The sequence below is a fragment of the Pontibacillus salipaludis genome, from assembly GCF_014642405.1.
Taxonomy (GTDB): domain Bacteria; phylum Bacillota; class Bacilli; order Bacillales; family BH030062; genus Pontibacillus; species Pontibacillus salipaludis.
Map to the genome: position 1 here is coordinate 1 of NZ_BMIN01000026.1, position 52101 is coordinate 52101.

Annotated in this window: 52 protein-coding genes, 2 tRNA genes and 1 rRNA gene; 3 read left to right on the forward strand and 52 right to left on the reverse strand. The window is 40.3% G+C overall.

Annotated features, from left to right (window positions below; genetic code table 11):
• Positions 1 to 677: 677 nt before the first annotated feature.
• The 14 genes from lysS to spoIIE form a co-directional block, all read right to left on the reverse strand.
• Positions 678 to 2162: a lysine--tRNA ligase gene (gene lysS / locus IEW76_RS19460; protein WP_188656045.1), complete on the reverse strand. Its 1485-nt coding sequence runs from the start codon at positions 2160 to 2162 to the stop codon at positions 678 to 680.
• A 234-nt stretch (positions 2163 to 2396) separates the two neighbouring features.
• Positions 2397 to 2603, reverse strand: coding sequence for a helix-turn-helix domain-containing protein (locus IEW76_RS19465; RefSeq protein WP_188656046.1), 207 nt, complete (start codon positions 2601 to 2603; stop codon positions 2397 to 2399).
• Positions 2573 to 3085 carry a 2-amino-4-hydroxy-6-hydroxymethyldihydropteridine diphosphokinase gene (folK, locus tag IEW76_RS19470; protein ID WP_188656047.1) on the reverse strand — a complete coding sequence of 171 codons (513 nt, stop codon included), beginning with the start codon at positions 3083 to 3085 and terminating at the stop codon, positions 2573 to 2575. The genes IEW76_RS19465 and folK overlap by 31 nt, the downstream gene beginning before the upstream one ends.
• A complete protein-coding gene (gene folB, locus IEW76_RS19475) occupies positions 3082 to 3450 on the reverse strand; it encodes a dihydroneopterin aldolase (RefSeq protein ID WP_188656088.1) in 369 nt (122 codons plus the stop codon). The genes folK and folB overlap by 4 nt, the downstream gene beginning before the upstream one ends.
• Complete coding sequence (gene folP, locus IEW76_RS19480; protein ID WP_188656089.1) at positions 3443 to 4240, reverse strand: dihydropteroate synthase; 798 nt, start codon at positions 4238 to 4240, stop codon at positions 3443 to 3445. The genes folB and folP overlap by 8 nt, the downstream gene beginning before the upstream one ends.
• A gap of 167 nt (positions 4241 to 4407) precedes the next feature.
• Positions 4408 to 5337 (reverse strand): cysteine synthase A, encoded by a 930-nt coding sequence (gene cysK, locus IEW76_RS19485; protein ID WP_188656048.1) that lies wholly within the window; start codon positions 5335 to 5337, stop codon positions 4408 to 4410.
• Between the two features lie 124 nt (positions 5338 to 5461).
• Positions 5462 to 6376, reverse strand: coding sequence for a peptidylprolyl isomerase (locus tag IEW76_RS19490; protein WP_188656049.1), 915 nt, complete (start codon positions 6374 to 6376; stop codon positions 5462 to 5464).
• Positions 6377 to 6404: 28 nt separating this feature from the next.
• Entirely contained in the window at positions 6405 to 7277 is an 873-nt protein-coding gene (hslO, locus tag IEW76_RS19495; RefSeq protein WP_188656050.1) for an Hsp33 family molecular chaperone HslO, read from the reverse strand.
• Between the two features lie 269 nt (positions 7278 to 7546).
• A complete protein-coding gene (gene ftsH, locus IEW76_RS19500; RefSeq protein WP_188656051.1) occupies positions 7547 to 9571 on the reverse strand; it encodes an ATP-dependent zinc metalloprotease FtsH in 2025 nt (674 codons plus the stop codon).
• Positions 9572 to 9737: 166 nt separating this feature from the next.
• Positions 9738 to 10283: a hypoxanthine phosphoribosyltransferase gene (gene hpt / locus IEW76_RS19505; protein WP_036787165.1), complete on the reverse strand. Its 546-nt coding sequence runs from the start codon at positions 10281 to 10283 to the stop codon at positions 9738 to 9740.
• An 11-nt stretch (positions 10284 to 10294) separates the two neighbouring features.
• Entirely contained in the window at positions 10295 to 11686 is a 1392-nt protein-coding gene (gene tilS / locus IEW76_RS19510; protein ID WP_188656052.1) for a tRNA lysidine(34) synthetase TilS, read from the reverse strand.
• A gap of 90 nt (positions 11687 to 11776) precedes the next feature.
• Positions 11777 to 12766, reverse strand: coding sequence for a serine/threonine protein kinase PrkT (prkT, locus tag IEW76_RS19515; RefSeq protein WP_188656053.1), 990 nt, complete (start codon positions 12764 to 12766; stop codon positions 11777 to 11779).
• Positions 12744 to 13484, reverse strand: a complete 741-nt coding sequence (locus IEW76_RS19520; RefSeq protein WP_188656054.1) for a VWA domain-containing protein — start codon at positions 13482 to 13484, stop codon at positions 12744 to 12746. Before IEW76_RS19520 ends, prkT begins: the two co-directional genes overlap by 23 nt.
• 256 nt (positions 13485 to 13740) lie before the next feature.
• Entirely contained in the window at positions 13741 to 16191 is a 2451-nt protein-coding gene (gene spoIIE / locus IEW76_RS19525) for a stage II sporulation protein E (RefSeq protein WP_188656055.1), read from the reverse strand.
• A gap of 330 nt (positions 16192 to 16521) precedes the next feature.
• On the opposite strand from spoIIE, the gene IEW76_RS19530 reads away from it, so the two are divergent.
• Together IEW76_RS19530 and IEW76_RS19535 are read left to right on the forward strand one after the other, a co-directional pair.
• A tRNA-Met gene (locus IEW76_RS19530) sits at positions 16522 to 16598 on the forward strand.
• Between the two features lie 24 nt (positions 16599 to 16622).
• Positions 16623 to 16694 (forward strand) — tRNA-Glu (locus IEW76_RS19535).
• Between the two features lie 104 nt (positions 16695 to 16798).
• Here the strand turns inward: IEW76_RS19535 and ytvA are convergent.
• The 26 genes from ytvA to metG all read right to left on the reverse strand — a co-directional run bounded on the left by ytvA (position 16799) and on the right by metG (position 43504).
• Positions 16799 to 17584 (reverse strand): YtvA family blue-light photoreceptor, encoded by a 786-nt coding sequence (gene ytvA, locus IEW76_RS19540; protein WP_188656056.1) that lies wholly within the window; start codon positions 17582 to 17584, stop codon positions 16799 to 16801.
• 675 nt (positions 17585 to 18259) lie between these two features.
• Positions 18260 to 18703, reverse strand: a complete 444-nt coding sequence (locus IEW76_RS19545; protein WP_188656057.1) for a S1 domain-containing RNA-binding protein — start codon at positions 18701 to 18703, stop codon at positions 18260 to 18262.
• A gap of 74 nt (positions 18704 to 18777) precedes the next feature.
• Complete coding sequence (locus tag IEW76_RS19550; protein WP_188656058.1) at positions 18778 to 19158, reverse strand: FtsB family cell division protein; 381 nt, start codon at positions 19156 to 19158, stop codon at positions 18778 to 18780.
• 9 nt (positions 19159 to 19167) lie between these two features.
• Positions 19168 to 19767, reverse strand: a complete 600-nt coding sequence (gene yabQ / locus IEW76_RS19555) for a spore cortex biosynthesis protein YabQ (protein WP_188656059.1) — start codon at positions 19765 to 19767, stop codon at positions 19168 to 19170.
• Positions 19764 to 20072 (reverse strand): sporulation protein YabP, encoded by a 309-nt coding sequence (gene yabP / locus IEW76_RS19560; protein ID WP_036787189.1) that lies wholly within the window; start codon positions 20070 to 20072, stop codon positions 19764 to 19766. Before yabP ends, yabQ begins: the two co-directional genes overlap by 4 nt.
• Before the next feature lie 242 nt (positions 20073 to 20314).
• Positions 20315 to 20569, reverse strand: coding sequence for an RNA-binding S4 domain-containing protein (locus tag IEW76_RS19565; RefSeq protein ID WP_036787192.1), 255 nt, complete (start codon positions 20567 to 20569; stop codon positions 20315 to 20317).
• 1 nt (position 20570) lies between these two features.
• The gene (gene yabN / locus IEW76_RS19570; RefSeq protein WP_188656060.1) at positions 20571 to 22040 is read right to left on the reverse strand and encodes a bifunctional methyltransferase/pyrophosphohydrolase YabN; all 1470 of its coding nucleotides are present in this window, start codon (positions 22038 to 22040) and stop codon (positions 20571 to 20573) included.
• A gap of 2 nt (positions 22041 to 22042) precedes the next feature.
• The gene (locus IEW76_RS19575; RefSeq protein WP_188656061.1) at positions 22043 to 23635 is read right to left on the reverse strand and encodes a putative polysaccharide biosynthesis protein; all 1593 of its coding nucleotides are present in this window, start codon (positions 23633 to 23635) and stop codon (positions 22043 to 22045) included.
• Positions 23636 to 23724: 89 nt separating this feature from the next.
• Positions 23725 to 24261 carry a stage V sporulation protein T gene (gene spoVT, locus IEW76_RS19580; protein ID WP_188656062.1) on the reverse strand — a complete coding sequence of 179 codons (537 nt, stop codon included), beginning with the start codon at positions 24259 to 24261 and terminating at the stop codon, positions 23725 to 23727.
• 213 nt (positions 24262 to 24474) lie between these two features.
• Positions 24475 to 28002, reverse strand: a complete 3528-nt coding sequence (gene mfd, locus IEW76_RS19585; protein WP_188656063.1) for a transcription-repair coupling factor — start codon at positions 28000 to 28002, stop codon at positions 24475 to 24477.
• Positions 28003 to 28076: 74 nt separating this feature from the next.
• Entirely contained in the window at positions 28077 to 28307 is a 231-nt protein-coding gene (fin, locus tag IEW76_RS19590; RefSeq protein ID WP_188656064.1) for an anti-sigma-F factor Fin, read from the reverse strand.
• A gap of 89 nt (positions 28308 to 28396) precedes the next feature.
• Positions 28397 to 28957 carry an aminoacyl-tRNA hydrolase gene (pth, locus tag IEW76_RS19595; protein WP_188656065.1) on the reverse strand — a complete coding sequence of 187 codons (561 nt, stop codon included), beginning with the start codon at positions 28955 to 28957 and terminating at the stop codon, positions 28397 to 28399.
• 177 nt (positions 28958 to 29134) lie between these two features.
• The gene (locus IEW76_RS19600; RefSeq protein WP_188656066.1) at positions 29135 to 29788 is read right to left on the reverse strand and encodes a 50S ribosomal protein L25/general stress protein Ctc; all 654 of its coding nucleotides are present in this window, start codon (positions 29786 to 29788) and stop codon (positions 29135 to 29137) included.
• A 92-nt stretch (positions 29789 to 29880) separates the two neighbouring features.
• A complete protein-coding gene (locus IEW76_RS19605; RefSeq protein WP_188656067.1) occupies positions 29881 to 30837 on the reverse strand; it encodes a ribose-phosphate diphosphokinase in 957 nt (318 codons plus the stop codon).
• A 16-nt stretch (positions 30838 to 30853) separates the two neighbouring features.
• Positions 30854 to 32233: a bifunctional UDP-N-acetylglucosamine diphosphorylase/glucosamine-1-phosphate N-acetyltransferase GlmU gene (glmU, locus tag IEW76_RS19610; protein WP_188656068.1), complete on the reverse strand. Its 1380-nt coding sequence runs from the start codon at positions 32231 to 32233 to the stop codon at positions 30854 to 30856.
• Between the two features lie 234 nt (positions 32234 to 32467).
• Complete coding sequence (spoVG, locus tag IEW76_RS19615) at positions 32468 to 32764, reverse strand: septation regulator SpoVG (RefSeq protein ID WP_036787219.1); 297 nt, start codon at positions 32762 to 32764, stop codon at positions 32468 to 32470.
• A 215-nt stretch (positions 32765 to 32979) separates the two neighbouring features.
• Complete coding sequence (purR, locus tag IEW76_RS19620) at positions 32980 to 33795, reverse strand: pur operon repressor (RefSeq protein ID WP_188656069.1); 816 nt, start codon at positions 33793 to 33795, stop codon at positions 32980 to 32982.
• Between the two features lie 54 nt (positions 33796 to 33849).
• A complete protein-coding gene (ispE, locus tag IEW76_RS19625; protein ID WP_188656070.1) occupies positions 33850 to 34719 on the reverse strand; it encodes a 4-(cytidine 5'-diphospho)-2-C-methyl-D-erythritol kinase in 870 nt (289 codons plus the stop codon).
• A gap of 632 nt (positions 34720 to 35351) precedes the next feature.
• Positions 35352 to 35531, reverse strand: coding sequence for a small, acid-soluble spore protein, alpha/beta type (locus IEW76_RS19630; RefSeq protein ID WP_188656071.1), 180 nt, complete (start codon positions 35529 to 35531; stop codon positions 35352 to 35354).
• 178 nt (positions 35532 to 35709) lie between these two features.
• The gene (veg, locus tag IEW76_RS19635; protein WP_036787229.1) at positions 35710 to 35976 is read right to left on the reverse strand and encodes a biofilm formation stimulator Veg; all 267 of its coding nucleotides are present in this window, start codon (positions 35974 to 35976) and stop codon (positions 35710 to 35712) included.
• A gap of 323 nt (positions 35977 to 36299) precedes the next feature.
• Positions 36300 to 37196 (reverse strand): sporulation peptidase YabG, encoded by an 897-nt coding sequence (gene yabG, locus IEW76_RS19640; RefSeq protein WP_188656072.1) that lies wholly within the window; start codon positions 37194 to 37196, stop codon positions 36300 to 36302.
• A gap of 65 nt (positions 37197 to 37261) precedes the next feature.
• Positions 37262 to 38140, reverse strand: coding sequence for a 16S rRNA (adenine(1518)-N(6)/adenine(1519)-N(6))-dimethyltransferase RsmA (gene rsmA, locus IEW76_RS19645; RefSeq protein ID WP_188656073.1), 879 nt, complete (start codon positions 38138 to 38140; stop codon positions 37262 to 37264).
• A complete protein-coding gene (rnmV, locus tag IEW76_RS19650; protein ID WP_188656074.1) occupies positions 38137 to 38694 on the reverse strand; it encodes a ribonuclease M5 in 558 nt (185 codons plus the stop codon). Before rnmV ends, rsmA begins: the two co-directional genes overlap by 4 nt.
• Positions 38695 to 38928: 234 nt before the next feature.
• On the reverse strand, positions 38929 to 40140 hold the full coding sequence (locus IEW76_RS19655) for a G5 and 3D domain-containing protein (protein ID WP_188656075.1): 1212 nt from the start codon (positions 40138 to 40140) through the stop codon (positions 38929 to 38931).
• A gap of 208 nt (positions 40141 to 40348) precedes the next feature.
• Positions 40349 to 41119 (reverse strand): TatD family hydrolase, encoded by a 771-nt coding sequence (locus IEW76_RS19660; protein WP_188656076.1) that lies wholly within the window; start codon positions 41117 to 41119, stop codon positions 40349 to 40351.
• 426 nt (positions 41120 to 41545) lie between these two features.
• Positions 41546 to 43504: a methionine--tRNA ligase gene (gene metG / locus IEW76_RS19665; RefSeq protein WP_188656077.1), complete on the reverse strand. Its 1959-nt coding sequence runs from the start codon at positions 43502 to 43504 to the stop codon at positions 41546 to 41548.
• 612 nt (positions 43505 to 44116) lie between these two features.
• Here metG and abrB point away from each other — a divergent pair.
• Complete coding sequence (abrB, locus tag IEW76_RS19670) at positions 44117 to 44404, forward strand: transition state genes transcriptional regulator AbrB (protein WP_371825466.1); 288 nt, start codon at positions 44117 to 44119, stop codon at positions 44402 to 44404.
• A 54-nt stretch (positions 44405 to 44458) separates the two neighbouring features.
• Here abrB and rsmI read toward each other — a convergent pair whose 3' ends face one another.
• The 12 genes from rsmI to rrf form a co-directional block, all read right to left on the reverse strand.
• Entirely contained in the window at positions 44459 to 45331 is an 873-nt protein-coding gene (gene rsmI, locus IEW76_RS19675; RefSeq protein WP_188656078.1) for a 16S rRNA (cytidine(1402)-2'-O)-methyltransferase, read from the reverse strand.
• The gene (locus tag IEW76_RS19680; RefSeq protein ID WP_188656079.1) at positions 45300 to 45602 is read right to left on the reverse strand and encodes a GIY-YIG nuclease family protein; all 303 of its coding nucleotides are present in this window, start codon (positions 45600 to 45602) and stop codon (positions 45300 to 45302) included. Before IEW76_RS19680 ends, rsmI begins: the two co-directional genes overlap by 32 nt.
• Complete coding sequence (locus tag IEW76_RS19685; protein ID WP_188656080.1) at positions 45592 to 46335, reverse strand: tRNA1(Val) (adenine(37)-N6)-methyltransferase; 744 nt, start codon at positions 46333 to 46335, stop codon at positions 45592 to 45594. Before IEW76_RS19685 ends, IEW76_RS19680 begins: the two co-directional genes overlap by 11 nt.
• 70 nt (positions 46336 to 46405) lie before the next feature.
• Positions 46406 to 46753 (reverse strand): DNA replication initiation control protein YabA, encoded by a 348-nt coding sequence (gene yabA, locus IEW76_RS19690; protein ID WP_036787251.1) that lies wholly within the window; start codon positions 46751 to 46753, stop codon positions 46406 to 46408.
• A gap of 16 nt (positions 46754 to 46769) precedes the next feature.
• Positions 46770 to 47597, reverse strand: a complete 828-nt coding sequence (locus IEW76_RS19695; protein ID WP_188656081.1) for a PSP1 domain-containing protein — start codon at positions 47595 to 47597, stop codon at positions 46770 to 46772.
• A 4-nt stretch (positions 47598 to 47601) separates the two neighbouring features.
• A complete protein-coding gene (holB, locus tag IEW76_RS19700) occupies positions 47602 to 48588 on the reverse strand; it encodes a DNA polymerase III subunit delta' (RefSeq protein WP_188656082.1) in 987 nt (328 codons plus the stop codon).
• 13 nt (positions 48589 to 48601) lie between these two features.
• Positions 48602 to 49042, reverse strand: a complete 441-nt coding sequence (locus tag IEW76_RS19705) for a YaaR family protein (protein WP_188656083.1) — start codon at positions 49040 to 49042, stop codon at positions 48602 to 48604.
• Positions 49043 to 49059: 17 nt separating this feature from the next.
• Positions 49060 to 49389: a cyclic di-AMP receptor DarA gene (gene darA, locus IEW76_RS19710; RefSeq protein WP_188656084.1), complete on the reverse strand. Its 330-nt coding sequence runs from the start codon at positions 49387 to 49389 to the stop codon at positions 49060 to 49062.
• 74 nt (positions 49390 to 49463) lie between these two features.
• Entirely contained in the window at positions 49464 to 50087 is a 624-nt protein-coding gene (gene tmk, locus IEW76_RS19715; protein WP_188656085.1) for a dTMP kinase, read from the reverse strand.
• A 12-nt stretch (positions 50088 to 50099) separates the two neighbouring features.
• Complete coding sequence (locus IEW76_RS19720; protein WP_188656086.1) at positions 50100 to 51551, reverse strand: aminotransferase class I/II-fold pyridoxal phosphate-dependent enzyme; 1452 nt, start codon at positions 51549 to 51551, stop codon at positions 50100 to 50102.
• A gap of 81 nt (positions 51552 to 51632) precedes the next feature.
• On the reverse strand, positions 51633 to 51860 hold the full coding sequence (locus tag IEW76_RS19725; protein ID WP_188656087.1) for a sigma factor G inhibitor Gin: 228 nt from the start codon (positions 51858 to 51860) through the stop codon (positions 51633 to 51635).
• A 132-nt stretch (positions 51861 to 51992) separates the two neighbouring features.
• Positions 51993 to 52101 (reverse strand): 5S ribosomal RNA (gene rrf / locus IEW76_RS19730); the annotation flags it as partial.

The following is a 52101-nucleotide window of genomic DNA, read 5'->3' on the forward strand; positions in this document are numbered from 1 at the left end:
GATCAAACTCTCCATAAAGTTAGAGTTTGCCTAGCATCAAATAAATGATTACTGGCTTTAAAAAATAATTTAAAGACATTGACGTTACATGTTGTTTCGTTCAGTTTTCAAAGATCAAATGTTTCTTTTTTGTTGCCCGCCGTTTAACAGCGACTTAAACATTGTATCATGTGGTTGATTTTGAGTCAATAACTTTTTTGAGTTTTTTTGATCTCTTTTTCTCAACCCGATCTCTTTCCTTTTAATAAGGGAGGCGATGCGTTTAGTGAACACTGCCTCGAAATCGTTTTGTTGTTTATGTCGTTTAACAGCGACTTAAATATCTTAACATGTGGTTGATTTTGAGTCAATAACTTTTTTGAGTTTTTTGATCTCTTTTTCTCAACCCGATCTCTTTCCTTTTAATAAGGAAGGTGATGTGGTTGGTAACCACGGCCTCAAGATCGTTTTGTTGTTTGCGTTGTTGTTAACGCAACGTTTAATAATGTACCACGGTAGACTTTAGTTACGCAAGGATTTTTAATAACTTTTTATTTTAAAGTTAATTCAAACGAGTCTGACATTTATAATGCGCAGTGACCTGGCAGTATTACTGCCGGTATATCTACTAAACATCTAATGACTTGTACTCAACAAAAACTCCCTCCTGTACATGCACAGGAGGGAGTTTCCTTTTATTAGTCACGGTTTCTCATTTGTGGGAATAGCAGAACATCACGAATAGACGGAGAATTCGTCAGGAGCATTACAAGGCGATCAATACCAATCCCCAAGCCTCCCGTTGGTGGTAAACCATACTCAAGAGCTTCTAAGAAGTCTTCATCCATTAAGTGTGCTTCATCATTACCTTCTTCTCTTTCTTTAACTTGCGCTTCGAAACGCTGGCGTTGGTCAATCGGATCATTAAGCTCAGAAAATGCGTTAGCGTGCTCGCGGCCTACTATAAACAGTTCAAAACGATCCGTGAAACGGCCGTCGTCTTTATTCTTCTTCGCTAAAGGAGAGATCTCAAGCGGATGTCCATACACAAATGTCGGTTGGATCAACTTATCTTCTACCCTTTGCTCAAAGAATTCATTTACAATGTGCCCGTAAGTCATGTTGTCTTCAATATCAATGCCATTTTCTTTAGCAAGAGCCCTTGCTTCTTCATCAGTCATCTCCTGCCAGAAGTCTACTCCCGTATAATCTTTAATAGCATCTACCATATGAAGACGAGTCCATTTTGGCTCAAGATTCACTTCATAATCCCCGTATTGTACTGTTGTTGTTCCCAAGACATCCTTAGCAATGTGGGCAATAACTTCTTCTGTAAGAGCCATCACATCATGGAAGTCAGCATAAGCTTCATATAGTTCTAACATCGTAAACTCAGGATTGTGCCTTGTTGATACACCTTCATTACGGAAAACGCGACCGATCTCATAGACCTTCTCCATACCACCAACGATTAAACGTTTTAGGTGTAATTCAATAGCAATGCGCATATATAACGGCATGTCTAACGCATTATGGTGTGTAATAAACGGACGAGCAGATGCTCCACCAGGAATAGCATGCATAGTTGGTGTCTCAACTTCTAAGAAGCCTAAATCATCGAAGTAACGACGCATAGACTGAATAATTTTACTGCGAGTCACAAACGTATCACGGCTTGTTGGGTTTGTGATTAAATCTAAATAACGTTGACGATAACGTTGTTCTACGTCTTTCAGTCCATGGAATTTCTCAGGTAACGGACGTAGGGACTTTGTCAGCATATGAAATTCTGTTGCTTTAACAGAAAGTTCACCTACTTTGGTCTTAAACATCGTACCCGTAACCCCTACGATATCTCCCATGTCTGCTGTACTGAAAAGCTCATATCGTTCTTCGCCTACTGTATCTTTGCGCACATAAATTTGAATCTGACCCTTCAGATCTTGCAAGTGAGCGAAGCCAGCTTTCCCTTTACCGCGTTTAGTCATAATACGGCCGGCTATGGTTACTTCGATCGCTTTCTCTTCCAGTTCTTCTTTAGAAAACTGATCGTACGATTCTTTTAAGTCTTCTGATAAGTGCGTACGTTCATACTTATCACCGAAAGGATCAATCCCTTGTTCATTATATGACGCTAGTTTCTCGCGACGTACTCGCATATGGTCATTCAATTCTTCTGTCATGTTTATCACTCCAATTTATAGCTTGTCTAAACAAAAAGTATAATTATCCATAAGCTTCATATATAAAATAAGATAATGGATGGTATACTTCCTCTTTGTAACATTACGAACCCATCATTCGTGCTCTTTAGATCTTCTACATGTTTGTTAAGGATAGCGAAAAGCTGTCAGCGGGAAATAGCTTCATTTATACGCTTATGAAGATTTCCTCTTCTGTTAGATCTTCATACCTATTTAATCCCTAGGGGCTAATTCTTGGAGGGGAATCTTAAGTTCAATTGAGATTTTGTTGATAACTCTTTCGTTTGGTAATCGAGCCCCTCTTTCAATCTCACCTAACACAGATACCGATATCCCCAATGTCTTAGCAAAGCCAGCTTGAGTATAACCTTTCAACTTCCTATAGGCTCTTATTCGTTTACCCCATTTTTCGGCTTCCATTTCGCAATTCCTTCTTTCTCCTCATCCGCTAACGCAGCTAGTAAATCTGAAACAGATTCATTGATAACAGGAACGATTAAATTTGGAGCAAGCTCTGCCATTGGCACGAGTACAAAGGCTCGTTCATGTAATCTAGGATGTGGTATAACTAATTGTTCTGTTTCAATATTCTCTTGATTATATAATAAAATGTCAAGGTCGATTGTACGAGGCCCCCATTTAATCGTTCGTTCACGACCAAGTTCCTGTTCAATCTCCTGGCATACTTTCAATAGTTTAAAAGCAGATAATGAAGTTTGAATATGAGCTACCATATTTAGAAAATCACTTTGTTCAGTATAACCCACAGGGACTGTTTCATAAATAGGAGAAGCTTGTAAAACTTCAATATCCTCTTGGGCTGCCAATCTATTTATGGATTTTTCAAGGTAATCAGCTTTAGGGGGAATGTTCGAACCAAGTGCAATATATGCTTCCTTCATCTAGTTGTTCGCTCCCTATAAATTTCGATTGCCACAGAATCGTAGTGACCAGGGATTGGTGGATCAGGTTTAACTACCGTCACTGTACATGCTTGAAGCTTCTCAAAACGTGAAAGCAATTCTGAAGCAATGGTTTCAGCCACCGTTTCAACCAATTGCTTGGCTTCCCCTTCAACCACATCTCTTGTTACTTCGTAAATGTGACCATAATTAATACTCTTTTCCATATCATCCGTTTGACCCGCTTCTTTTAAATCCAACTCCAAAGCAAGATCTACCTTAAAGCGCTGCCCCAACTTATTCTCTTCCGGAAATAAACCATGGTAACCGTAAAACGACATCTGCTTTATAAGTATCTTATCCATCATCGCTTCTCCCCTTCTCAAGCATTTTATCCATCATTTTCGTCATTCTTGCAATTGATTTCACATCATGAACTCTAACAAGTTTAATACCTTGGGTTATACCATAACAAACCGTAGCCCCTGTACCTTCCATGCGTTCCTCAACTGGCAGATCAAGAGCTTGACCAATAAAGGATTTTCTTGAAGTTCCAAGTAGAACAGGGTATCCAAGTGACGTGATTTCACTTAAGTGGTTCATTATAAATAGGTTTTGGTCAGGAGTCTTCGCAAATCCTACACCTGGGTCTAATAGGATGTTTTCTTCCTTCACCCCAGCTTCCTTAACTAACTCAACACTTTCTTTCAGGTCTTTTTTCATATCTTCTATTACATCTGTATAGTTGCGATCTTCACGATTGTGCATAAGAATAATAGGCACTTGGTATTCAGAGGCAACTTGAGCCATTTGCCGATCCTTCTTAGCTCCCCATACATCGTTAATAATAGAAGCCCCAGCTTCTAACGCTTGCCTAGCTACTTCTGCTTTATACGTATCAATCGATATCGGTATAGTAACTTCCTTCTGTAGCGCTTGAATGATGGGGATCACCCTTCTTAACTCTTCGCTTTCAGTTACTGGCTCGTGTCCTGGTCTCGTAGATTCGCCGCCAATATCTATAATGTGAGCCCCGTCTTTTTGCATTTGTATGGCTTGCTGCACTGCAGCCTCCACTTCATCATACTGCCCACCATCCGAAAAAGAGTCAGGGGTAGCATTTAAGATTCCCATGACAAGCGTTTCTTTCTTCATATCATACGTCTTCTCTTTTGTGCGAAGAATGGTCACTTTTCATAACTCCTTTTACTCCGGTTCTTTATTTCTATTCTATTGTACACAATCTAAGCAAGATAATCACACTGATAAAATTGAACCACAAAAAAATCCCCCTTCCTACAAAAGGAAGGGGGACAGTATTATTAAGATTGATCAAACTGATATAAAGGTGTCGACAAATAGCGTTCTCCGTTACTTGGCACAATAGCAAGCACTTTCTTACCTTTGCCTAGTTTCTTAGCTACTTCTTTCGCTGCATAGATGGCCGCTCCGGTAGAAACACCCCCGAGAACCCCTTCTGTTTTAGCTACTTCTCTAGCTGTTTCATAGGCTTGGTCGTTTGTTACCTGAATAATATGGTCGTATACGTCTGTATTCAACACCTTAGGGACAAAACCAGCCCCAATTCCTTGAATTTTATGAGGACCCGGGGATCCCCCTGATAATACAGGCGAGCTATCTGGCTCAACAGCATATATTTGAATATCTCTATAGGCATCCTTCAATACCTTTCCAGCTCCTGTGATTGTACCACCTGTTCCAATCCCTGCGATGAAGGCATCTAACTGCTCTCCCATTTGTTCTACAATTTCAGGACCTGTTGTCTTCTCATGCACTTTAGGATTAGCCTCATTATTGAACTGCTGAGGCATAAAGTAACCGTGCTCTTTCTGTAACTCTTCGGCCTTCTGAATAGCGCCCTTCATACCTTCACTGCCTGGTGTCAATACTAACTCTGCTCCATAGGCTTTTAAAAGGTTTCTTCGTTCTTCACTCATCGTATCAGGCATTACAAGAATCGATCGATACCCCTTAGCAGCCGCTACCATTGCAAGACCGATACCAGTGTTTCCGCTAGTAGGCTCAATGATCGTATCACCTTCTCTTAAGCCCCCCTCTTGTTCTGCCGCTTCAATCATCGCAAGCGCGATACGATCTTTCACAGAGCTTCCAGGGTTCATGTATTCCAACTTCACATAAACATCCGCACTGTCTTCATCCGTGATACGGTTCAACTTTACAATAGGCGTTTTTCCGATTAGATCCGCTACTGAATTTCCTATTCTCATCATTAACACTCCCAATCCCAAGTAATAATATAGGCTTACAATTAATTTAAGAATATTTTTCTAAAAAGTCAAACAAAAAGAATCTCTATAAAGTATATCGGTCTGTCTAAAAAAAAGAAGCGATTCGTTAATCGCCATATATCCAATCCACTCCAACTTCTTTCCAGAGGGGACGCGCCGATAACGAATCACTCACATAATCAAGAGCAATTTCTCTTTTTATCTGTTCTTTTATTTCTTCATAGGTGAAGGTGATGGAAGGGAGAGTTCGGTGCAGTTGCAACAAAACGTAACCCTGGTGCGTACGGAAAGGTTCACTAACTGATCCAGAGGATAAGCTTTCCGCCTGATCATAATATAAAGAAGGTAAGTACTGGCTCTCATCTGAAAAGTAGCCAAGATACCCCCCCTTATCTTTGGTAAACGCATCCTCAGTATATTCTCGGGCTAACATGCTAAATTTCGCCCCATTATCAAGTTCTTCTTTTATTTTCATTGCCACTTCCTCTGAGGGGACAACAATATGCGAAAGTTGATAAGTGGTGCGAAATTCGTATTGATCTTTATGATCTTCATAAAACGTTTTGATTTCTTTTTCGCTAATCCCAATGTCTTTTGTTAAGAGATCTTCTAAATAATAGCGATAGCGAACATCATCTTCCCACTGTTTTCGCTTTTCTTCTATTTCTTTCTCTTCCATTACAGGAAGCATCGTCTCCATTAGCGCAAGCTCACGTTGGATGAGCTTGCTCGAAATCTCTATCTCATATTCATTGGCAAGATTAAAAACCACTTGTTTGTCGATCATATTCATCAATATGTCTTTGCCATGTTGCTCTTGAAGAGTAGCCATCCACTCTCCATGATGAACCTTTTCTTCCCCAACAAGAGCTACCGGTTCTTCTGTTGCCTCTACAACCGGAGTCAGCTTATTCGTGGAGCTTGTTAAGCTTTGTTCTTTCGTACTCACCCAAACCAACAGGGATGTTAAATTTGTGATAAATAGAACTACAATAATTCCCCACAAAAGCTTTCTCGTCATCCCAACCACCTTTCCCTAGTTGTCTACCTTATTGAGTTATAAGTGCGCGGAGTTGATCCTCCGTGAAATGATAAGCTTCATTACAGAAATGACAATGCGCTTCTGCTCCATGATCTTCTTCGATCATAGCTTGAAGTTCATCATTACCTAGTCCTTGAAGAGCCTGCTCTAAGCGTTCGCGTGAACATTGACATTTAAATTGAACTGGCGATTTACTTAATATCTTCATCTCGCCACCATCTAGAAGTTTTTCTAGCATCTCTTCGGGTGTATGGCCTTCATCGATTAAACGCGAAACCTGAGGCAGTTCATTGATCTGTTGCTCAATCTTTGAAATGGTCTCATCATCAGCACCTGGCATGATCTGAATAATGAAACCGCCAGAAGCTTTGATGGTTTGATCCGGGTTTACTAACACACCCGCACCTACTGCTGATGGAACCTGTTCAGAATTAGCGAAGTAATAAGTAAAGTCTTCCCCAATCTCCCCAGATACAATCGGTACTTCCCCTGTAAAGTTATTTTTTAGTCCTAAATCCTTTACAACACTTAGTGTTCCTGTTGTACCTACCGCACTCCGAACATCTAGCTTTCCGTTATTATTTAAATCAAAATCTACGTGAGGGTTGGATACATACCCGCGTACATCACCATGAGCTGTAGCATCTGCAATGATTGCGCCGATCGGTCCTCCACCTTCTACTTTAATCGTAAGCTTATCGTCACCTTTCATCATAGAACCCATCATCGCTGAGATGGTTAAGGTGCGTCCAAGTGCAGCTGAAGCTGTTGCATACGTATCTTGACGACGTACCGCTTCCCCTACTGTTTCCGTTGATTGTATTCCATATGCACGAACCATACCATTATAGGCGGTTGCTCGGATTAAATAATCGCTCATATTATTTCATTCTCCTTTTCATTTTCGTTATCCTGCTTCATGCAGTAAATCCACATACCCTAAACAGATATGTACGAGTTATTCTATAAATGGTTTATCATTATTTATTTAAAATAAACGATATTGATCATTCATTTCAACAAACGTACTCACTACTATTGTAAACGAAGGGAAAGAACTTAGTCACTTATAGCGATTCTGCCACTCAATTACTTCACCACACACAAAAGCTGCTTCAGCCATGGTAGGCTGAAGCAGCTTATGAGTGATTAGTCGTTTTTCTTATCGTTTTCTTCCTCATCCGTTTCAGATGGTTCAGATTTACTTAAGTCAGTTGGTTGTTTCTTATTAAGATCCGCTTTAGGCTCTTCCTCTTCTTTAGACTGAATGTTGACTTTTACGTCTTCTCCAGACTCCGATTTAGAAGAATAAGTTGGATCATCATAACCTTCTGGTAAAACGCCTTTATCAAATAGAGAACGGATTTGTGCTGCATCTAACGTTTCAACCTCAAGAAGCGTCTTAGCAATTACATCAAGCTGCTCCTTGTGTTCTGTCAGGATGCCTTTAGCACGGTCATACTGTTCTTTAATAATACGTTGAACTTCTTGATCAATTTCATACGCAATCTTGTCACTGTAATTCTGCTCATTCTGGATGTCGCGGCCTAAGAACACTTGTCCTCCGCCGCCTCCTCCGAATTGAAGCGGTCCAAGCTTAGAGCTCATACCGTATTCAGTAACCATTTTGCGCGCAATACTTGTCGCACGTTGGAAGTCGTTAGAGGCACCAGTACTTACTTCGCCAAACATGATTTCCTCTGCGACACGTCCGCCGAGTAGACCTGCGATCTTATCTAGAAGCTCAGGTTGAGTCATCATGAAGCGATCTTCCTTAGGAAGCATAACTGCATAACCACCAGCTTGACCACGAGGCACAATCGTTACTTTGTGTACCATATCAGCCTCATCTAACACCATACCAATAATGGTGTGTCCACTCTCGTGGTGAGCAACAATATTACGTTCTTTTTGAGAGACCACACGGCTCTTCTTAGCAGGACCCGCAATGACACGATCAATTGCTTCGTCTACTGATACCATATCGATCTTTTCTTTGTCGGCACGAGCAGCTACTAACGCAGCTTCGTTTAACAAGTTCTCAAGATCCGCCCCAGAAAATCCTGGAGTACGCATGGCGATTGTATGAAGATCAATTGATTCCTCATCAAGCGGCTTATTACGAGCATGTACTTGTAGCACTTCTTCGCGTCCTTTTAAGTCCGGACGGTTTACGGTAATTTGACGGTCGAAACGTCCTGGACGGAGTAAGGCTGGGTCAAGAATATCAGGTCGGTTGGTCGCAGATATGATAATGATTCCTTCATTTGCTCCGAAACCATCCATTTCAACGAGTAATTGGTTAAGCGTTTGTTCACGTTCATCGTGACCTCCGCCTAAGCCTGCTCCACGTTGACGACCAACAGCATCAATTTCATCGATAAAGATAATACATGGTGCGTTCTTCTTCGCGTTTTCGAAAAGATCACGTACACGAGAAGCACCAACACCAACGAACATTTCTACGAAGTCTGAACCACTGATTGAGAAGAACGGTACGCCCGCTTCTCCGGCTACAGCGCGTGCTAGTAACGTTTTACCTGTTCCTGGTGGTCCCACTAGTAGAACACCTTTTGGAATACGTGCACCAATGGAGGCAAATTTACGAGGGTCTTTTAGGAAATCAACAACTTCAACAAGTTCTTGTTTCTCCTCATCTGCTCCGGCTACATCTTTAAAACGTACTTTCTTCTTCTCTTCATTAAATAATTTAGCCTTACTTTTACCAAAGTTCATTACTTTGCTTCCGCCACCTTGAGCTTGGTTCAGTAAGAAGAAGAATAAAATGAAGATAATTACAAACGGAATAATGGAAGTGAAGAATGTCACCCATCCACTAGGCTCTTCCGCTTTCTCAAAATCAACTGTTTCAATTCCTTGTTGCTGTGCAGCATCTGTGACTCGGTTAACGATTTGTTCGTTATCCGGGATTGTAGCTGTATAGCTTTGCTTTTCCTCTTCGCCAGACGAAACCAAGTCACCAGTTACCTTGTAAGCATGGTTCGTATATTGAATGTTCATGGTCTCTATTTGACCATCGTTAAGCTGCTGAACAAATTGACTGTATTTTAATTGTTCATCTTGAGAAGTATCTCCTCTGAATAGACCAACAACTCCTATTACCACTAAAAAGATTAGCGCATAGAAGATGGTATTACGAAATATTCGGTTCATTGCCTACCTCCTCCCAGGCGAGAAAACTATAGTAAATAGTACCATATGTGAAAGAACTTACACAACTAATTACCCTTACAGAGTAAACGTTGTCAACAGATTGTCATCCTTTACTAAAGGAACAACCCAGTTTGGTGCATTATATGAATAAAACAAGGGTTTATTCTTACTGGTCCCCACCGTAAACGGCTGGTTTTAAGACACCAATGTATGGCAGGTTACGATACCTCTCTTGGTAGTCTAACCCATAACCTACTACAAATTCATCAGGTACCTCAAATCCTGCAAGATCCGCTTTAACGTCACCTTTACGCCCTGATGGTTTATCAAGAAGGGTCACAATCTTGATGGACTTAGCTTTACGGTATTTAAACAAATCAACAAGGTAGCTTAAAGTCAAGCCACTATCGATAATATCTTCGATAATGAGAAGGTCCCTTCCTTCTACCTGTGTGTCTAAATCTTTAACAATTTTCACTTCACCTGATGACTGCATTGTACCGTTATAACTAGATACATCCATAAAGTCCATTTCCAAGTATGTGTCCATACGCTTTAATAGGTCAGACATAAATGGCATGGCACCTTTTAGAACACCAATTGCTAGAGGGAACTTGCCTTCATAATCTTCAGACAGTTGTGCTGCGAGTTCTTTAACTTTTGATTGTAGTTCCTCCTCGGAAATTAAGACTTTTTCGATATCATTATGCATTTTCCATCCTCCTAGAAGTTCTTGTGATTCTCATAAGTAAGATGTAACCAGATCGGGTGTTGTTGATTAACTGGAATGTTTGCTTCTTTTAATGAAACGACCCACAGAATTTGACCATTCGCATCTGTAACAATTGGCCAATTGCTGCGTTGTTCATTAGGGATCTTTTCATCAATAAATAAGTCTTTCACCTTTTTACGCCCTTTCATTCCTTTAGGAATAAATTTATCGCCCGGCTTTCTCGTCCGAACGATGAGAGGTAAGGTTACGTTACTTATATCACAAGCAAAATGATGGCTTTCTTGACCCCTATTATAGTCGTCATAGTCGGCATAAATATAAGCTCCATCAGGCAAAACCAATTCCCCTGGCACGTTTAGCAAATAATGAAAAGGGACCGCTTCCTGCTTCTTAAATGTAAAAGCGATATTCTCATAAGAACGAACAACAGACAGACCTCTCGGCAAATGCATCATTGCTTGCGGGGTCTCATCTCTAACTATTCGTATGTATTGCTCCCAATGATGATAAGTTACATCAAAAGAGGGTTCTTGATACAGATAGTTTAATATTAAGTGAAAGGTTCTCCTTTGTAAAGGTGAAGGAACGTTTAAAAAACCACTTCGATTAAACTTGATCTCCTGATTTTTTTTATGAATAAGAGATGAGTCAAAAATCTTTTTAGCTTCCTGCATCAAATACGCCTCATCATCACGCTGGTATTCTTGAAAATACTGCATATGTTCATGAACCTTCGGGTTGTGAGACTTGAGCACGGGTAATACGTGCGCTCGGAATGAGTTCCTTGTATAAGCTGTCGTTTTATTCGACTCATCTATACGAGGACTAATCCCGTTCTTCTCACAGTAGGATTCAATTTCTTCTTTCGTCACACACAAAAGCGGTCGAACAATCTGACCCACGCTAAACGGTCGGTACACAGGAATGCCGCGAATGCTACTTGGCTCCGCTCCCCGGGTCATTTCCATCAGGACCGTCTCTACCTGATCGTCGCCATGGTGCCCCGTGGCAAGGTACGAAGCATTATGCTTTTTCATTTGATCTTCAAAATACTGATATCTCAGCTTCCTTGCCGCTTCTTGTGTTCCAACCCCGTATAGCTCCTTATATGCTGGCACATCTAACGTAACTGACTCACATTCGATATTCCACTTCTTACAGATTGAAGTTACATAATGAACATCCTCCTTCGAGTCTACCCCTCTCAAAGAATGATCAATCGTTAAAACTACAATATGAAACCCAAAGCGATCCATTCTGCTTTTTAAATAATGCAGAAGAGCCATGGAATCAGGCCCTCCAGATACAGCTACTAATACGGTAGAATTCAGTGAAAAAAGCTGATGCCTTTGGACAAATTGATCGACCTTTTGGCTAAACAATTGCCCCAACTCCGTTCTATTTATTCTTTATATGCCATTTCTATCCTACCATTTATAATTCAACCACTGCAAAACGTAAGATTCATTGTTTTAAATCCACTGCATCACTACATACATCATATAAAATAAGCAAACCGTCATGACGATTCCAACGATCTCCCACTTATGTGCTGATGTAGAAGCGCCTGAATAAGGAACCGTTGCAGTTGGCTTCTTTCGGGATGGTTGAACAGAATGAGATTGTTTTCTGCCAGCTCTTGTATTTCGTTTGCTTTGGGTTGGGGAAGCTAATAACAAAGATGTTAACGCATCTTTCATTTCTGCAGCAGAGTTGTACTCCGAACGTAGCGCCTTCCCAAGGATCTCCTGGTATGGAGCTATGTTATTCGCCTGCTTTAATTTCATAAACAAGGCTCTCTCAGGATGTGTGCCTCTTTCAAAACGACCAGGGTACTCAATTTGTAAAATAACCATGGCAAATGCGAATAGATCATATTGAGGATCAGCTTTCCTCGACCCCATCCCCCAATACCCTCGATCATAAAACTCGGTATATTCTTTAATAGCTCTTCCCACTTGAGTTGTGCCGCCAACATCTAACCAGCGCATCCTCGCTGGGGGAAACGTGACCAGTAGATTATCAGTTTTGAGATCCCCGAACACCCACCCAAATTGATGGAGATGCTCTAAATCTTCTAATAGTTGAACCGCAAGAATGCCTACCCACTCAAACCCATGTTCCTGAACAAAACGATTTAGTTCTTTACCTTTAAGGTATTCCATGGCATAGAAAGATACTTGAGATCCATCTTTTAAAACCCAGTCATCCACATCTAACAAAGAAGGTCCAAGTTTATGGTCCTGGACCTTTTGTAATGTACGTAATACATTTACTTCAGTCGTAATGGAAGAACTATTGTGTCCGAATTTAATGGCTACCGATTGACCATTCTCAGTAGCTAAATAAACAGTACCCATAGCCCCGGAACCTAATTTCTTTACAATGGTATACGAGCGGTAATGCCATTTTCCTTTAATGACAGTTCCAGGGGATAAATTAATACCCTGACTCTTCCACATCGGTATCTTCACGACCTATTAAGTTACGCAGGCTTCTCTTCTTCGTGAATTGTTGCATGGCTTCTCTTAAGGCCGGGCCGGTTGGTGTAATCCCTCCGCTCGTCAGTTTTGGAAAGACAGAGGAGATCGAATCAAGCTTAGGCGTCCAATCCATAATCTTATCCATCTCTTTACGTTTACCAGGGAATGTATAGATCGAGAAACGATTCTTCCCCATCCGAGCGTTTAGGCTAAGCGATAAATCAAACAATGAATCTCGAACGGTCGGCAGTTTATTGTGCATACTCGCACTTGTATCAACCAACACCAATACTTCTAAATCACATGTTTCACCTAAATCCTCTACAACTTCCATGATTTCTCCGCGCTTTTCAGGAGGAAGATCTTCAATCTCTTGTTTCGCCCCAAGGATTTGTTGCAATTCTTGGTTTACAACTCCTTGAAGAGTCTGGGTCATAGCTTGTTTGGTTACCATCTGAACGGTCTGAGACAAAGACTTAGCATATACAATTTGGCTTACGCCTCCTCCGCTCATGGCTATTTCCTCGACCTCTTCTAACCCTTCTGGTTGCTCAGATTGCTGATCTTCTAGAATTCCAATCACATTCACTGTCACCCCTTGCTGATAAGCCAACGTTGCCACAGCAGCCGGATCTTCACCTTGATTCGAACACCCATCAGTTATCAAAAGAATTTGCTTCAATGTTCCTTTATTCATGAGATATCTCCTCCTCCATAAACTACTACCATCTTCGACTAGATTCATTGCTTTTATACTAGTAAGTTCCAAAAGCGAAAGCACCATGGTATCCCGATCAGCTTAAGACAACCTGCTCACAGAAGGGATTCCCCCTATGAGCAGGTTATCTTAAGTCTCGAAGGGATTGGTGCTTGAGCTAGTCGTTACAAAAGCGAGGGGTCTCGGGAAGCTAGCCAAAAAAGAGTACCTCTTTCCAAAAGGTACTCTTTTTCATTTATTGTGCCCGCCCCATTACAGGGATGTTAGCCCATTGCGGTACATTATGATTTATTCTTGCAACCACGACTGTCATATCGTCCTCAATAGCACCCGAACGGGTTCTGACCACTTCCTCTAGTAACAGATCAGCTACGTCCTGAGGATCTTCGGTTTCCATATCTCTAATTTTTCGTTTTAACCACATATCAATATTCTCTACGTGCTTAGGTCCTTCAAAAATCCCATCACTCATCATAATGAGTAAATCCCCTGGCTTCAGTTGATCACTGACAACCTCCACATCGAATTCTTGTATAATTCCCATAGGAAGATTACTGGCTTCTACTTTGCTCAACTGATCTCCTCTCTTAATAAAACTAGGTGTGGATCCGATCTTCAGAAACTTTACAGCAGCATCTTGAAGATCAATAACCGCTAGATCTAGAGTAGAAAAAATTTCATCAGTTGTTCGGAGAGAAAGGATCGAATTAATAGATTTAATCGCTACCTTCTCCTCAATCCCAGATTGTAAAATTTGCTGAAGAAGCCGCAACGTTTCCATACTTTCTACATGAGCTCTTTCTCCGTTCCCCATCCCATCACTAATTGCAACAGCATACTTACCCGCTCCAAGCTCCATAGTTGAATAACTGTCTCCAGAAACTAAACCACCGTCTTTAGCAGCGTGAGCCACCCCAGTATCAATGACGAATTTCTTTGTTGATCCGAATGAAAATGACCCATACCCATTAGGGAAAGGTGAGATCTCCTCATGCTTAACCATAATGGTTTCATTTAAAATTTCGGATAACACCGGAGCTATAATCTTCGCCCCTTCCCCTTTATAATCATAGAAGGAAAGAGTCATATCGATATCAATATTGCCCGCCTCCAAGCTATAAACCTCAAGCTGTTCAATTTCGAACCCCATCCCTTTTAAAGCTTGGACAATTTCTTCTTCCTGTAACTCATGATTCTCCCGTTCTTTTAATATTTCCTTCGCGAAATCTCCCATTACTTCCGATACGCCATTAAGCTGGTCTGCAACAAACCTCCTACTTTCTAACACTTGTTTTTTCAAACGCTGATTGGCTTGAAAGAATGATAATTCATGGTTCATCGTTTCTATGACCTTTTTAGACTTCACACAATGCTTCTCAAAATCTGCTTGAAGTTTCCGTTTGTGATGGAACGTTCCTGCATCTAATTCTGTCATCATCTCTTTCATATAACCATAAGTCTGGTCAAACTGCTGTGCCCAGCATTTATCCTTCTTGAAACATGATTGGCACGTTTTCTCGGTAACATTGCTCAGGAAATAATCGGTTTCCTTGCTTTCTTGTTCTTCATCCATATGGTGCTGGACTTGCGCAAAGCTCTTCGAAAGCGCCTGAAATACACTCGAGAATTGCTCCACTCGATTGGCCGTTACGTTACGGATCTTCTGTAAGTATTGCTCCTGTTCTTGCGAATGTTCATTAGTACCAGGGATATACCTGGCTAAACTACGAATCCATTTTTCAGGTGTTACAAAAAAGAGGAGAACAGCTACAGAGGATTCAAGCATCGATGGGGCAAGGGACCCTAACCCTTCTCCATATATACCGATAAGCATCGTACCAACAAATAAGCCGACCCCTACTCCGATTTTTTTCCCGTCTTTTAACAAGCCCCCCAATAATCCTGAAAAAGCCAATAAACTCATTTGATATAAACTAGCTACGTTTGCAAGACTTAAGATTAAACCGGTTACCACACCAACAGTGGAACCTATAGCCGCTCCTCCTATATACGCTAACCAAAGGACCAGATACCTAGACAACGTCTGCTCAAGTGAAATATTGTATATTTGCCAACCAATCGTTCCGGTGAGCACGGAAGCTAATAAAATGATCATGCAAACAATTTCTTCGTTTTTTAACGATTGTTTATATCGTTTCGGTGATAACAATGGAATGCTCTGCATAAAGATAAGTACTAAGATTGCACTCAGGCTTGCTTCTACGATTGCTAACATCCAATCATAAGGTTCAGCCGGTTGAATAAGGGTGTACGCCACGACCCTTGGAGCTAGACTTGCCATAAATACAACAAATGGTAAAACCTCTTGTTGTTTCTTCATTCGTTGAAGCACGAAAGCTAGCAAAAAGAAACTTAGCATAGCAGCAAATACATATAGACTGTGTTGCCAATGATAGGTTAGCGATCCGCAAAGAACAGCGGTCATAACTTTTAACGACTTATCTTTTCTCATTAGCCATACAGAAGCGAGAAAAGAAAGGGCAAAAGGCGATACTGACGAAAGAACAATTGCTCGTCCTAACAAGAAGCCAACAATCCATAAAAGCCAGCCACGCTCGATCATGAAGATTTTCGCCTGCTCCCCCATCCTCCGCTTCCAATTTTCTAAAGTGGCTAATCCCATCCCACTCATTTCCTTGACTGCTCGTTTGGTTAAGATCTCCATTTAAACACTCCCCCTTAGTGATTTATTTAATCACACAGGACTAGCTTTTTTTGTCAAAACATCAGAAAGAAGTAAATAAAAGTTTCGACGGCTTTCTATACGGGCGGGCTTGTTTCGGCAAATTGTTTGATCCTTTCTCACAACCCTTCTCATTCCCCTGTCGGATTCCCTTATCTTATTTCAAAATGAAGCGGTAAATATTCAAAAAATAATGACATTAATAAAATCCGTTGACACTTCGACAATGGTCGTGTAATATATTGCTTGTGACTTCGGGATAAACATTTCGAAACAACAAAGTAAACACTCTTTACTACATAGTAAAAACATGGCGGTGTAGCTCAGCTGGCGAGAGCGTACGGTTCATACCCGTGAGGTCGGGGGTTCGATCCCCTCCGCCGCTACCATATTTTTTTACTGTATAAACCAACGGCCCGTTGGTCAAGTGGTTAAGACACCGCCCTTTCACGGCGGTAACACGGGTTCGAATCCCGTACGGGTCATCATCCGAATTCTTGTCCTACCACACAACAGTGTGGATTTTTTTACATTTATGTGAAATAGGATGACAGAAAAAAGCTGCTTCTTCTTTAAGAAGCAGCTTTTTTTATGGTTGTTGAACTTTCTCAAGAGCAGCTTTCACAGATGAAAAGGATTGGATGGAGTCTAAGTTAACTTGCATACGAGCTGACCTCATAGCAAACTCCGGTGAAATTCCGGCAATAATAAGTTCTGTTCCGAGTAGTTGCAACAAGTCGTTTAGTCTGTAAATCCCCCGAATAACTTCTTCATCAAAATCAATGAGTCCAGACAGCTCTACAATTAGCTTCTTATGTTTTAACGCCGTCATCTTTTCAGCTATATGGTTAGAAATTAAGGCAATTCGATCTCGATCCATATTCCCTATAAGGGGTAAAACGGATATATCATCTGTAAGAGGGACAATAGGCGTAGAGAGCGCTATAACCTCATTCATTGATGTCGTTAGGTCTTCTTCTGCTTTTTTCTTATCAGAGACGTCTTTTTGAATCCCTATAAAGTAGTATCTACCTTTCTCTTCTACATAAATCGGGTCTATATGTAGCTCATTCCAAAAAGCTTCTCCGCTTTTCCTGTAGTTTAATACAGTAACAGCAACAGACTCCTCATTAGAAATGGCTTGTCTTAATTGATTAACCTGTTCTTCCTGCGTCCTCTCTCCCTGAAGAAATCTGCAGTTACGCCCTAAGATCTCGCTTCTATGATAACCAGTTATGTGTTCAAAGCCTTTATTAGCATAAATAATAGGATTATCGGGCTGTCCAGGGTCTGTAATGGTAACACCGACACGTGTATGATCAACAGCTTTTTCTAACAGCTTGTTGAATATATAGTCTTCTACTATGTCTTCCACCTATAAAACCTCACTCTCATCGTTTTATGTATCTTAATAGTATCAAAACTTTACATTAGGAACCAAATAAACATTCTCTCTCCATATAAGCCGGACTTAAAGCTGAGAGAATGCTTCCGTTTGCTAAAATTGAGAATAAGGTGGTTCGGGAAATCACTCGCTTTCCGCGGCGAGCTGGGAAGCCTCCTCGTTCGCTATGCTCTCTGCGGGGTCTCCCCTAGGCTTCTACTGCCGCAGGAGTCTCGCAATTTCCCGAACCACCTCTGCCATATATTGAGTGAACGGAAGCATGCCCAATAGGGGAGGGCAAATTGTTAGAGCCCATTCATGCTAGAGCTGAGGGGACGTTATACAACTTCTGATAAGGGGTGTCTGGGGAACGGGGAGACTCCTGCGGGAGAAAGAGGTCGACGAGACCCCACAGAGAGCGTATGCGAACGAGGAGGCTCGACAGCTCGCCCGCGGAAAGCGAGTCGTTCCCCAGACACCCCCTACCACTCAATAATCGTAACGGCCCCACACACTATAACATGCTTCAGTTTCGCGCCTTCGAGACTACTGGCCTATTCTTGAACGAGCGTGGGATGGACAATAAAAAGTGACCAGCTCTAATGAGCTGGTCACTTCCTTTATATAAGAACGTTCAATTCATAATGGTTGCTCATAGACAGCAAGTTAGCCTCGTTTAGCACCTCGACCTCCACGTTTTGATTCCGTGTGCTTTCTTAAAGATGCAAGCTTTTCATCACTATCTTTAAGGAAACGATTCATTAACGAATCAAAATTCTCAGGGCGCTGGTTACCTTTGTTGCCGTTGCCTTTGCCTTTTCCGCCGCCTTTGTTATGGTTGTTGTTGTTGCGACGCTCACGGTCACCTTTGTAGTTGTCTTTAGCTTTCTTAATAGACAAACCGATCTTACCGTCTTTCTCCACATTAATCACTTTTACTTCTACTTGGTCGCCTTCACTTAAGTGATCATTAATGTCTTTTACATAATTATCAGCAACCTCACTAATGTGAACCAAACCAGTTGAACCATTAGGTAGTTCAACGAATGCTCCGAAATTAGTGATACCTGTTACCTTGCCCTGCAACTTGCTGCCTACTTCAATTGACATAAAAAAATTGCTCCTCCTTATGAATTTCAAAAAGTATCATTCTTATATATTATATATAAGCCTTAAAAAGAGTGTCAATATGAGGGACCATTATCAGGGATTTTAAAGATAATTTCGCCTTCTTTTGAGAAGAAATAATTGGTTCTCGCGATCTGCAAGACATATTCTTCATCATTTAAGAGCTTAATTTCTTCTTTAAAATCTTTTTCCTGCTTCTCTAAGAGATCCATTTCCTCTTGCAATTCTTCATATTTGGCTTGCTTCTCAGCATAAAGATTCCGTTGTTGAATATGGTAAGTCAGTAATCCACCCAATAAAAGAAGGGATGCGATTGTAAACAAAGCTAATCGGCGAATGAGCCGCTTCTTCTTTTTATGTTGACGCTCTACGTATGCATCGTACTGCTTTACATATCCCGAATCTATCTTTGCAACCGAATCACGTTGATCCTGCACGATGATAAGCTACCTCCTTTTTTGCTGGATATTCCCCCACCATTTTAGTATTATATTCTTCATTTTACTATAAAACCCTGCTACGTCTAGTAAGTATTTTTTCACATTTTTCGGCATCAACTTCCATGTTATGCGCCCTATCAACTGGAATGGGTATAGCAAAATTTTCAATAGGAATAGAATAATGGCTAGTAAGGTTGTCCATAAAAGGAGAATTAGCTTCGTTACTGTAATCACTATAAAACGAATTGGACGAACAATAAACACCGTTACAACCCGTGTAAAAAAGCGAATAAGTCCTGAAATGATCTTAATTAACCTCTCTAATACTTTTTTATAGGTTGTCCTAAACAAGGCTTGGTATGCAGCATAACCACACACCACAGCCAGTACAATATACAGACGTAATTCTCCCTGATTCGCTAAAAATAGAAAATAAAACAAAACCAACCCTTGTAGAATCCAAAACAAAATCTCGAAGGAATACCTCATGATCAGATTAGACTTCCATAAAGGCTCAAATCTTTTAAATGTATCCATAACCATACCCAAGTATACGCCACTACTAAACATAATGACCATTGTAAAAAACTGCGTATCTAAACTCATTTAAACATTTTGCTAAAGAATCCTTTAGCTTTCTCCTGTTGCTGTTCGTCTAAATAGGAGAGTTCATACACCTTTCCTTTAATCGATACGATCCCTTGCTCTACATCTAAATTCTTCATTTGAAGATTCTGCCCTCGGACGACTAAATAGCCCATATTTGTTTGTAATAAAAATTCCTCAGCATCGAAACTATCTACCTCTTTAACCCCGGTAATCTCTAAGTTACGTCTATTATTCATCTTCACATGATGATCACCTTGTCCTCTGGTCCCCGTCCCCTGTACATCTTTTTCATAATACTCCATATATCCACCCCTCCCCTTATCGATACCAATCTATGAGTGAGAGGTTTCAAATATGTACAATCCCTTATAAAAAATGTTCGGAACAGAATGGTTACGGAGAAGAGGTTCTCATTGTTAAACACTCTCCCTATTAAAAGATTACGAAAGGAAATAGATAACCGATATCATTACATAAAAAAGACGCTTCACTCCACCACAGGAGTCAAAGCGTCTTTTTTCGCTCTCATTTTCAAATTACATGACTACACTTCTTGTTCACTAATGATTTTATATAAAGACGATGCTTCATCTTTCTTTACATTTTCACGTAAAGATGTGACCTCTAGCGTTAATTGCTTTTGTCCAAAACGGATCGAAAGCTCGTCCCCTACAGACACATCTGTAGAAGCCTTCGCCGTATTACCGTTTAGTTGGATCCGACCTTGATCAGCTACTTCTTTCGCTAATGTACGTCGTTTAATCAAACGGGATATCTTAAGAAATTTATCTAGTCTCATGTTATTGCTCTCCCTTCTCTCTGTTCTTCGCTTGAACCCAATAATAGTCTAGCTGTTCTAACGTCATATCTTGCATAACTTGACCCTCGGAAGTAATCACTGCTTCCATTTCTTTAAAGCGCCGTTCAAATTTATCATTGGTTCTTTGTATCGCAAGTTCTGGATTTATTTTATAGTAACGGGCAAGATTTACAAACGCAAATAAGATGTCTCCATATTCTAATTCTTGATCAGAAAATGCCTCAGACCGTAAACTTTCTTGAAACTCATTCATTTCTTCTTTCACCTTTTCCCACATTGGTTGTGGATCATCCCAGTCGAATCCTACTTTCTTCGCCTTTTTCTGTAATTCCTGAGCTCTCATAAGCCCAGGTAATGCCTCTACTACTCCATCTAACACCGAGGGTCTTTCCATACCTTTTTCATCGTTCTTGATCTCATCCCAATTCTTAATAACCTGTTCAACATCATCTGCTTGTCGATCTGAGAAAACATGTGGGTGGCGACGGATCATTTTATCCGTTAAAGATAGAATTACGTCATCGATCGTGAAAAATCCTTCATCTTCGCCAATTTGACTGTGTAGGAGGACCTGTAAAAGCACATCTCCTAGTTCTTCTATGATCCCTTCATCATCTTGGTCATCAATGGCTTGTATAAGCTCATAGGATTCCTCTAGTAAATAAGGTCGTAAGCTTTCATGTGTTTGCTTACGATCCCAAGGACACCCATCTGGTGCGCGAAGAGCTGCGATTACGTCGCGAACCCGGAAAAACTGATGAGCGAGCTGTTCTTCTGAAACAGGGGGAACATACACACTTGTTAAATTGCTCAGTTCTACTTCATGATCAAGTTCACATAGAGGTACTTGTTCTATTCGTTCTTGTTTACTTCCTACAGCATCTACAATATAAACAGGAAACTCAGGAGGTAAATCTTCGAGCAGTGACACCTTCACCTCTGAGGCAATCATTTCATCATACACCTGACAAAAGACGGTGTGCTGGCGATGTTCTACCATGCTTCTTCTGAATCCTGTAGCATCGATAAACTGAAACCCTTCAATAGGGTCAATTTGTAAACTTGTAAATAAGTCATCTAAGTAGCTTTGTCCACCCTCAATTGACACTGAAACACGTTCTTTTCTTTCAGCTATTAATAATAGCTGTACGGTTTTCTCAGCAAGCATAGGGTGACCTGGGACCACATATATAAGATCGCGACTTTCCGCTTCACGAATTAGCTGTTCCACGATCGTTTCATATACATCACCAAACTGCTCCTGTTCTTCATACACACGATCGAACGATTTGAACGTAACCCCTTCACTTTCTAATGCCTTAATGACCGGATGATCAAGGGTGCGCGCATATCGGGCTCCCTCACCTTTTACAAGTGTTCTGTATACACCTAATGGCAACTGTTCAAGGTCGCCTGCACCAAGACCCATAATTTTAATATGATTTGTCATCGTCATGACCTCCTTTTAGTGAGTCGTTTTAATTTAGTTGATTTCGGAAAGTAATCTAATTCTTTGTCAGTAAAAGCGCCTGTTTTAAGCAAACTCACACCATAACTTACAGCACCTAACCCAATTGTAAGGATGCAATATCCTACATAATCTTGTCTTTGTTGCATCTCTATGAATTGCCTATACGCTCCTCCTGTAACGAATATAGTCGCCGTCATTACCCCTAACGAGAAGAAGGTAGCCCTCCAAGGTATGTACGCTCTTAAAGAGAAAGGAATTCGTTTTTTAAAGACAAGTATATTACTCAAAAAAACGACGCAAATACTAATTAACGTTGCAAGACCGCTCCCTGCAAGGCCCATTTCCGGGATAAGTATCATGTTTAACATGACTTTCACAATCATCCCAATTGCCACAGCAAAAGCTGGCAAGAAAACAATCCCAAACCCTTGCAATAATGAAGATAGTGTTAAAGTCATCGATGCGAAAACAATGACAATCGACAATACCCTTAGAGCAATAACTCCTTCACTGCTTTTAAAGAGCAAAATGTTCACTTCAGGTAGCACTAAAAACAAACCGACTGAAGCTGCAATAGAAATCAGAAAAGAAAGCTTCATCGCCTGTCCGGCATTCTCTTTGACCTCCGTTGTTTTGTTCTCCAAGCGCTTCTTAGTGACAGAAGGAACTATAGCAAGAGCTAGTGAGGATGCAAGAACGGTTCCTAATTGCAAAAGCGGATATCCCCGATCAAAGACTCCCTTCATTTCTTGTGCTTCCTCTAATAGAAGCCCATAATCCTTCAAGGAGGAAACCATGGTGAATGCATCCGCAAATTGCATCAGCAACAACAGCATATAATTCACACAGAGAAACAAGCCTGATAGAACCATCATCTTTAAAATTTCGCGAATTGGAATAAAAGAAGCAGAAGGATTGAGGAGTAAGGATCTATGCTTTGTAATATATAAAGATAATACCAGACATGCCGCAAGTCCTCCTAAAATGGAACCAAAAGCTGCGCCAGATCCTACGTAATAGTAGCTATAACCATTGCCTACGAAGAACAAAGTAGCTGAAATAATGACAAGAACTCTTACCACCTGTTCTACCATTTGGGACACAGCTGTCGGCGTCATTTCGTCTATCCCTTGAAAGACACCTCTTCCTATTGAAGTAAACGGAAGGAGTAAAAATACGGTAGCTGTCACACGCAGAGGCATACGCAACCTTGGATCCCCCATAAATGATGCAATAGCAGAGGAACCAAAGTAAAAAACAGAAAATAGCACAACGCTAATCCCTACCATAACGATAAAAACCGGCGCATAGAAGCCCCGAACCGAAAGTGACTCCCCTCGAGCCCTGGCTCTTGCTACAAGAGACGAGATTGCCACCGGAAACCCGTATATTGATATCATCCAAGCCATCCCTAATATCGGATAAACTTGTTGGTAAATATAAAACCCTATATCCCCCGCTATATTTTGAAGTGGGATACGATAACCAGCACTTAATACCTTTCCAAATAAACCAGCTAAGGTTAATAAAAGTGCCCCTCTCATCAATCTTTGTTGCTTATTATGTACTGCCATGAATGTATCCTTTCTAAACCTTTCCATTCTCATGATATAAGTATGTATGAAAAAAGGAGCCTACGCAAATGAGGCTCCTCGCTTTCATTCTATTCCATTTGTTTTGCCAGAAAACTTGCGGCTGTTTCAACCGCTTTCTGTTCAACATTGGTTAACGCTTCTCCTTCTTTCGAAAGAATCATTACGCATCCAATTGGATCTCCGCCAGAAATAATAGGACCTATTACGTACGAGGAGATTGTCTCATCAATACCATCCGCAATTTCAATGGTTGTTTCATTTGATTCTGTTAAGACGACGCGATCTTGAATGGCTTGTTCAACTTTTTGCCCTATGCTTTTATTCAGATACTCTTTTCTCGAGCCACCTGAAACAGCAATAAATTCGTCACGATCACAAATAAGGACAGGATGACCAAGTGAGTCAAATAGTGCATCAGCATATTCCTTTGCAAAATCACCGAGTTCGCTAATGGGTGAATACTTCTTTAAAATAACTTCACCCTCACGATCTACAAAGATTTCTAAAGGATCCCCTTCTCTAATACGTAGGGTTCTACGAATTTCTTTCGGGATTACAACCCGACCTAAATCATCAATACGTCTTACGATACCAGTTGCTTTCATTCCATGAAGCCTCACTTTCATCTGATGATTATTCTCTTGGTGATGTGTTATCGCTTCCTGTAAAGAACAAAAATCACCATTTGATGGGTATAGTATTTTTCTCAAAGTCAGAACTATACATTTTTCCTTCATATTTGTAGTAGAAAACATCAAAATCTTCAAAGTGAGGCTCAATTTATACAGTAAAAATAGGTATATTGCGTTACATTTACATCAAGCTGAATGTTTAGCTTCTGGTAATTGTTGGAGAAATTCTTCTATTGTCTTATAGCGTTGATGCGCCGTATTACGATCCCATTTAAAGGTCACTTTCAACTGCTGACCTTCTGTACCAAGTTGGATCATACGGCCATATTGATTGGCCAGCTCAAATAATTTAGCACCATCAATACGCTGACTCGCTTCAGCTTCCATAAGCAATTCAATCTTTTGCTTCTTCTCGCTAACCGACTCTACACGCTCTTTTTTAGCTGCAAGCTTCAATACAGCTACTTGATATAAATTCTCGACTTGTTCAGGGTAGTCACTAAAACGATCAATCATCTCTTCACGCAGATCATGGAGATCCTCTTGAGATTCAATGGATTGGAATCGTTTGTACATATCAATCTTCTGTTTCTCGTCTGAGATGTAAGAATCCGGGATATATGCATCTAAATTAAGAGTAAGCTCAGGTTCGAATGGTTTCGTTTCCTCTACTTCTTTCCCTTGCTGTTTTGCTTCTATCGCATCATTTAGCATTTGAGAGTACATATCGAATCCGACTGAATCAATAAATCCGTGTTGCTGTGAACCTAGTAGGTTACCTGCTCCACGTATGGATAAGTCACGCATTGCAATCTTAAAGCCTGAACCAAGCTCTGTGAATTCCTTAATGGCTTGCAGTCGTTTCTCTGCCACTTCTGATAAAACTTTATCTTTTTGATAAGTAAAATAAGCGTAGGCCACACGATTCGAACGACCCACACGACCTCTCAATTGATAAAGCTGACTGAGTCCCATCCGGTCTGCATCATACACAATTAACGTGTTTGTATTCGGGATGTCTACTCCAGTTTCAATAATGGTGGTAGATACGAGCACATCTGATTCACCTTCAAGGAAACTGAACATTACATTTTCAAGCTCTGATTCATTCATTTGACCATGAGCATACGTCACACGTGCTTCATCAACTAGCGCTGAAATTTCTTCTGCCATCCGCTCAATGTTTTCTACACGGTTGTACAAGAAAAAGACTTGTCCCCCGCGCGCTAACTCCCGTTCAATAGCTTCCCGTATAAATACATGATTGTATTCAAGCACATACGTTTGGATCGGGAAACGGTTTTCAGGAGGGGTTTCGATAACGGATAAGTCACGCACACCTAACATCGACATATGGAGCGTTCTTGGAATCGGAGTGGCTGTAAGTGTTAAGACATCGACATTTGTCTTCATTTGCTTAATTTTCTCTTTATGCTTCACTCCGAAGCGCTGTTCTTCATCGACAATCAATAACCCTAACTCTTTCACTTTAATATCTTTAGATAAAATACGGTGCGTTCCGACCACAAGATCAACAGTGCCATTTTCTAAGCCTTCTGTCGTTTCTTTTTGCTGCTTACGTGTCCGGAATCGACTTAACAGACCAATTTCAATCGGGAAATCCTGAAATCGTTCACGAATTGTTTCATAGTGCTGCTGAGCTAGTATTGTTGTCGGAACTAGTATAACGACTTGCTTACCATCTGCGATCGCTTTGAAAGCTGCACGAATAGCAACTTCTGTTTTCCCGTACCCAACGTCTCCACATAGAAGTCGGTCCATAGGGCGTACTTTTTCCATGTCGGTTTTGATTTCTTCAATACAGCGAATTTGGTCTTCCGTTTCCTGATACGGGAATGCCGCTTCAAACTCTCGCTGCATCTCTGTGTCTTCTCCAAAAGCATACCCTTTAGTCGCTTCTCGTTCTGCATACAGCTTTATTAAGTCATCTGCGATATCTTCAACAGAAGATTGAACACGACTTTTTACCTTTTTCCATTCACTTCCACCTAGTTTGTAAAGTTTAGGTTCTTTACTTTCAGAACCTACGTATTTCTGGACCAGGTCGATTTGGTCAATAGGAACGTATAGTTTGTCATCCCCTGAGTACTTCACGAGCATATAGTCTTTATGTAGCCCATTTAGCTCAAGCGTCTCAATTCCTAAATACTTTCCTATACCGTGGTGAGCATGAACAACATAGTCACCTACTTTTAAGTCTTGATAACTTTTAATACGTTCAGCATTTGAAATCTTTTTCTTTCTCTTAGGGCGTGTAGAACGCTTCTTAAATAGTTCGTTTTCTGTCAATACGGCTACCTTATGCATTGGTAGCTCAAATCCTGTAGTTAAGTGCCCCACTACAATGGTTGCATGTGTTAAGGGTAAAGAAGGTTCTTTCTCAGAAACAACGGCTTCCATATCATAGTCTTCTAATACTGCTTGAATTTTCTCAGCCCGGGTTTCATTTGGCGCCACTACTAAAACAGAATAATCCCCTTTTTGCCATCGGTCCATCTCCGTTTGCAATAAATTCATTTGTCCATGAAATTGTTGCATAGCTCTACAAGAAATGTTCACGATATTTTCCGGTTGAGTATTAGGTATATGACGTAAGAATACAGACATATAAAGACGAGGATGATGAATAGAATGCCAAACATCAGACCAATTGTAAGAGATCGATAAATCTCTAACCATTTGCCCTGATTCCAACAGACTGCTATACCATTCAGCCTCTTCTTCATCTAAACGTGTAGCGGTTTCTTGGATTCTGCTCATTTCATCAAAGATCATTAACCCGTTATCTGGTAAATAATCTAGTAAACTAGCAGACTCCTCATAGTAGAGAGAAATATACTTATACATTTCCTGAAAACGCTCACGTTGCTTCAGTCTTTCGATATCTCTTTCAATATTCTCAGATAGTGTTTCCTTAAGCTCAGGAGATTTAAGATTCTTTAGGGTATCTGCAAAAGCTCCCTCGAGATTTTGAGCAGCTCTTGCCAAATCTTCATCTGTTAACAAAAGCTCACTAGCTGGACCAATTGTTACATTGTTCACCTTTTCTAATGAGCGTTGACTCTCAGAATCGAAATACCGAATGGAATCTACTTCATCATCGAAAAGTTCGATCCGCAATGGGTTCGGTTGGGTTAACGGATAAATGTCCATAATGCCACCACGCATGCTAAACTCTCCTGGAGCAGATACCATATCAGCACGCTCATAGCCCATGTCGATTAATTGCTTCATGTACGTTTCTATCTCAATGACGCCGCCTACTTTAAACGGGAGTTGATAGTTTTCCCAATAAGAAGTTGGAGGCAAAATTCGTTTAAGTGCCGCAACAGGGGCAATTAGAATTCCTGACTTACTTTGAGACCAATGATTTAACGCCTCAATTCGTTCACTTCTCAGCTCAGGACTAGCTACTGCGATCTCTGAGGCAATCAACTCATTCACTGGATATAAGTGAACTTGATCAGCATCTGTTAAGCCTAGTAAATCTTCGTATAACTGTTGAGCTTGCATGAGCTGATGAGTAACAACTAAAACAGGGCGCTTAGCTGATTCTTCAAGGAGTGAAATTAACACTCCTCTTGAAGAACCTGACAGCCCTGAAACAAACTGTTCTTTCATACCTGATGAAAACCCCGATAGAATGGAGTGGATATCATCTTGTTGTGTTAGAAATTGCTTAAGTCCTTGCAATCTGTTCCCCCCCCTTAATCCTCACACTCCATACAAAAATGCTTTGGCTCATTTACCAAAGCGAACATGTAAACTTAATGAATAAAGAAATCAAGTTCATGATAGTGAGGATTTTCTTCTAATGATTCTTGGCAATCTTCACATATAGTGCGCACCATCACATCACCGTTCTCGTGATAGCTCACCATATCTAAAAGCTCCTCCTCATTTAAAGAAGTAAGCCCAAGTTCAACGGAATCAAGCACATCTTGTGACAGCTCTCCCATTTCCTTCTTACAATGACGACATTGGTATTTAACGGCCATTTATATCCTCCTAAAACTAGCTGTTTGCCACTAGTTTGTCCGAAATATAAAGGCGATATACGAATTCACAGAAGCTCTGTTGCTAAAGATTATTTATTAAACTCATTCATAACCTCTAGAAAACCCTTCTCCATCCAAGCTTCACACGCATCAGCAGCTTTTTGAATACTCTCTTTAGCAGCGGCTAAATCTTCCCCTTGGAATTTCCCCAAAACATAATCAGGGACTGGCATAGGCCCACTAGGACGCCCAACCCCAATTCTTATGCGCGGGAACTCTTTTGTATCTAATTGATCAATGGTAGAACGAATGCCGTTATGGCCACCGTGACCACCTTTTTGACGTAAACGAACCTTACCAGGAGGTAAATCTAGATCATCATAGATGACAACTATATCTTCCGGGTTCAGATCATAGTATTCCATTAAAGGACGAATGGATTCTCCGGACAGATTCATGTAAGTAAGGGGTTTTAAGAGCATAACCTTCTCCCCACCAAGTCGTTCGACTGTATGCTGTCCTTTGTACTTTTCTTTATCTAATTTCCAATTATGTCGTCTTAACAATTCATCAATGACCATAAAACCAATGTTATGTCGCGTTTCTTCAAATTTAGGTCCTGGATTTCCAAGTCCAATAATACACTTCATCTAATCACTCTCTTCTTTGATACATCTTGATTCGTTCTATTCACATCTTATTATAATCGAAAAAGAAGAGTCTAAAGCGTTGCTCTTTTACTTCTTCAATTCTCTCATATAATCCTTCTTTACGTGTAAAAAGAGACGTAACCTTTTGGGTTACGTCTCATATCCAACCGAAGAATGTTAGGCTTCTTCGCTCTCTTCCGCTTCGTCATCATCTTTTTGATTAATGACTTCTGGTTCAACATCTCCATCTTGAGTTTCGCCTGGCTCGACGATCTCCTCAGTTTGTGGAGGCAAGATGGTAACAATTGTTGTGGTCTCATCTTGTGTGATTTCATAGTTTTTACCAGCTTTCACATCACTTACAAGAAGACTGTCACCTACTTCTAGGTTTGATACGTCTAGGGTAATTTCTTCAGGAATATTATTCGGCTTAGCGCGAATTGCAAGTTCATGAAGTGGTTGAGATAGAATCCCACCGTCTTTCACGCCCTGTGCATCTCCTTCTAAATGAATCGCTACCTCTACATCAATTTCTTGACTCATATCAACCATATAGAAATCAGCATGATATAGCTCGTTACGAATCGGCTCAATTTGATAATCATGTAACATTACGTCTACTGGTTTTTTACCTTCTATATCAAGAGAAATAATAGCGTTTTTCCCTTCATCACGTACTGTCATTAATAATTCTAAGCTGTTCACCGATACCGCAATTGGCTCTTTGTCTTTTCCATAAACAACTGCTGGAACCAGTCCGGACTTACGAAGCTCATTTTTAGTCGAACGTTTGAAATCATTTCTCGTATTCGCTTTAACTGTTACTGCCACGTTTATCACCCTCCAAAGAATTATAAAGCTTCTAATGATTTATAATTCCCTTTTCAGGTGGGCATAAACCTTATTTTTAGAAAAAAGGTAAATTAATCAAATAATACACTGATTGATTTACGCTCGTGAACGCGAGTGATTGCTTCACTAATTAGTTCACCAACAGAAAGTTCGGTAATCTTATCGATACGTTTTTCATCTTTAAGAGGGATTGTATTCGTAACAACAAGCTCTTTAATTTTAGAATTGTCGATTCGCTCAATAGCCGGTCCAGAAAGGACAGGGTGTGTACAACAAGCATAAACTTCTTTTGCTCCATTTTCGATAAGAGCATTAGCAGCTAGCGTAATCGTGCCTGCTGTATCAATAATATCATCAATTAAGATCGCTGTTTTTCCTTCAATGTTACCAACAATGTTCATGACTTCAGAAACGTTTGGACGAGGACGACGCTTATCAATAATCGCAATTGGAGCTTTCAAGCGGTCTGCCATCTTACGCGCACGTGTCACACCACCATGGTCAGGAGAAACAATGACAACATCCTCGAAATTCTTCTCTTCGAAGTAGTCAGAAAGAAGTGGCACACCAACTAGATGATCAATTGGAACATCGAAGAAACCTTGGATCTGAGGAGCGTGTAAGTCTAGCATAATTACTCGGCTTGCTCCAGCAGTTTGAAGAAGGTTCGCGACTAGCTTGGATGTAATCGGCTCACGAGAGCGCGCTTTACGGTCCTGACGTGCATAACCATAGTATGGCATTACGATGTTGATTGAACGAGCAGAAGCACGTTTCAATGCATCAATCATAATAAGTAACTCCATAATATGTTGGTTTACTGGCTCTGAAGTTGATTGAATTACGTATACATCGCACCCACGTACACTTTCTTCAATATTAATTTGTACTTCTCCATCACTAAAACTTGTTACCGTACACTTTCCTAATTCTGTTCCAATATTTTCTGCAATTTCTTGAGCAAGAGTTGGATTTGAATTAAGAGAAAAAACCTTTAAAGCTGGATCTTTATATTGAGAAGTAGCCATCGCTAAAAAACCTCCATTAATCTTTTTTCGATTCATTTATTTTATCTGCGTAGCCATCCTTGTTCGTCTGACGAGAGCGAGCAATGGATAAAGCACGGTCCGGTACATCATCTGTGATTGTGGAACCTGCTGCTACATAAGCACCGTGACCTACAGTAACAGGTGCTACCAAATTAGAATTACAACCAATAAACGCATCATCTTGAATGGTCGTTAAATGTTTATTCTGACCATCATAATTTACTGTAATTGTTCCGCAACCAATATTCACTCCACTGCCAACCTCTGCATCACCAATGTAGCTAAGGTGCGAGGCTTTACTACCTTCACCAAAGGAAACTTTCTTTAACTCTACAAAGTTTCCAACTTTAACGTCATCAGAAAGAGTTGATGCTGGACGAATATGAGCGTAAGGACCAATGGTTACACGATTGCCAATTTGACTTTCATGAGCCACACTTTGCTTAATAATTGTATCTTGTCCAACTGTACAATTAATAATTTCAGTATGAGGGCCAATCTCTGCTCCTGTAGCAATATAAGTACTTCCTTTAAGGACACTACCAGGATAAAGAATAGCATCTTGTTCAATTTTAACATCTAGTCCAATATACGTGTGATCAGGATCTATTAGAGTTACACCATTCTTCATGTGGCTCTCGTTAATACGACGTTGCATAGCTTTCTCAGCACGAGATAAAGCAACTCGATCATTTACACCTAGTGTTTCATTAAAGTTCTTTGATTGATAGGCCGCGATCTTCTCATCTTTGTTTTTTAAGATTTCAATAACATCAGGTAAATAGTATTCTCCCTGAGCATTATCATTCGAAACGTTTTGCAGCGATTCAAATAGGGCTTCGTTATCAAAACAATAGATAGCTGTGTTAATCTCTTGAACCTCTTGTTCTTCTACAGAAGCATCTTTATGTTCGACAATACGAGAAACATCACCCTGCTCATTACGGATTACTCGTCCGTAACCAGTCGGGTCTTCTGCATGAGCTGTTAGAACGGTTACCTTAGCTTGCTCTTGTTCATGGTATTGGAACACAGACTCAAGTGTTTCAGCCGTGAGTAGAGGGGTATCGGCCGCTACAACAAGTGTTGTACCTTTATTGGCTCCAAGGATAGGTTCAGCTTGTTGAACAGCATGTCCTGTTCCAAGCTGCTCCTCTTGAACAACAAATTGGCTTTTCGTACCGATTTGGTTTCGAACCTCATCAGCACTACGCCCAACTACTGTTATAATTTCATCTAGTTGAAGAGACGATAATTGATCAATTACATGTTGCACCATAGGCTTACCGCATACAGGATGCAATACTTTCGTTAGAGACGATTTCATACGTGTCCCTTGTCCGGCTGCCAATACAATAGCGTAGCGATTATTCATGAAGAAACCTCCATCCTTTTTATCCATTACGAATATATCTTAAAACCGTACTATTTTCAACAAAGAAAAGATTATGAGAACGGCTTCACAGCTTATTATGCAGGACTTTTAGAGGGATCAGCGCAGCCACCCTCCTATATCCACCACATATATGTAATAAATTCCCTATAAGAGTGTTTATCATAAAAAAGAAGCCTAATCTGTGATTAGACTCCTGATGTTTCTTGCAAAGCATTAGGAAGCTCCAGCTTCTTCATACTCCACTTCTTCTTCAACTTGTCCCGCTCGATGATACTCTTCTAACACAGCGTCTTGAATCTTTCCACGTGTGCCAGAGTTAATTGGATGGGCAATATCACGAAATTCTCCATCTGGAGTACGTTTGCTCGGCATCGCCACAAACAAACCATTGTTGCCATCAATTACTCGAATGTCGTGAACAACAAATTCACCATCCAACGTAATAGAAGCAATTGCTCGCATTCTTCCTTCAGTATTAACGCGTCGTAGTCTCACGTCAGTTACTTCCATTATTTGTCACCACCTTTTTCCATAGGAACTTATTTACCAATATTCAACAAAACTACTTGAATTCCTTCTTAAATATAAAAAAAATTAAGTTTTTCTAACAATATCCAAAATAGTAAACCCTTTGTACGATTATATAGCCCGTGCTTGTCCTCTCTCGAAAGGATATCGGTCTATTATACAAAAAGAAGAATGCACGATGTGCATTCTTCTTTTTATTACGATTGAAACATTGTACCTCTGTGTACTTCGATTTTTTTTTCTTTAATATCTACGTTATTTATTTGAAGTAAAGAAACATAATCTTGCACAACCCGTTCCTCATCTTCATCTTCTGCTTCAGCTAGAACGCCAATCCCCGCTACGTTTGCTTCAAATTCAGCCAACAAGCTCTTCATACCGTCTATTGTGCCTCCAGCTTTCATAAAGTCATCAATAATTAAGACATTAGAACCTTTTTGAAGGCTGCGCTTAGGTAAAACCATCGTTTGAATCTTTCTTGAAGAGCCTGATACATAATTGATACTCACTGTTGATCCTTCTGTAACTTTCGGATCACGACGTACAATGACCACAGGAACATTTAGGAACGATGCAACAGCATAAGCTAACGGAATCCCTTTTGTCGCTACCGTCATAATAACATCCACATTTTCACTCGAAAAATGAGTTGCAAACAAACGACCAATATTTCGAATCGTTTCCGGGTCACCTAAGAGATCGCTCATAAATAAGTACCCACCTGGTAATAAACGCTCAGGATCTTCTAATTGCTTTGCCAATAAATCTGCAAAACTCTCGCTATTTTCCTTAGAGTTAAACGGGATGAATTTCACTCCTCCCGCAGCACCAGCCACGGTTTGCAACTCTCCTATCCCTTGCTTTTGAAACATCTGATTAATAATGCCTAAATCCTCACTTACAGAAGATTTCGCAGCATCATAAGCCTCTGTAAAGAAGGGCAAAGATACAAGTTGTTGGGGATGTTCCAATAAATAATATGTCATTCCGACCAATCGTTCACTTCTTTTCATATCCACACCTCAAAAACCGAATATTTTCATTTAATATAACAGTTTTATACGGGTTTAATCAAGGGGAACTCGCCCACCAAGCATACGAACAACGTACACTTCATCACAAAATCCTCTCAATCCATTATAAATACGCTGAGCGCGAGATTCGTGTTGTACCAATCCAAACACCGTCGGTCCACTTCCGCTCATCAGAACCGCATCTGCCCCAAACTCATGCATATGTTCTTTAATCTGTTGAACATCACTGTGTAATTGAACTGTAACTGGTTCTAACACATTACCAACTCGATCACAGATTCCCTGGTAATCTTCCCGCTTTATTGCCTCTATCATTGCAGGAATATCAGGATGACTTGCTTCATCTAAGTTTAAATTTTCGTAAATGGCTTGAGTAGAAACACCAATCGTTGGCTTGGCTAACACAACCCAGCAAGCCGGCGGAGCAGGTAACTTCTCAACCTTCTCACCTCTCCCAGTCGCCCTTGCTGTCCCTCCATGAACACAAAAAGAAACATCAGAACCAATACGAGCCCCAATATCCGCTAATTCTTCCAGACTTAATTCCAACTGCCACAACCGATTCAACCCTCTCAGAACCGCCGCAGCATCACTACTACCACCCGCAAGACCAGCAGCTACAGGAATCTGTTTTTCAATATAAATCTCTACACCTTCCCTAATGCCAAACCTATCTTTCAATACTTGAGCAGCCTGAAAAGCAAGATTACGATGATCACTCGGAACAAACCGATTTTCCGAAACAATCAGAATCTCATCAGTTCTCAAAGGACTTAACTCAATGCGATCAGACAAATCAATCGTCGTCATAATCATATCCACTTCATGATACTGATCCGGACGCTTATACAAAACATCCAACGCTAAATTAATCTTAGCCGGCGCCTTCTCCAAAAAACGCATACCATCACCTGCTTCTTCGCATTAATTATGGATAAATTGTATCATAATTAAAAGAAAAGCGCAGGCGGGTCGGTCAGGGCCGTACGGATAAGCAAGCTGCTGCAAGTCTGCCTAGCAGACTGGAAGTAGATTGCTTATCGCGCTAGGCCCTACCCGCCGGAGCTAGATCCAGAAAAGCGCAGGCGACTGTTCAGCCCCGTACGGATAAGACAGCTTTTCGGAAAAGGCGGTTAGCCTTTGGAGAAAAGATGTCTTATCTCGCTAGGGGCTAGGAGCCGGAGCTAGATCATGAAAAGCGCAGGCGGGTCGGTCAGCAAAAGAGGAAGTTCGACTAAGACCGTCACGTCAATAACCAACGTCGAACGAACCCACCTGGTGTGGGGCCGGAGAGACACCCTCGAAAAGCACAAGCGACTGCAAAAACCATTATCTGTGACGTTTCATTTGAAAAATACCTCTAAAAGGTCAGTGATCCCCTTAATCTGTGACCTTTCGCTCGATAAACTTCTTGAAAAGGTCACAGAGTTTCTCTATCTATGACCTTTTGTATACAAAAAACTTTAAAAAGTCACAGATCAATCCCGATCCCCAAACGTCCGATCCACAACAAAAAGGGGGACAAGCCCCTGTCGTTAGGACTTGTCCCTCATCATTTGTTCTTGTGCTTTTTGGATGGCGCGTTTGGTGATGTTTCCAGCATCTCGTGCTGTAATTCCACCCCAGCCTTCCTTCTCAACCGTGTCGTAAAAACCTAACTCTTTTGCGATTTCCTCTTTAAGCTTGTCAGACATGTAGCCTCGACGTTTACCCAAGGAAAACAGCTCCCTTCATTATGTTTGAACGACACGCTTAGCATATGTATATTCCGATGGTGTAGTCTAGAGGAATAATGGCAATCAAAGTAATCTTTGCTACCGCTTTCCCCACCAAACAAGAAGAAGCTTATGTTACGTTCTCTTTCAGGACAAGTAAAAAGCAGTAAACCAAGGTTTACTGCTCTCCTAACATCATTCTGCTTAGATCTTCACCAAAGTTTAGCTCTACTGTTTCAGTAAGTACATCAGCATAGCTATAAGAAACGCGTTCATAAGCGTTCTCTTCTTGATCAAGTTCTACGATAAAAACAGAAGGATATGTTTCAGCTAATACACCACTTCGTTCGATGGTTTTACGTCTACCACCATTAGCTTTCAATGTTAACCGTTTCCCAATTTGCCCATCGAGAGACTGTTTGATTTCTGCTAACGTTTTTGCCACTACACTCCACCTCACTAATTATACTATAACACACGCTTGTCTTTTCAGTCAATAAAACTTTATATTATAGCAGTATGTTATTTTTAATGTCAATGAAATACGAACTTTTCTTTTCATCTATTTGTAGTGTTTCTTCTATCTGACAAAATTATGTATGAAAATGGCAAGATTCGACTCGTTTCTCCCCTCTCATCCCCTTTGTCACGCTATTTTAATGGGGCTTAAAATAGCTCAAAAACCTTTAGAAATCCAGAGCTTTTATTCATGTTTGTTCAAAATTAGGTCAGAAATTTTGCAGAAACAAAACCAAATAAAAACACCCATTACGATAATGGGTGTTGAAACGGGTTATCTTGTTCTTCTTCATCTTCAGAGTCATACGGCATACCTGTTCTCATAAGACCCTTTGTATCTACTCCTCCAAGACCTTTCTCACCCGTTAATGTATTTCGAATGACATCCCATACATTTACCTTATCCATAAAAGAGGTGTAACTGATCTTAGCAACGATATAAACAGGGTCAAGGGCGTGAATGTTAATACGGGAGGGAGAACTAGCAAAGTTTGCCCCTGCCCTTATTAATGATTCAAAGTGAGACTGACAAGCACCTGCAAAGATCACTAATTGATCAAGGTGAGGCACCTTCCTTCTTGCCTCTCTCACTGCTTCTGCGTAATATTTCGAATTTCTATAAGCCCGTAAATCATGCTTACTCCCTTTACTTTTCGAATAAGAATCATGTCCCGTAATGACGACAACATCCGGATTGATTTTATCAATTAAATCCCCAATCTCATGTGCCATATCTTTCTCATTTAAATGAACTCCATGAACCTGCAACCCCAGCTGTTGGTACAAATCAATGCACTTTTTTAAATAAAGACGATCTCCATCTAGGTGAAGCACTCGCGACGGAAGTTGGAAATACGCATTTTGGTGCTGGTATCCCCCAGAGGCTTCATAGTCGCGCTTCTGGCGCATTAATTGGTAATCTTGCCGAAATAAACGATAGGAATAGTCTTCCTTTTCTTTTGCTTCCTTTTTACGACGCTTTAGGTCATCTGATTTTACTTTTACTAAATCAGACAGCGGAGCATCGGCTTCAAGACGAATTTCTTCCCCGAACAAAAGCACTCTATTCTCTTGAATATCCTGAACACGAAATAAAACATCATGTTTGTAGGAGGTTCGTGTAACTAAATCTCCCCTGTTTATCATCTTCCTGCCTCCTCACACAAACCATTCTAAAATAGCCTATGTGGAAACAAAGGAAATGTGCCCGATTACAGAGCTCTATAAAATGTATTTGCTAAACGAGCGAACTCTTCTATAGATAAAGATTCACCTCTACGTCTTTCTTCAATCTCACTTTTCTCTAAGACGTCTCTAATTTCATCCTTACTAAATCGATCTTTAAAATGACGACTTAAGTTATTCATAATCGTTTTACGACGCTGGCCAAACGAAGCCCGAACAAGATCAAAGAAGAATGGCTCATTGTCTACTACCACAGGTGGTTGCTCTCTCATTGCTAAACGTAGAACAGCTGATCCAACATTTGGTTGAGGCATAAATACTGTTCTTGGAACATCCATTACAACTTTAGCTTCCGTATAATATTGAACAGCAATGGATAAGGAACCATAAGCCTTACTATTTGGGGAAGCTGCCATACGATCAGCTACCTCCTTTTGAATCATAACCGTTATGCTCTCAATCGGTAACCGCTCCATTAATAAGTTCATCAATATGGGCGTTGTAATGTAGTATGGTAAATTGGCTACCACATGAACAGGCTGACCTTCCTTGAAATATTCTCGAATGGTCTCTTGAACATTAGCCTGCAAAATATCCTGGTGAATGACAGATACATTATCATAGTCATGTAAAGTGTCGTCTAAAATCGGTAAAAGGCGTTGATCTATTTCAAACGCTAGTACCTTATCCGCTTTACGAGCCAGCTGTTCTGTTAAAGCACCGATCCCCGGCCCAATTTCAATAGCACCACTTTCTCTTGTGACACCTGCATGGTTCACGATATTTTCCAACGTATTCGCATCAATTAAGAAGTTTTGACCCAGGCTCTTTTTAAAAGAAAACCCATACTTCTCTAAAATAGCCTTCGTTCGGACGGGTGTTGCTATAGCTTTATAATCACTCATTCTTCTTCCTCCTGAATAATAACTTCCATCGCTGCAATAAATTCTTCTCTTGTAATCTGAAACATCACAAGACGTTTATATAACTGCTTTCCATTTGTGTAACCAATCTTTAAATTTTTCCCTAACTGTTCGCGTCTCGCTTTAGCACCCTTACCTCCAAGGAGACCATAATGAACCAAATCCGCTTGTTCTATGAACGTTTCATAGGTATCCGTTACACTATAAACATTCTTTAAGGCTTCTCGAATATCTTCAGGTGTGGCATGCTCCACACCAACCCCTTTGCTATGTTTAGCTAATGCTTGTTCTTTAGGTAAGAAAGCATGTTTACATCCCGGTACAGACTGAGAAACAATTGTCCGGATTCGCTCTCCAGGAGAGTCTGGATCTGTGAAGATAATAACTCCCCGTTTTTCCTGGGCATGGCGAATCTTTGTAATCGTATCTTCGTTAACAGCAGAACCATTGGTTTCAATGGTATCCGCTTCTACTGCTCGTTTTATGTTGACGGTATCATCTCTTCCTTCAACCACAATTACTTCTTTTATAATCATTGTATCCTCCCGATTACGGTATCTTTCCTAGTTATAACACGTCCATGCATTAAAATAAAACACAATCTGTTTGTCCTCTCCCATGTTTAGACAAAATGATTCACGTGAAACAATTTTTAGAATACTTTAATTTTTTTGTTCGACAAAAGGAGAAAATGATAATAAGGAGCATATAATATGGATACATACATACTAAGCATTTCAATAAAAAAAGCAGAGGTATAATCCTCTGCTTTACTTACCATACACTTTAACTTGCACACTTCGGCGACCATAACCTAAGGCAGCACTTTTATTAGACATAAATAGATCAATGCGATTTCCCTTAATTGCTGAGCCTTGGTCTCCCGCTATTGCATAACCATACCCTTCAACCCAAACTTTTGATCCTAATGGAATTACATTAGGGTCAACGGCAATAACCTTTTGATTTGGGTTAGCACGTAGGTTTATTCCTGTTGATGTTACACCACTACACCCTGTGCAGTAAGCTGTATAAGCTGTTGCTTGCATGTATAATGTTTTTTGTACTCCCGATGAGTTGTTACTACGGGAAGGTTGAGATTGCGTTTGTTGAGATTGTGCTTGTTGAGATGGCTGAGCCTGTTGAACTTGCTGAACTTTAGTCCCAACAGCAACAATTTTATCTTTGCTATCTTTCTTATTCTCTTCTTTTATAAGCTTTCGCTCTACTTCTTCGCCATTTTCTAATGTGACTTCGTAGTGCTTTACAACTTGGCCCTCTTCACCGTCTTGAACGACCTTTTCTTTCCCCTTAGACAAGGATTTGTCGTTACGTTTGACGACTGCATAGTCCACCTGTTCTTCTATAACATCTGTAACCTTCTCTACGCGAGTGATCGTAACTTCATTTTGCTCGTATGACAATGAAGCCTTATCTTCTTGTTCTAATCGATCAAGCTCATTAAGAGAGATCTTCTGCTGTTTTAGGAAATCACTTACGGTGTTTGCCGTCGTCCAGACTTTAGAAGTTTCACCACCATCATTTAAAGCGACCTTAAATGCCTTTTGAACCTGAATCTCCATGCCGTCTTGAATGGAGGATGCCTGTTCATGAGACACTTCATCTCGTTCTTTAATAGAGATGCCTTCTGCTTTGAATAGTTGTTGGACTGTATCAGCTGTAGTGTAATATTGTTTGGTTTTATCATCTACTTTCACAATAACTTGTTTAGCAGATTGATAGTCTATTTTCATTCCTGTGGTAATTGTATCGTCAAGGTTGTGTGATAAATCATCATGTGGTTCCACTTTTATTCCTTGGTCATTCAAAAGGTCTTCCACTGTACTAGCATGAGTACGCACGGATTTCGTCTCTTTTTCTGTGCTCAATTGTACTTCCGCCTTTGTGGATTCAAACCCTAAGCTCCCAAGTAAGGCAAAAAACATAACGGCACTTGCGACCAACGCGATTAATTTTTTCACGCTTCTGCCTCCTTTTTTCTACGCAGTGTATTATATCCACCGCACCAACATCTGTCAAATTATTAGCAGCAGAAATGGTAAAAGCACCCATATAACCACCTTGGCTCCCTTTACTATACCTGCTCCATTTTCAAAAAGAAACGGAAAAATCGCGACAGATGTGTACAAATTCTGCCACGATTTTTCCGTTATTTTATGCTTTTCCATTTTATTGGTCAAGTTTAAATAGTTTAAAGGCATTTCTTGTCGTTGTTTGTCCAACTTCTTCGAGCGAAATTCCTTTTAATTCAGCCACTTGCTCCGCAACAAGTTTAACGTAAGCTGGTTCGTTACGAGTTCCGCGATTTGGATGTGGGGCAAGAAACGGACAATCTGTCTCTACTAATAGATGATCAAGGTCAATAGCTTCTGCTACTTCTTTTGGTTTCTTAGCATTCTTAAAAGTAACAGGGCCACCTAAAGAGATGTAGAAGTTCATTTCTATACATTCTCTGGCGATTTCAACAGAACCGCTGTAACAATGCATGATGCCTCCAACTTCTCCTGCATTCTCCTCTTTTAGAATATCCACGATATCTTGTGTGGCTTCACGGTTGTGAATAATAATAGGCATTTGAACTTTTTTCGCAAGTTCAATTTGCTTTCGGAATACCTCTTTTTGTACATCCACCGGAGATTTGTCCCAATGATAATCTAATCCCATCTCACCTATCGCCACAACCTTTGGGTGTGCAGAAAGTTCTTTAATCCAGTCTAAATCCGATTCTTCCATGTCAATCGCATCTACAGGGTGCCAACCAACAGCAGCATAAATGTTGTCATGAGATTCAGCAATTTCAATAGCTAATGGAATCGTTTCCCGGTCAAACCCTACAACGACCATATATTCAACCCCTGCTTCATGGGCTCGCTTAATGACTTCTTCTCGATCTTCATCAAATTGTCTAGCATTTAAATGCACGTGTGTATCAAACAGCATGTCATTGACTCCTTTATTTGGTTCTTTTAGTTGTATTGTAACACCAGTCCATATGTGTTCAAAATTATCACACTTCACTATTCATATTTAATTACTGGGGTATGTTCAGGATAGGTCCGTTACCAGAAAAGTGGATGGGCATGCTTGGGGACAACTCGCTTTCCTGCGGGAGAAAGAGGTAGACGAGACCCCGCAGGGTGGCTTTCCCGAGGAGGCTGTTAAAAGATAGAGGAAGTTCGACTAAAATCGTCACGTCAATAGCCAACGTCGAACGACCCCACGTCGTATGGGGCCGCGGAAAGCGAGTGATTTCGAGGCCCACCTTCCGCTCCATTAAAGCTGACGGAAACCTTTCTCCATCTTTATATTTCAGCTTCTAGTCTTCCATATAAAAAGGGTACTCTATACCATAGAGTACCCTTCATTTTATTTAACTTGTGTTCCGTTTGGAAGGTTTTGATCAACTGAAGCGAGTGATAGAGTTCCTTCTTCGTCTTCTCCAGCTAACACCATGCCTTGGGATAGTTCTCCACGTAACTTTACAGGTTTAAGGTTCGTTACACAGATTACCTTTCTTCCGATTAAATCTTCAGGAGCATAATGCTTTGCTATTCCAGAAACAACCTGGCGTTGCTCATTCCCTAGATCAAGCTGTAAACGAAGTAGCTTGTCTGCTTTAGGATGCTTATCTGCCTCTACAACTTCAGCGACTCGTAGATCAACCTTTAAGAAATCATCTATTCCAATTTCTTCGGCTTCTTCTTCTTTCTCTTCCGCTTCCTCTTCAGGAGCAGGAGTGCCGCCTTTCATCATATTCTTAATGATCTGCGTTTCTTCTTCAGTCTCAAGACGAGGGAAGATTGGCTGACCTTTTTGCACTGTCGTACCTTCAGGAATCATGCCCACGGTATCAAGACTTCCCCATTCTGCGAAGCGCTCATCTTCAATACCTAGTTGCTCAAACATAAGCTTAGGTGTTCTAGTCATGAACGGTTGAAGCATAACTGCAATGTGGCGAAGAGATTCGGCTAAATGAGCCATCACGTTACCTAAACGATCTTTCTTAGCCTCATCTTTAGCAAGAACCCAAGGTGTAGTCTCATCAATGTACTTATTCGTACGACTTATAAACGCCCAAAGGTTTGAAAGGGCAACGGAGAACTCCATATGATCCATCGCATGTTCAACTTTCTCTCTTGTTTCTTTAGCGAAAGTCTCTAACTCAACGTCAACATCTTCTTCGCTGGCGCTGAAAGCTGGAATCTCCCCATCAAAGTATTTACTAATCATAGCAACTGTACGGTTTAGAAGGTTACCAAGGTCATTTGCTAAATCATAGTTCGTGCGTTCCACAAATCCTTCTGGAGTGAAGACTCCGTCCGAACCAAACGGCACTTCACGAAGCAAGTAGTAACGTAGGGAATCTAAACCATAACGATCAATTAAATCAACAGGGTCTACTACGTTCCCTTTTGATTTCGACATTTTCCCATCCTTCATAAGGATCCAGCCATGAGCGAATACCTGCTTTGGTAATGGTAAATCGAGAGCCATTAACATAATTGGCCAATAAATGGTGTGGAAACGAACAATTTCCTTACTCATTAAGTGGACATTAGCAGGCCAGTATTTTTGATAACGTTGATCATGATCTGTTCCGTAACCTAATGCAGTAATATAATTACTTAAAGCATCAATCCAAACATAAATAACGTGCTTTGGATCTCCAGGTACTTTAACCCCCCAGTCGAAGGTTGTACGAGAAATCGCTAAGTCTTCAAGACCCGGCTTAATAAAGTTATTAATCATTTCATTCTTTCTGCTCTCAGGTTGAATGAAATGAGGGTTATCTTCGTAAAATTTTAATAAGTCATCAACGTACTTACTCATCTTGAAGAAATAAGATTCTTCTTTTACTTTCTCTACTTTATTACCGCAATCAGGACAATGCCCATCATCTAACTGACGCTCTGTAAAGAATGATTCACAGGATGTACAATACCAGCCCTCATATTCATCAAGGTAGATATCACCTTTTTCAAGAAGTCGATTAAAAATCTTTTCAACCACATCTGTGTGGCGTTTCTCTGTTGTACGAATAAAATCATCAATAGAGATGTCCATCTTATCCCATAAACTCTGAATCCCACTCACAATATTGTCTACGTAAGCTTGAGGAGTCACTCCTTGTTCATCAGCTTTCCGTTGAATTTTTTGTCCATGTTCATCAGTACCTGTTAAGTACATAACATCGTAACCTTGTAATCGTTTATAACGTGCAATCGCATCACCTGCTACTGTAGTGTAGGCGTGACCGATGTGCAGATTCCCACTAGGATAGTAGATCGGCGTGGTGATATAAAAGGTCTTGTTTTCTTCCGTCATGGAATTCCCTCCTATTAAATATATGTAATACAACTCTCAAACTAACGAGAGAAATCACTTTAAATAACTAGTTCATGCATACCCTCTATTTTATCGGTTCATAAGCATTATTTCCATTCCTAACAAAAAACTATACAAAATCAGTGCTTATTAAATCAAGAGATAGACTTAAATAATGGAATTCTGGTAAATGAGGAGCTTATTTACAAAGTATTCAACAATACATTTTTCACTAAACAATAAGCCTTTTGGTTGAGGTTAAATTCCCGCGGGTATAGTTTTATATAAGTTCCTCTCTTTCCATTTAAAGGAGGTGAATTTCAGTTACATCTTTTTTCTTTTCAACCCCCTAAAAAGGTCGTATAATGTCGAAAAGTGTAGTAGCTGTATGCGAAAGCATTTCCTTTTAATTGAAAAAGTTAAGAAACAATAACAGCTTTAAGAAAATTCTCCTGAACCAGTATTCACCTGCTCTATATTTGTTAATTTTTTGTTGGATTTGGCAAATAAAAGAATTGACATCCATGGGAAACACTGGTACTATATGAGGTATAGAATGTCGAAACATGACGAAGATAAAGAAAATATTTTTGAGTGAGAGGAGCAATACACATGAAATCAACTGGTATTGTACGTAAGGTAGACGAACTGGGGCGCGTAGTAATTCCAATCGAATTACGCCGTACTCTTGGAATCAACGAAAAAGATGCTCTAGAAATCTATGTAGATGACGACCGCATCGTACTAAAGAAATATAAGCCTAACATGACTTGTCATGTTACAGGTGAGGTTTCTGAGAACAACATGAGCCTTGCGAATGGAAAATTAGTTCTTAGCCCAGAAGGTGCAAAAGAATTAATGGGCGAAATTCAAAATAGCTTAAATAACAAAGTAGACTAATAAAGAGATAAAAAAAGAGACGACAAACCCCCGCATTAAGCGGGGGTTTTTTTATTACGTATGATAAGCTTGGTAAACCTCTCTTTTAGATATCTTTCGGTCAACAGAAACTTGTTTAATAGCTGCCTTTGACGATTGGCCTCGTTCAACATATTGCTCTACATGCTCTACAAGTGATAGCTCATCCCACCAGTTCGACTCACTCTCTACTTCTTGACTCTGCCTGCCTTCTACAATGATACAAAATTCCCCACGCACTTGCTCTGTATGTGCCCATTCTAATACCTCAGAAGCTGTTCCCCTAATGTATTCCTCATACTTCTTAGTCAGTTCACGAGCTAATACAACTTGGCGATCTCCGAATTCTTCTTGCAGAGCCTTAAGCATTTCCTTTAACCGATGAGGTGATTCGTAAAACACCAATGTACCTGCATCCTTACTTAACCTCTCTAATTCTTCTTTGCGCTCCTTTTTCTTGCGAGGCAAAAAACCATAAAAAGAGAATCGTGTCGTGTCTAACCCAGAACCTACTAATGCACAAAGCGCAGCATTAGCACCAGGGAGCACAACGACTGAAATGTCTTCTTCAATAGCCCGCTTTACTATCTCAAAACCAGGATCAGACACCCCTGGCATACCTGCATCACTTACAATAGCTATTTTCTTTCCGCTTTGTAAAGCATGTAATAAGTAATCTTCCCGGTTGTATTTATTGTGTTCATGATAACTTGTGAGAGGCGTATGCAAATCAAAGTGTGTTAACAACTTCTTCGTCTGCCTTGTATCTTCTGCTGCTATTTCATCTACTTCACTTAGAATACGTAAAGCCCTATAAGTAATGTCTTCTAAATTGCCAATCGGTGTCGGGACAATGTACAACTCTCCCTGATGATCTTCACGAGTTTGGAAGCTCTTTTGAATCTTCATGATTTGCCATACCTTTCTGACCTGAATGAATAAGACGCTCCTTTTGAGAGCGTGTCAGTCGTTTAATTCGATATTCTTCTTGCATCGCTTCACGTTTGGTTGAATATTGAGCACAATAAACGAGACTAAACGGACCTCTGCCTCTTGTATATTTCGCTCCCTTTCCAGATTCATGCAAACTCAAGCGTTTCACTAAGTCATTCGTGTACCCTGTGTAGATTGTAGCATCCTTGCATCGAAGCATGTACACTACATGTTCATCAGTTCCCATAAAGAATGTTCCTCATCTCATCTGAGTAAAGCCCGTTTTCCTGATAAATATAAAGAGGAGGGAGGACTCTCAGATCTGGTTTCCCATCTCGGGTACCTTCAATTAATACCATGTTCGCCTCTTTGCCAGGCTTAGGGTACACTAGCTGGATGCGCTTAGGTTCGATCTGATACTTTCGAAACAGAGTAATCAAGTCAGGCAGTCGTCCCGGACGATGCACCATTGAGACCTTCCCACCTGATTTCGTTAAGCGGCTGCAAGACCATACGACATCTTCTAATGTACAATAAATCTCATGGCGAGCAATCGCTAAGTGTTCATTCTCATTCTTGTAATCCTCTTTTGGGGTAGGAAAATAAGGAGGGTTACAAGTAACTAAATCGAACTTACCATTCCCCAAAGTCTTCGGCATGTCTTTAAGATCCCCATGAATAAAATGAACTTGATCCTCTAATTCATTCAGCTTTGTATTTCGGAGCGCCATATCATATAAACGCTCTTGTAATTCCACACCTGTAATAGTAGCTCTTGAACGATTACTTAGAAAGAAAGGGATAACACCATTGCCTGTACATAAGTCCAATATATTCCCCCTCTTAATAGGGACATACGTAAATTTAGCTAGTAAAACAGCATCCAATGAAAAGGCGAAAACACTCGAACTTTGGATGATACGTAAATTTTCTTCCGCTAATAAATAGTCAATTCTCTCATCTCCATGTAATTCCACCATGGATCATTCACTCCCTCATTCATCCGTAAAGATAAATAGAGAGGCTGTCCATATTGAACAGCCTCTAACATTACTTCTTTTTATTTAAAAATGATAGGCAAAATAAGCAATCTTCATCCCTGGGACTCCCAAAATGGAGGTTGCAGATATGGAATCCCTCTTCGTACAAACGAGCGAGATTATCATATCCTTCACCAACCAAAGCTCCCTTTGCTTCGGATTGTTTTGACTCGCTTTGTTCAGAATGTTCATGATCTTGCTCAAGACGCTGCCTTAGGTGGTGGTTCTCTACGGATAGATGTTGATTCTCTTCCAACAGCTCCACCAGTTGCTTTTTAAGATCCCCTAATTGTTGATAGAGTTGTCCGATTTGCTCTTCCATATGTGATACTTGTTCAAAAATTTCTTTTTTATTCACGCTTACATCCACCCCATTATTCTGTGGCTTGCGTTGGTACTGCACCTTCTTGAATGAGTTCTTCTAGTGTATATTCAATAACTCGTTCTTGATCAGGGATTTCTATTTGAATGACACGTTCAAGGATGTTTAAGCCAACGACCTTGCCGGGGCCTTGTGGTGTCCTGATATCTTCTCCAATATCCGGAAGTTCTTTTTTAGCTGTTTCATAATCATCGTTCTCATATTTCAAACAGCACATAAGGCGACCACATAAGCCTGAAATTTTCGCAGGATTAAGCGATAGATTTTGATCTTTAGCCATCTTTATGGAAACCGGTTCAAAATCCCCCAAAAAGGTAGAACAACACAACATTCGGCCACATGGACCTATGCCACCTAACATTTTCGCCTCGTCACGTACGCCAATTTGACGCAACTCAATCCGTGTTTTAAACACAGACGCCAGATCTTTCACAAGATTACGGAAGTCTACACGACCGTCAGCCGTAAAATAGAAGATTACTTTATTTCGATCAAATGTATATTCCACATCAACAAGCTTCATATCTAGCTTATGTTGTATAATCTTATCAGAACAAACGTTAAATGCTTCTTTCGCATTCTGTTTGTTCTCTGTTACAACTAACTTATCTTTTTCATCCGCAATTCGGATGACTTTCTTAAGCGGTAAGACAATATCTTCTTCATCCACTTGTTTACTCGAAATCACAACTTTACCGAACTCAATTCCTCGTACGGTTTCAACTATTACATAATCGTCGTCTGTAATTTGGTAAGTATCCGGATCGAAATAATAAATCTTTCCCGCCTGTTTGAAACGTACACCAACTACTTCAACCATTCAATCACCTCTGTATTTGAAGCGTGAGTTGTTCCATCACCAGGGTTGGGTGAACATTTGAGATTAGCTTACGTTTTGCCTCTAAAATAGTGGTCAGAGCATTTGTTGCGAATTGCTTGGACCATGTATAGGAGCTTGTACGAATGCGCTCCCTTTCTGTAATAAAAACAATAGATGACTCCATACCGACATGTTCGTACACTAAATCCTTAAACCATAAGGAAAGAAGATCTAAACCTTGGTTCAAAGCATCCCGGTCTTTAAAATGAGGCATCCATTGATTGTTCACGAATAATAAAGCCTCACTGGGTTTTTCCTGAAGGACTTCAATTAATTGTATCACTAACTTTCTCGCGTTCGCAAACCAGTCATCACGATTCATCTCGAGCGCACCATCTATATTATTCGTTAAGGCACTTAGTAAACGAGCTGAAGACTCGGAAACACCCTCTTCGATCAGGCGCTTTGTCACATTTTCTGTATTGAGCGGCTGAAACGCCATAATCTGACACCTAGAGCGAATTGTGTCTAAAAGTGCTTGCCCGTTTTCTGTTAAGAGCATTGCTACCGTTTGACGATTTGGTTCTTCTAGAAACTTCAATAATCTATTAGAGGCATTAGCTGTCATTTTATCTGCATCTTCTACAATGTATACCTTTTGATTTGACTCTAATCCAGTATAGGTGAACTCTTTTTGTAAATGAAGAATTTGTTCTTTCTTAATTGATTGTCCTTCTGGCTGTATAACGTGTACATCAGGATGATTACCAGAGTCAATTCGGATACAATCTTTACAGGTCTGGCAAGGTTCCACGCCTTCCCGAAAGCGACAGAAGAAGCTTTTTGCAAATAATAAACTCATTGCTAGCTTCCCCGTCCCCTTTGAGCCTTGAAATAAATAAGCGTGAGAGATGCGATCTTTTTGAATACTATTGGTTAACATTTTTGTAACCATAGGCTGAATTTCGATCATATCGGCCCACTTGTTCATTACTGTCACTACCTTACATATATAAGTTCACTAATAGTCCTTTTATTTCTCCAATAATGCCTAATACATCAATGGACTTCTTCTCTTGATTCATGACTTCATCGGTTAATTCCGCTAACTTATCATCTACAGACTGCACAATTGTGAGTTTTCGGCTCTGACCGTCCATACTCCAACTATGGGATTGTTTTAAGTCCATCCCATACTGAACAGATTCTTGTACAAATGATTTTACAAGTCGCTTATACTTGGCTAAATCTTTGAAAGAACGAAAGCGAGCAACTTTCTCTCCCTGTTTCGTAATATCTCCCATAAGGCGATGCAATTCCTGCTGACGCATCTTTTGTGATTCAGATTGTACCATCTGACCAAAGCCTTGGGGGCCAGTAGAATTCGGCCTTATATTTTTTTGAGCTGAATCAAGCTGTGACCTTAAGTCTTGACCGATCTTCATACCATCATCCCCCTATGCTAAAATTGAAAAAAAGATTCCACAGGCAGCACGAAAACAGTAGCTCCGCCTACTTCCACCTTAACAGGCTTCGGTATATAGGAATCTGCATTCCCTCCCATAGGGGAAATAGGTGCAACCATTTGTTCACGTTGACTACAATTATCACGAATAATATCTAATACACCATCAACATGATGATCCTCGCAGCCAATCATTAGAGTTGTATTGCCTTCTTTTAGAAAACCACCCGTAGTGGATAATTTGGTCGTTTTATACTGGTGATCAGCTAATGCGTTCGTTAACCGATTGCTATCTTTATCTTGTATAACCGCCACAATCATTTTCATGACGATATCCTCCTTATTAAAACCCATTTGTACCTTATTATAACAAGAATTTATCAAGTTACGAAGACCATCTGTTAAATAGCGGAAGAAACTTTTCGAAATGCATCTTCTATAACAACCTCTAACGTATGGTCTGCATCTATAGTTTGAATTCGATTTGGAAACTTATGAAGTAGCCACTGGTAAGCTTCATAGACCGTATGATGGAATTTGATGTGTTCTAAATCTAAACGGTTTTGTTCTCTACCTTTATTCTGATCAATCCGCTCTAATCCTCTTTCGGGTGAAATATCAAAAAATAACGTCAAATGAGGCATGTACCCCTCGATAGCAAATTCATTGATACGTAGCACTTCTTCCATCCCTAAGCCTCTTGCATGGCCTTGGTAAGCCAGGCTGCTATCAATAAAACGATCACAAAGTACGATCTTTCCTTCTTCCAAGGCTGGTATAACCTTTTCTACCAGATGCTGTCTTCTAGCAGCAGCATATAATAAAGCTTCTGTTCGACCATCCATTGTGGTGTGTGTCGGGTTGAGTATGACCTGGCGAATTTTTTCAGCAATATCAATTCCTCCTGGTTCTCTGGTCATCACAACGTCATGTCCTTCATTAAGGAGGCGTTCACCTACGGCTTTCAATACTGTTGATTTGCCAGCTCCCTCTCCACCTTCAAATGTAATAAATGTTCCTTCCACATTCATTCTCCTTTATTCTCTTTCTATATAAACGTGCATCCCTTTCTGATAGAAAGGTTCATTCGTTTGAATATGTTTATCTTGTCTCACTAGATCGACGATCCGATCTATGTGTTCTCTTTGAATGCGCTCTCCCTTCATGATTAATGGAATCCCAGGGGGATACGGAGTAACAGAAGCGCTTGCTACTCGTCCAATACTATCTTGCCAGTGCACAAATTCTTGATTCATACTATCTAGTTCATGATAAGAGTAAGGATTTGACTGGATCCTCTCCAACACAGGAGAAGTGACTCTCTCCATTGTAGCACGGTTAAATTCTAACTTGGTTTTTAATTTAGACTCTACTTTTCTAAATATACTTTTCAATTGATCTGTTGAGTAATGAGGCGTTAGTGCTAACGTGAATAGGATATGTTGATTTTCTACTAGTTCAGGATAGAGCCCCTCTTTCTCTAAATAAGAAGCTACGATTTTGGGATCGACTTCATCATGAATACGAAGCGTTAACTTAAACGGATCATCTACTCCCTCTTCTAAAGGCACAAGTGTCCATAACAAACCATTAGACAAAGATGAACGCAGTTTAGCAATCCAATCTATACTTGTTTGAAGATCCTCCTTAGAATAGGTAGCCAGAAAATATCTTGCTAAATCTAATGAAGCTAATATTGGATACGAGGGGCTGCTTGATTGAAAAACCTGCAAGTAGTGAATGATTTCCCTTCGATCAACCCGATCGGAATTTAAATGAAGATACGCCCCCATTGTCATAGCTGGAGCCATTTTATGAGCGGATTGCACCACTACGTCAGCACCCAAATCAAGAGAGGATTTAGGTATTAAAGGATAAGATAGTGAAAAGTGGACACCATGAGCCTCATCAACTAAAACGGGTACATTATAAGAATGAGCAAGATCAATAATTTCTTTCATGTGAGTCGTACGTCCATAATAATCAGGATACGTTAATATGATGCCAGAAACACTAGGATGCATGTTAAGCGCCTTCTTTATATCTTCTTTATGAACACCTGTAAAGCGTTCATATTTCTCTTCATACTGAGGAGAAATAAAAATGGGTTTAGATCCTGACAATTCTAATGCATGGATGATGGATTTATGACTGTTGCGTTGCACTAAAAAAGGCCTCCCTTTCTTTTGGGCTGCTAGAATCATAGCGAGATTCCCAGAAGTACTGCCCCCAACTAAGAAATAGGAAGCTCTAGTTCTAAACCACTCAGTAGCTAAATGTTGTGCTCTCTCAATGATCCCCTCCGGTTGATGGAGATCATCTAGTCCTGTGATTTCTGTCATATCTATAGTCAAGATGTCCTTAAACAACTGCTTTCCCGTATTTGGAAATACAGTTCCATTCTTATGACCTGGAACATGCATAGAATAATGAGGTCTTTTAGCCATTTCTACTAGTGCTGAGTATAAAGGGGTTTGTGATTGCGACATAATGATCCTCCTGTTATATGTATAAAAAAAGGTGCTAAAAAGGAAAACCGCTTCCTTTTTAAACACCTTTCTATCACTATACTATGAAAATTGCTTCGTTTGGGTTATATTCTTTAGTTTCTTTAAGAAATAATGATATTGCTGATCTTCCGGTGCTGTTTGTATAATTTCCTTTTCACAGTCCCTACAAATAAATAGGTTGTATAAGTGGATCCCATGCTTTCTTTTGCAATCACACACTCCACAAGTTTCATAGATTAATTGTTCTTCCCTCACATTCTCCACCTCCGTACTAGTATTGTTTCCCATGTACCTTTTTTTATACAAAATGAAATAACTATGTGCTTCATAATGTACGATAGAAGAGGGTATTTCGTGTTTGTACGTTCACTTTTCCCTACACAAAAAACCTCAAAGGATATGATCCTTTGAGGTTACGTTGCATGGCGGCGTCCTACTCTTGCGGGGGTGAAACCCCGACTACCATCGGCGCTGAAGAGCTTAACTTCTGTGTTCGGCATGGGAACAGGTGTGACCTCTTCGCCAAAAC

Excerpts from the sequence above, each read along its gene's own strand:
- lysS (WP_188656045.1), bottom strand. The coding sequence starts at position 2,162 with ATGACAGAAGAATTGAATGACCATATGCGAGTACGTCGCGAGAAACTA.
- IEW76_RS19465 (WP_188656046.1), bottom strand. The coding sequence starts at position 2,603 with ATGGAAGCCGAAAAATGGGGTAAACGAATAAGAGCCTATAGGAAGTTG.
- folK (WP_188656047.1), bottom strand. The coding sequence starts at position 3,085 with ATGAAGGAAGCATATATTGCACTTGGTTCGAACATTCCCCCTAAAGCT.
- folB (WP_188656088.1), bottom strand. The coding sequence starts at position 3,450 with ATGGATAAGATACTTATAAAGCAGATGTCGTTTTACGGTTACCATGGT.
- folP (WP_188656089.1), bottom strand. The coding sequence starts at position 4,240 with ATGAAGAAAGAAACGCTTGTCATGGGAATCTTAAATGCTACCCCTGAC.
- cysK (WP_188656048.1), bottom strand. The coding sequence starts at position 5,337 with ATGATGAGAATAGGAAATTCAGTAGCGGATCTAATCGGAAAAACGCCT.
- IEW76_RS19490 (WP_188656049.1), bottom strand. The coding sequence starts at position 6,376 with ATGACGAGAAAGCTTTTGTGGGGAATTATTGTAGTTCTATTTATCACA.
- hslO (WP_188656050.1), bottom strand. The coding sequence starts at position 7,277 with ATGAGCGATTATTTAATCCGAGCAACCGCCTATAATGGTATGGTTCGT.
- ftsH (WP_188656051.1), bottom strand. The coding sequence starts at position 9,571 with ATGAACCGAATATTTCGTAATACCATCTTCTATGCGCTAATCTTTTTA.
- hpt (WP_036787165.1), bottom strand. The coding sequence starts at position 10,283 with ATGCATAATGATATCGAAAAAGTCTTAATTTCCGAGGAGGAACTACAA.
- prkT (WP_188656053.1), bottom strand. The coding sequence starts at position 12,766 with ATGTGGAAGAGTCAGGGTATTAATTTATCCCCTGGAACTGTCATTAAA.
- IEW76_RS19520 (WP_188656054.1), bottom strand. The coding sequence starts at position 13,484 with ATGAATAAAGGAACATTGAAGCAAATTCTTTTGATAACTGATGGGTGT.
- spoIIE (WP_188656055.1), bottom strand. The coding sequence starts at position 16,191 with ATGGAGATCTTAACCAAACGAGCAGTCAAGGAAATGAGTGGGATGGGA.
- IEW76_RS19545 (WP_188656057.1), bottom strand. The coding sequence starts at position 18,703 with ATGTCAATTGAAGTAGGCAGCAAGTTGCAGGGCAAGGTAACAGGTATC.
- yabQ (WP_188656059.1), bottom strand. The coding sequence starts at position 19,767 with ATGAGTTTAGATACGCAGTTTTTTACAATGGTCATTATGTTTAGTAGT.
- yabP (WP_036787189.1), bottom strand. The coding sequence starts at position 20,072 with ATGGAGTATTATGAAAAAGATGTACAGGGGACGGGGACCAGAGGACAA.
- IEW76_RS19565 (WP_036787192.1), bottom strand. The coding sequence starts at position 20,569 with ATGAGACTAGATAAATTTCTTAAGATATCCCGTTTGATTAAACGACGT.
- yabN (WP_188656060.1), bottom strand. The coding sequence starts at position 22,040 with ATGACAAATCATATTAAAATTATGGGTCTTGGTGCAGGCGACCTTGAA.
- IEW76_RS19575 (WP_188656061.1), bottom strand. The coding sequence starts at position 23,635 with ATGGCAGTACATAATAAGCAACAAAGATTGATGAGAGGGGCACTTTTA.
- spoVT (WP_188656062.1), bottom strand. The coding sequence starts at position 24,261 with ATGAAAGCAACTGGTATCGTAAGACGTATTGATGATTTAGGTCGGGTT.
- fin (WP_188656064.1), bottom strand. The coding sequence starts at position 28,307 with ATGGCCGTTAAATACCAATGTCGTCATTGTAAGAAGGAAATGGGAGAG.
- pth (WP_188656065.1), bottom strand. The coding sequence starts at position 28,957 with ATGAAGTGTATTATTGGACTTGGAAATCCAGGACCTAAATTTGAAGAA.
- IEW76_RS19605 (WP_188656067.1), bottom strand. The coding sequence starts at position 30,837 with ATGGCTACTTCTCAATATAAAGATCCAGCTTTAAAGGTTTTTTCTCTT.
- glmU (WP_188656068.1), bottom strand. The coding sequence starts at position 32,233 with ATGAATAATCGCTACGCTATTGTATTGGCAGCCGGACAAGGGACACGT.
- spoVG (WP_036787219.1), bottom strand. The coding sequence starts at position 32,764 with ATGGAAGTAACTGACGTGAGACTACGACGCGTTAATACTGAAGGAAGA.
- purR (WP_188656069.1), bottom strand. The coding sequence starts at position 33,795 with ATGAAAAGAAGTGAACGATTGGTCGGAATGACATATTATTTATTGGAA.
- ispE (WP_188656070.1), bottom strand. The coding sequence starts at position 34,719 with ATGCGTTTTTTGGAGAAGGCGCCGGCTAAGATTAATTTAGCGTTGGAT.
- yabG (WP_188656072.1), bottom strand. The coding sequence starts at position 37,196 with ATGATAAACAGGGGAGATTTAGTTACACGAACCTCCTACAAACATGAT.
- rsmA (WP_188656073.1), bottom strand. The coding sequence starts at position 38,140 with ATGAGTGATTATAAAGCTATAGCAACACCCGTCCGAACGAAGGCTATT.
- rnmV (WP_188656074.1), bottom strand. The coding sequence starts at position 38,694 with ATGATTATAAAAGAAGTAATTGTGGTTGAAGGAAGAGATGATACCGTC.
- IEW76_RS19660 (WP_188656076.1), bottom strand. The coding sequence starts at position 41,119 with ATGCTGTTTGATACACACGTGCATTTAAATGCTAGACAATTTGATGAA.
- metG (WP_188656077.1), bottom strand. The coding sequence starts at position 43,504 with ATGACGGAAGAAAACAAGACCTTTTATATCACCACGCCGATCTACTAT.
- abrB (WP_371825466.1), top strand. The coding sequence starts at position 44,117 with ATGAAATCAACTGGTATTGTACGTAAGGTAGACGAACTGGGGCGCGTA.
- rsmI (WP_188656078.1), bottom strand. The coding sequence starts at position 45,331 with ATGAAGATTCAAAAGAGCTTCCAAACTCGTGAAGATCATCAGGGAGAG.
- IEW76_RS19680 (WP_188656079.1), bottom strand. The coding sequence starts at position 45,602 with ATGGGAACTGATGAACATGTAGTGTACATGCTTCGATGCAAGGATGCT.
- IEW76_RS19685 (WP_188656080.1), bottom strand. The coding sequence starts at position 46,335 with ATGGTGGAATTACATGGAGATGAGAGAATTGACTATTTATTAGCGGAA.
- IEW76_RS19695 (WP_188656081.1), bottom strand. The coding sequence starts at position 47,597 with ATGGTTGAAGTAGTTGGTGTACGTTTCAAACAGGCGGGAAAGATTTAT.
- holB (WP_188656082.1), bottom strand. The coding sequence starts at position 48,588 with ATGAACAAGTGGGCCGATATGATCGAAATTCAGCCTATGGTTACAAAA.
- IEW76_RS19705 (WP_188656083.1), bottom strand. The coding sequence starts at position 49,042 with ATGAAGATCGGTCAAGACTTAAGGTCACAGCTTGATTCAGCTCAAAAA.
- darA (WP_188656084.1), bottom strand. The coding sequence starts at position 49,389 with ATGAAAATGATTGTGGCGGTTATACAAGATAAAGATAGCAATCGGTTA.
- IEW76_RS19720 (WP_188656086.1), bottom strand. The coding sequence starts at position 51,551 with ATGTCGCAATCACAAACCCCTTTATACTCAGCACTAGTAGAAATGGCT.
- IEW76_RS19725 (WP_188656087.1), bottom strand. The coding sequence starts at position 51,860 with ATGGGAAACAATACTAGTACGGAGGTGGAGAATGTGAGGGAAGAACAA.